This is a genomic window from Citrobacter sp. wls829, from assembly GCF_005280825.1.
GTDB classification, from domain to species: domain Bacteria; phylum Pseudomonadota; class Gammaproteobacteria; order Enterobacterales; family Enterobacteriaceae; genus Citrobacter; species Citrobacter gillenii.
Map to the genome: position 1 here is coordinate 57,290 of NZ_SZWP01000072.1, position 55,226 is coordinate 112,515.

A 55,226-nucleotide genomic window follows, 5' to 3' on the forward strand; every position below is an offset into this window, starting at 1 on the left:
GCTTGAGCTGCCGGTTTTTCAGCGCGAGGTTTACGCTCTGCACCTTCTTTACGACGCGGAGCAGGACGCGGCTTACGCTCGCGACGCGGTGCGCCGTCTTTTTCACCCGCAGCAGCTGCCGCTTCGCGTTTTTTCGCCTGTTGCTCGGCACGTTGCGCCTGAACGCGGGCTTTTGCTTCTTCAAGCTGTTTGCGCGCATGTTCGACGTGTTGCTCATCCAGCTCACCACATGGGTTGCCGTCGAGATCGACACGCGTTGCGCCCAGCTTAACGCCATACAGATAGCGCCAGCTTGAAGTGTAGAGACGTAAGGCAGAACGAAGCTGTGTCTTGCTGAGGTTCATTTCACCCTCAACACGCTCTACCAGATCCTGAAAAATGCCAATTTTCAGCGGGCGCGCTTCGCCTTCCGCACTAAAACATTGCGGGAAGCGTTCGGCCAGAAACGCGATAACTTCTTTACTGCTATTCAACTTAGGTTGATTTTCCATGAAATTTCCTGATTACAACGGACGTAGCCAACAAGCGCAGGCATGAACAGGCGTCATTATAATGACGTCATCAGTAATTGCTACGTTATCCGTTGATTATCCTGCGACGGTCGCAAAGAATTTTTTGTAATCCGTCATTGCAAGCACGGTTTCAAGCTGTGCCACAAGCGTACGCAGCCCCTGTTCATCCTCTTCAGTAAAGCGGCCAAACGCTGTGCTATCAATATCCAGCACGCCGATTATCTGATTTTCAACCATGATTGGCAGGACGATTTCAGCATTGCTGGCGGCATCGCAAGCAATGTGCCCGTCAAAGGTGTGAACGTCTTCAATGCGCTGAACCTGGTTCTGCGCCACCGCTGTACCACACACGCCACGCCCAACAGGGATACGCACACAGGCGATCTTTCCCTGGAAGGGACCGAGCACCAGCGTGTCGTTTTCGAGCAGATAAAAACCAGCCCAGTTCACTTCTGAAAGACGTTCGTACAACAAGGCGCTGGTATTTGCCAACGTTGCCAGAAAACTGGTTTCACCTGCCATCAATGCGCGAAAATCACGGTTCAGATCCGTGTATAGCTCTATTTTGTTCATTATGTAATCACTTAGTTGTCTTACTTAAAACTGCAGCCTACTAAAATAAACATTAAATGCGTTAATGCTCAAGATCATTCCCGTCATGGGTTAAGATAACATTACTCTAACACTTTGATCCGCGATACATGGCCCTAAATACTCCACGCATCAAGCCATCCAAAAAAATAGCGATCAGGTCCGTCGGTGAGGCGCTACCCCGTGCGCACTACCAGCGTTGCCCCGAATGCGACATGCTATTTAGCTTGCCGAAAATGCGTTCGCACCAAAGTGCATACTGTCCCCGCTGTCAGGCAAAAATTCGTGACGGACGCGACTGGTCATTAACACGGCTGGCGGCAATGGCCTTCACCATGCTGCTGCTGATGCCTTTTGCCTGGGGAGAGCCGCTGTTACACATCTTTTTATTAGGCATTCGTATTGACGCCAATGTGGTTCAGGGGATCTGGCAAATGACCCGCCAGGGTGATCCGCTCACCGCCTCCTTCGTGCTCTTTTGCGTGATGGGCGCGCCGATAATACTTGTCTCGTCCATTGCTTATCTGTGGTTAGGCAACATTCTCGGTATGAACCTGCGCCCGGTCCTGCTGATGCTGGAAAGGCTCAAAGAGTGGGTCATGCTCGACATTTACCTGGTCGGTATCGGCGTCGCGTCGATCAAAGTGCAGGACTACGCTTTTCTGCTGCCAGGCGTGGGGCTGTATGCTTTTCTTGCGCTGGTGATCCTCAGTATTCTGACGCTGTCGCACCTCAACGTGGAACAATTGTGGGACCGTTTTTACCCGCAAAGACCCGCACGGCGCCCCGATGAACAGCTTCGCGTGTGCCTCGGCTGCCATTTTACAGGCTATCCGGACACCCGCAGTCGCTGCCCGCGTTGCCATATTCCGTTGCGCTGGCGCAGGAATCAAAGCATACAAAAGTGCTGGGCCGCGCTGCTGGCCTCGATTGTCCTGCTGCTGCCTGCTAATCTGCTGCCCATCTCGGTTATTTACGTTAACGGATCCCGGCAGGAAGACACGATCCTGTCCGGCATTATGTCGCTGGCAAGCAGCAATGTTGGTGTCGCGGCAATCGTCTTTATCGCCAGTATTTTGGTGCCTTTCACCAAAGTGATCGTGATGCTTACCCTATTGATTAGCATCCATTTTAAATGTGAACAGGGCTTACGCACGCGCATTCTGCTACTGCGCATAGTGACGTGGATTGGCCGCTGGTCAATGTTGGATCTGTTTGTTATTGCCTTAACCATGTCGCTGATTAATCGCGACCAGATACTGGCTTTTACTATGGGACCGGCTGCGTTTTATTTCGGCGCAGCGGTAATTTTGACTATTCTTGCTGTGGAATGGCTGGACAGCCGCTTACTTTGGGATGCACATGAGTCAGGAAACGCCCGCTTCGCAGACTGAAGCGCAGATTAAAACAAAACGCCGCATTTCTCCATTCTGGCTGCTACCGTTCATCGCCCTGATGATCGCCGGGTGGCTGATCTGGGGAAGCTATGAAGACCGCGGCAACACCGTTACCATCGACTTTATGTCTGCAGATGGTATTGTGCCGGGCCGGACGCCTGTTCGCTATCAGGGTGTCGAAGTTGGCACGGTGCAGGATATCAGTCTCAGCAAAAATCTGCGCAAGATTGAAGTTCGCGTCAGCATCAAGGCCAGCATGAAAGATGCCCTGCGTAAAGATACGCAGTTCTGGCTGGTGACGCCAAAAGCCTCGCTGGCAGGCGTTTCCGGCCTCGACGCACTGGTTGGCGGAAACTATATCGGAATGATGCCCGGAACCGGAGAGCCGAGAGATCATTTCGTCGCCCTGGATACGCAGCCCAAGTATCGCCTGAATAACGGCGATTTAATGTTGCATCTGCATGCACCTGACCTCGGCTCCCTGAACAGCGGCTCGCTGGTATATTTCCGCAAAATACCGGTAGGCAGGGTATATGACTACACCATTAACCCCAATAATCAGGGCGTAACCATCGATGTGCTCATTGAGCGCCGATTTACTAATCTGGTCAAAAAAGGCAGCCGTTTCTGGAACGTGTCTGGGGTCAATGCGGATATCAGCCTCAGTGGGGCGAAGGTTAAGCTGGAAAGTCTGGCCGCACTGGTGAATGGTGCCATCGCCTTTGACTCACCGGAAGATTCACAGCCCGCTGTTGCCGACGATACATTTGGTCTGTATCAAGATCTTGCCCACAGCCAGCGCGGCGTGATCGTCAAGCTGGAATTACCCAGCGGCGATGGGCTAAAAGCAGGGTCCACATCGCTGATGTACCAGGGCCTGGAGGTCGGCGAACTGACGAAACTGGAACTTATCCCAGGAGGCAAAGTCACCGGCGAAATGACGGTGGATCCGAGCGTCGTCTCGTTGCTGCGGGACAATACGCGCATTGAACTGCGCAGCCCCAAATTGTCGTTGAACGATGCAAACCTCAGTTCGCTGTTAACCGGTAAAACCTTCGAACTGGTCCCCGGCGAGGGCGAACCTCGCAGTCAGTTTGTAGTAGTTCCCGGCGAAAAATCCTTATTGCATGATCCAGGTGTGATGACGCTCACCCTGACTGCACCGGAAAGCTACGGCATTGAGGCGGGTCAACCGCTGATCCTGCATGGTGTCCAGGTTGGACAAGTGATTGAACGTACGCTGTCCAGCAAAGGCGTTTCCTTTACTGTTGCCATCGAACCCCAGCATCGCGACCTGGTACAAGGTGACAGCAAATTTGTGGTCAACAGTCGGGTTGACGTCAAAGTAGGCATTGACGGCGTGGAGTTCTTAGGAGCCAGTGCCAGCGAATGGATTAGCGGCGGTATTCGTATTTTACCCGGCACCAAAGGTGAAATGAAAACCAGCTATCCGCTTTATGCCAACCTGGAGAAAGCGATTGAAAACAGCCTGAGCGATCTGCCGACCACCACGCTCAGCCTGCGCGCCGAAACGTTGCCTGACGTTCAGGCCGGTTCAGTGGTGCTGTACCGTAAATTCGAAGTGGGTGAAGTGATTAGCGTGCGCCCTCGCGCCGATGCGTTTGATATCGACCTGCACATCAAACCGGAATACCGCAATCTGTTAACCAACAACAGCGTGTTCTGGGCAGAAGGCGGCGCAAAAGTTCAACTTAACGGTAGCGGACTGACTGTACAGGCTTCTCCGTTGTCTCGCGCGCTAAAAGGGGCAATTAGCTTCGACAACCTGAGTGGTGCCAGCGCCAGCCAACGTAAAGGTGACAAGCGGATTCTGTACGCCTCTGAAACCGCCGCACGAGCGGTAGGCGGCCAAATTACCCTGCACGCCTTTGACGCCGGTAAGCTCGCCGCGGGCATGCCAATTCGCTATCTTGGCATCGATATTGGTCAGATCCAAACCCTGGAACTCATCACCGCACGCAATGAAGTGCAGGCGAAAGCGGTACTGTACCCAGAATATGTCCAGACCTTTGCGCGCAGCGGGACTCGCTTCTCGGTAATTACCCCGCAAATCTCTGCGGCAGGTGTGGAGCACCTCGATACCATCTTGCAGCCTTATATTAACGTGGAGCCGGGTCGCGGGAATCCACGCCGTGATTTTGAGCTACAGGAAGCCACTATTACCGACTCGCGTTATCTTGATGGCCTGAGCATCGTGGTCGAAGCGCCGGAAGCCGGGTCGCTGAATATCGGCACTCCGGTTCTGTTCAGAGGTATCGAGGTGGGTACCGTCACCGGGCTGACGCTGGGTTCGCTTTCTGACCGCGTGATGATTGCCATGCGCATCAGCCAGCGCTATCAGCATCTGGTGCGTAATAACTCCGTGTTCTGGCTAGCGTCCGGCTACAACCTTGACTTCGGCCTGACCGGTGGCGTGGTGAAAACCGGGACCTTTAATCAGTTCATTCGCGGCGGTATTGCCTTCGCCACTCCACCGGGTACGCCACTGGCACCAAAAGCACAGGCTGGAAAACACTTCCTGTTGCTGGAAAGCGAACCCAAAGAGTGGCGTGAATGGGGAACAGCCCTGCCGCGTTAATGACCCTCCTGCTCCGGCGTACTCGCGCCGGAGCAAATATGCTACACTGCGCGCCTGTTTTTTTTCCGGTGGTACCAAGTGGCTTATTTTCCTGACGCCTTTCTGACTCAAATGCGGGAAGCAATGCCTTCCACGCTCTCTTTCGATGATTTTCTCGCCGCCTGCCAGCGTCCGTTACGACGCAGCATTCGTGTCAATACGCTGAAAATCTCCGTTGCCGATTTCCTCGCCTTAACGGCACCTTACGGCTGGTCGCTCACGCCGATCCCCTGGTGTGAAGAAGGGTTCTGGATCGAGCGTGACGAAGAGCAGTCAGTCCCACTGGGCAGCACCGCCGAGCATTTAAGTGGGCTGTTTTATATTCAGGAAGCCAGTTCAATGCTGCCGGTTGCCGCGCTGTTTGCCGAAGGGAATACTCCGGATCGGGTAATGGACGTAGCCGCCGCGCCGGGTTCAAAAACCACGCAAATCGCCGCAAAAATGAAGAATAAGGGCGCGATCCTGGCCAATGAGTTTTCCGCCAGTCGCGTTAAAGTGCTGCATGCCAATATCAGCCGCTGTGGGATCGCTAACGTTGCCCTCACCCACTTTGACGGACGCGTATTTGGCGCAGCGTTGCCAGAATCTTTCGATGCCATCCTATTGGACGCACCGTGCTCCGGTGAAGGCGTGGTGCGTAAAGATCCCGATGCGCTGAAAAACTGGTCCGTCGACAGTAATCTTGAGATTGCCGCCACCCAGCGCGAACTGCTCGACAGCGCGTTTCATGCTTTACGCCCTGGCGGCACGCTGGTGTATTCCACCTGTACGCTGAACCGTGATGAAAATGAACTCGTCATGCAGTGGCTACTAGAAACCTATCCGGACGCCGTGGAGTTTCTCCCATTAGGTGATTTATTCCCGGATGCTGAACGCGCGCTGACGCAAGAAGGTTTTCTGCATGTCTTCCCGCAAATTTACGACTGCGAAGGATTCTTTGTTGCCCGTTTGCGAAAAACAGCCGCTATCCCTCCTCTGCCTGCCCCTAAATATAAGGTCGGCAATTTCCCGTTCAGCCCATTGAAAGGTCGTGAAACCGCACAAATCACTGCGGCGGCAAACGCCAGCGGATTACAATGGGAAGACAATCTTCGCCTCTGGCAGCGTGATAAAGAAGTCTGGCTATTCCCTGTTGAGATTGAATCACTGATTGGTAAAGTGCGTTTTTCCCGCCTCGGGATTAAGCTGGCTGAAACCCACAATAAAGGGTACCGCTGGCAACATGAGGCCGTCATCGCTCTCGCCAACCCACATCACCGCAACGCGTTCGAACTGAACCTTGAAGAAGCAGAAGAGTGGTATCGCGGCAGAGATGTCTACCCGCAGACCGCGCCTGCCAGCGACGACGTGCTGGTCACCTTCCAGCACCAGCCGATTGGGCTGGCAAAACGGATTGGTTCACGGTTGAAGAACAGCTATCCACGCGATCTTGTCCGGGATGGCAAACTCTTTACAGGATAACGCACGTTTTTACTGGCGCTTTTGCTCACGTTGACTACGCTGAAAAATGGACGGCCTAACTGGTCGTACCACAACCAGCAAATTGACGGAGAGCACGATGATGAAAACCAGTGTGCGCATTGGCGCTTTTGAAATCGACGACGCCGAGTTACACGGCGAATCGCCGGGAGACCGAACGTTAACCATTCCGTGTAAATCCGATCCGGATTTATGTATGCAACTGGACGCCTGGGATGCCGATACCAGCGTCCCGGCTCTCCTTAATGGCGAACATTCCGTTCTATTCCGCGAGCACTACGATCGTAAGTCAGATGCCTGGATCATGCGTTTTGCCTGATTCAAAAAGAACCCGTCGCCAGACGGGTTATTTATGTCTTCATTTCCCCCACGCAGTAACCTCTTCTACACTATCGGTACGGCAGTATAATTTGGGGATGGAATGTTCACGCTGGTTCTTTTTGTTTGCTACCTGGATGGCGGTTGTGAAGACATCGTGGTCGATGTCTACAATACGGAACAGCAGTGCCTTATTTCGATGGACGATCAGCGGATTCGCAATGGCGGATGCCTGCCAGCAGATGGCTACATCGACAGCTTCTGGCGACCTGCGCAGGAATATAGCGATTTTTGATTATTGTAATTGCACCATCGTTAGCTCGCCGCCGAATACCGCACCGGTATCGATATAGTGCAGGTTATCAACGTCCAGACGATGGCGCAGCGGCGTATGACCAAACCAGAAATGGTCCGCGCCACCAATTCCGCCACTTTTGTTCATCAACCGCGAGCGATCCCACAATACCCGCTGTAAATCGACATGCTTTTGCCATTGATATTGATCATCCGGGTAATCGGCATGGGCAATAACATGCACACCATTCTGACAGCGCAGTTCCACAATCCAGGGTAATTGCTGACACGCCTCAAGCGCATGCCTCGCCGCCGGTTGCACGGCATGGGTAAACCACTCTCCCCCGTTCATTTGCCACAGCAACTGTTCTCCCGTTGTCAGCGCATCCAGCGCCATCTGCTCATGATTCCCCCTGACCGCTACCATCCAGTTTTTACGCAATAACACCAGACAGCGCAAACTGTCTGGTCCACGGTCAATCACATCACCGACTGAAACCAGCAGATCCTGCCACGGATCAAAACGGCACTGGCGCAATTTAGCCATCAACATGGAAAAACAGCCGTGGAGATCCCCCACCACCCAGACGTGGCGCCAACGCGTACCTTCTATTCTCTGGTAGACAGCATCAGGGTGTTCCATTCGACCTCCCGGATAGAGCGATCGCCCTTATAATAATTTAACAATAGCAGCAAAAAAGCCTGGACGATTGAGGGGCGGAGTATGGTATGGTTTGGGAAGAATACAGCATGCGACACGCAGTGTTTTGCCCTGGACGGCATCGTATTCGACAGATAAAAAGAGACCGAATACGATTCCTGTATTCGGTCCAGGGAAATGGCTCTTGGGAGAGAGCCGTGCGCTAAAAGTTGGCATTAATGCAGGCTAAGTTACCCTGCCATTTAAGAATAGATGACAGCGCCAGGTTTTCCAGTCCGCGACCAAAGTGGCCTGAAAAAAAGGACGATTGTCACCCGCTAGAATGCAAAAACCGCAAGTTCTGCAGCCAGAACGTTGCGGTTTTTTATTGGAAATCAGAAAGCTACATCTGACAATTAACAGAGCTTTTCTGCACGCTCAATAAACGGGACCAGGCTCATTTTGTCGCCAGGCTTTGCCGGATCGTCAATCTGGATAATGTCGATCGGTTTGGCGGTCGTTTTACCGCTTGCCACCTGCTGTCTGGCAATATCGTTCAGCGGGTATTGCACCAGCGTGCTGGGGTTGATGACATACAGCGCATTACCCGGTCGGCACGTCAGCATCACTTCTTCGCGATTAAACGCCCACTTGTCTTTGCCAACCTCAAAGCGACTGACGGTAATAACCTGCGGCGCGGCCAATGCAGCTCCTGAACTTGCCAGCAGTAACACAGAGATAATCAATTTTTTCATACGTTTTGCCAGTCCATCAGAACGGTTCCAGGGTTGCAAACAGGCTGACGATTGCCAGCACGACGGCCCCTATTCCCCATTCAATCTTAGTCATCCAAATAAAATAGAGAGTCATGCAGCGATTATCCTGCTGCATACGTGGTACGAGAACATACCGGTTCGCCAGCGCAATCGCCACCATTAGCGCGACCAGCACACATTTTAACAACAGAAGTTGCCCATAGGCTGCATGCCAGGGAAAGGATAATCCGACAATAAACAGGCCGTTGGTGATGCCCGTAAGCAAGACGCCAATTACGAAAAGATGCCCAAAGCGGGAAAAACGCATCATGGTGGCGATCGCCTGTTGTTGCCAGCGGCCTTGCGCCATTCTCATACAGTAAAGAACGGGCAGCAAGCCGCCAAACCAGGCAGCGGCGCAGACCAGATGCAGAGCGTGATTAAGCTGCTGCACCGCCCGCGTTGCGCCGTCATGCAGCGTCGCATGTCCGACACCGGCTAATAAAATACACTGCGCAATCGTCAGCATCAGCAGCAGTCGTGACATACTGCGCGGCACAATGAGGGTCACCACCAGCGTAACCAGAGCGAGGATAATTTGCCACAGCCATACGCCGCCAAACTGCGTTTGCAGGACTGCTCCCCATATATCAACGGAGAAAACATCCTGCCAGCCGGACCCCATTAATCCCCCCTGGACAGCCAGCATCAGCGTCGCGCTGATAAAGCTCCACATCGCGGCATGGCGTTGCAGGCGCATAAAACGGCGCATCATTAAACGTCGTACCGAAACAGGTGCCAACCAGGCGCCGTACAGCGCACAGCCAAATACCAGCATTAAAGAGGTGAAATGGATAAACCGCAGCGTAACCCAGGTGAATGCCAGCATCGTTTTATTTCACGCTAAAGGTATAGTGTCCTTTGGTTTTGTGACCGTCTACCGACACAACGTGCCAGTCAACCGTATATTTTCCGGCGTCCAGCGATTGTTCCACAGGAACGATCAGTTGCGTCTTATCCTGCTCATTACGCGTCGCCTTACCCGTTTTAATCGGCTGCTGCTGTGGGCCTGTCAGCGTTGCACCGCTGAATGCAGGTTCAACGCCCTCTGAAAAATTCAGGGTCAGCGCCTCAGGAGACGCGGTAATCTGCGCATTCGCTGCCGGATTTAGTTGCGTCAGGTGTGCATGTGCCAGTGCGGCAGGAGAAATCAACGTGGAGACGAGAGCGATGAGAGCAAAGCGAAGTGAGGATGCAGATGAAGCCATATCAACTATTCCTTTTTGTTATGTCTAATCTATAGAGAATAACCTTCTACAATGAACGAGTCGAGAATCATCAATTCAGGCTTGCCATTAGCGCACACTCTTAGTAACTTTTGCGCGCTACGGGATACCTATAAGGAGAAACGCATGAATCTGGCCAAACTCGAACAATCTGAAATGGATAAGGTCAATGTTGACCTGGCCGCAGCTGGTGTCGCCTTTAAAGAGCGCTATAACATGCCTGTTGTTGCCGAAGTCGTCGAACGTGAGCAACCCGCACACCTGCGAGACTGGTTTCGTGAACGGTTAATTGCGCATCGTTTAGCGTCCGTTTCCCTCTCACGTTTACCTTACGAGCCGAAAGTTAAATAAACCTTATAATACGTTACGATTCCTTACATGATGACTGCTACAGTATAAGTATATTCTTAATCTATACTTTAGAGATGATTGTAGACACTATGAAAAGGAAGTCATTATGTCACACTGGAAAATTGCCGCAGCGCAGTATGAACCGCTTCAAACCTCACTAACTGAACACGTCGCCCATCACCTGCAATTCATCAGGGCGGCGGCCAAATGCCAATGTGAATTGCTGGTTTTCCCCTCCCTTTCTCTATTAGGTTGTATGGATGAAAGCGATGAGCTGCCAGCCCCACCCGATGAATCTCTGTTACAGCCCCTCGCCCACGCCGCAGTGACGTATCGCATGACCATTATTGTGGGATTGCCGGTTGAACATAACGAACGTTTTGTGAAAGGTATGGCGCTTTTTTCGCCGTGGATGACCTCCCCCTTAATGTTCCACCAGAGCCATGGGGCTTGTATTGCCAGACAGCGAAATACCATTAGCGTTGTCGACAGCCAGCCAGAAGGCATCGATATTGATCCTGCGTTTTCACTGTTTACCACCTGCCAGTGCGTCAGCGAATCTGAACTTCTCTCATCAACCTCTCGCCTGCAACGTTTCTCGCATCAGTTCGCCATTGCGGTACTGATGGCCAATGCGCGCGGAAGCAGCGCATTATGGGATGAACGGGGCCGTTTAATTGTTCGCGCGGACAGCGGCTCACTGCTCTTAACCGGCAAGCGCACCTCTCAGGGTTGGCAAGGCGATATCATTCCATTACGCTAGGCGTTTTCGGCCAGGAGCATGGCATGCTGCGCATAATAGATACAGAAACCTGCGGTCTGCAGGGAGGCATTGTTGAGATCGCATCTGTCGATGTGGTTGATGGCAAAATTGTGAATCCGATGAGCCACCTGGTGCGACCCGACCGCCCCATCAGCCCGCAGGCAATGGCGATACATCGGATTACGGAAGCCATGGTGGCGGATAAACCGTGGATTGAAGACGTCATCCATCATTATTACGGTAGCGAGTGGTACGTCGCGCACAACGCCAGTTTCGACCGTCGCGTATTGCCGGACATGCCTGGGGAATGGATTTGCACGATGAAGCTGTCCCGCCGCCTGTGGCCGGGGATAAAATACAGCAACATGGCGCTGTATAATTCCCGCAAGCTGAGCGTACAAACCCCCGTTGGTTTGCATCAGCACCGCGCGCTATACGATTGCTACATTACCGCGGCACTGCTGATCGACATCATGAACACCTCAGGCTGGTCGGCAGAGCAAATGGTCGAGATCACCGGTCGCCCTGCGCTGTTAACCACATTTACCTTTGGTAAATACCGCGGTAAACCCGTTTCCGAGGTGGCAGAACGCGATCCGGGCTATCTGCGCTGGCTGTTTAATAACCTTGACAGTATGAGCCCGGAACTGCGGTTAACATTGAAGCACTATCTGGATAACGCCTAGACGGCCGCGTTGCCGGGCAACGTCCCCTGCGCCAGGCCAATCAAAAAGGCGAACTCAAGGGCCACACCTTCATAAGATTTAAAGCGTCCGGACTTGCCGCCGTGACCGGAGTCCATATCCGTACACAGCAACAGTAGATTGTCGTCCGTTTTCAGCTCCCTCAGTTTCGCTACCCACTTTGCCGGTTCCCAGTATTGCACCTGGGAGTCGTGAAGCCCGGTGGTGACCAGCAGATGCGGATAAGCCTGTGTGGTGACGTTATCGTATGGGCTGTAGCTTTTCATGTAAGCGTAATATTCTACATCCTGCGGGTTGCCCCACTCTTCAAATTCTCCGGTGGTGAGCGGGATCGACTCGTCCAGCATCGTTGTGACTACGTCAACAAACGGCACTTGGGCAACCACGCCGTGAAATAACTCCGGACGTTCGTTAATGGCGACCCCCATCAGCATTCCACCCGCGCTTCCTCCCATGCCGTAGCAGAGTGAAGGCGCTCCGTAGCCCAGTTTGAGCAGCGCGTCACAGACGTCGAGATAATCGTTGAAGGTATTTTTCTTCTGCAAGAATTTACCGTCTTCGTACCACTGCTGCCCCAGCTCGCCACCGCCACGGACGTGGGCAATAGCATATACAAAGCCGCGATCCAGCAGGCTCAAACGGCTGCTGCTGAAATCAGCATCCATGCTGGCGCCATACGAACCATATCCATATACCAGCAGTGGATTTTTCTCTTTTTGGAAATGCCGCTGATGATAAACCAGTGAAACCGGCACCTCTACGCCATCACGGGCGGTTACCCACACATGCTCGCTGCGGTAGTTTGTCGCATCAAAACCGGGGACATCCGTCTGTTTGAGCACCCGTCGCTCTCCGGTGTCCATATCCAGTTCAAATAGCGTGTCCGGTGTCGTCATGGATGAATAACCATAGCGCAGCCGCGACGTCTCCGGTTCGGGATTATAAGCAAGCCAGGTGACATAAGCCGGGTCGTCAAAGGCAATCCCAACCACTTCACGCGTCTTACGGTTGATCTGCCGCAGGCTGGTTAAGCCCTGCTGACGTTCTTCCACCACCAGCCAATCGGTAAACAGCGTAAACCCTTCCAGCATAACGTTTTCACGCGGCGGAATTAACGCTTCCCAGGTCTGTTCATCACGCACACGGGTACGGTACAGACCAAAGTTTTTACCCTGTCGGTTAGATCGCAGATAAAACGCGTGTTGATAGTGATCGAGGCTGTACTCATGGTCTTTACGCCGCGGTAAAAAAACCAACGGTTCAGCGTCGGCCAGCTCAGCGTCAAGCAGCAGAACCTCACTGGTGGTCGCACTGGCAATATGAATAACGACATAATGCTGCGAAGTCGTTTTGTGCAGACTGACATAAAACATATCGTCTGCCTCTTCATATACCAGCCTATCTTCGGATGACGGCGAACCGATGGTGTGTCGCCAGACCTGATACGGCAGTAACGTTGTTTCATGCTTACGCACGTAGTAGAAAGTTTGCGAGTCATTGGCCCAGACGAGTTCAGGCTCGACGTTGTCGAGGACTTCCGGATACCAGTTACCGCTTTGCAGATTGCGAAAACGCACACCATATTGCCGGCGCGAGAGATAATCCTCAGCCAGCGCCATGATGGTGTTGTCCGGGGAGATTGCCAGACCGCCCAGTGTATAAAACTCGCTGTGAGCTGCGCGCTGGTTTCCGTCCAGCAACGTATCCCAGGCATCCCACTCTTCGCTGAGCGCAGACTGACGCTGGTAAATGGCATACTCACAACCGGGCTCATAGATATGCCGGTAGCGATAACCGTTTTTCACGTAGGGAGCCGAAACATCCTGCGGGGGAATACGGTCGATAATTTCTTTCAGCACGCGATCCTGTAATGCCTGCTGTGAGGCCATAACCTGGCGACCATAAGCATTTTCTTGCTGCAGGTAATCGAGGACCTCTGGCTGCGAGCGCGTGTCATCTCGCAACCAGTAATAATTATCGACGCGGGTGTCGCCATGTTGCGTCATGGCGTGTGGAATACGAGGAGCGTTCGGTAGCATGTCATTGTTCTTTTGCTTAATCATCCTATAAGGGTGGCAAAAGTCAGCAATGATGCAAGCGAAATATGCTCCTGCGCCGTAACTATTTAGCCCGGCAATGCCTGTTTTTGTTGCTTAAGATCTTGCTCAATACCTTCTCGAACATCCTGCGGGATCTTTAACGCATCGCCCAGCGCGTTCAGATAGCTGCGCTCCATAAAGTGGTCGATATCAATCGCCGCACAGCTGAGGAAGTAGATTTCCAGCGCCTCTTCTTCGTTGCGGATCCCCTGTGCCAGACGCTGAGGATCCAGCGGTTGCTCAATGGCGCGTTCAATCAGGATACGTCCCTGGTCTTCTACTCCCGCTTCACGCAGCTGCTGATCGATGGCCGCACGCTCTTTTGCATCGATATGACCATCGCTTTTTGCCGCAAAAACCAGCGCGAGGATCAGGCGTTCAGTCCGCTCATCCACCGGCGTACTTTGCACGCCAAACTGCGGCTCATCCTGATGCGCCGTGCGGACTTTATCTTTGTATTTGTTCCATAACACGCTGCCAGCCACCGCGCCGCCACCAACGAGCAGCGCACTGGTACCGTATTTGGTCAACAATTTGCGCGAGGATTTATTGGCTACCAGTAACCCCGCCAGTCCGCCTAATGCGCCGGGAACCAGCAATTTGCTCAGTCCCTGATCGCCCGAAGAAGACGCGGAAGATCCTTTTTGCCCAAGAAGAGATTGCAGTTGATTCAGCCAGTTAGCCATTTTGCCCCTCAAATACTGACGATTAATTATCACAGCGTACCCGAGGGGATGTCAGGAAGTGTCTATTGTAGCAAAAGATGCGCAAATACCAGGTTACTGCGCCAGATACTCTGCGCTGCCCGTTTTGCAATCAACCTTCACCTGATAGCGAATATCCGCACTCTTACCGCGCACGGTAAGTGGTACCGTCCACTGCCCGTCTTTGCCGACAATGTCCTGTGGATTAACCCAGGCAACAGGATCGAGTTGTCCCAGTTTTTTCTGATCGTCAGCCCAGCGCACGATACGATTTTGCTGATAATCACGTTTCACGCTCGCAGCAATACCGTCGGCGTTCAGTCCCTCACACTTGGGAAACTGAACGGTCTTACTTTCCGTATTTGCAGCAAAGGTCGACACGCTGGCGGATAACAGCAGCAGGCTTAACAGCGTTTTTCTTTTATTCATTCTTTTCTCCTTTATCCCCTTCGTCCTTCAGGCCGCAGAAATGCAACGCGAAATCAGTTGGGTACAGCACAATGATTCAGGGAAAAGCATGGTACAAAACGCCGGGAGCGCAAGTCGGATCAGGCTGCTTGTGTGTCATCTCCGTCGGACGCCGTGTTTTCTACTGCCTGAGGCGACGGCAGTTTGCCGTTTTTCAGGATCGCACTTAGCACGTCTTTTTGCTCGGCCAGCCAAAGAGAAAGCGCTTCACGCTGTTCATCTTCCAGCGCGACCGGCGACTGCTCCAGCCAGGTGTCTAGCAGGTCTGCTGTATCCAGCATTTTGTCATACGCATCGGCTTCCTTTTTGCTGGTAAACGACATTTTTTCCTCACCTTCCCGAATGACTACGTATTTAACTTCAACCGCCATTTTGCAGCCTCTTAAATTACCTGTAATTATGTACAGTATATTCTTTTTCAGCCGCAAAATCAACCTGGTAATAAAGACAGACGCAAACGTTTTCGTATATACTGCGCCCAGATAAAACAGGGGATTAATTTATGACGTTATTAGGCACAGCGCTGCGTCCGGCAGCAACGCGAGTGATGTTATTAGGTTCAGGGGAACTGGGTAAAGAAGTGGCGATTGAATGCCAACGCCTGGGTGTAGAAGTCATCGCCGTGGATCGTTACCCCGACGCGCCAGCGATGCACGTAGCCCACCGTGCGTACGTGATTAATATGCTGGATGGCGAGGCATTGCGCGAGGTTGTCGAGCGCGAAAAACCCCATTATATCGTGCCAGAAATTGAAGCTATTGCGACGGATATGCTGGTAAAACTGGAACAGGAAGGTATGAACGTCGTGCCTTGCGCGCGCGCCACACAGTTGACCATGAACCGTGAAGGCATTCGTCGTCTGGCTGCTGAAGAGCTGTTATTACCCACATCCTCTTTCCGCTTCGCCGATAGCGAAGCCCGCTTTCGAGATGCGGTGGCTGAAATCGGCTTTCCATGTATCGTGAAACCGGTAATGAGTTCTTCCGGCAAAGGTCAGAGCTTTATTCGCTCCGCTGAGCAGCTTACCGAAGCCTGGGAATATGCCCAGCAGGGCGGCCGAGCTGGTGCGGGACGTGTAATCGTGGAAGGGGTAGTGAATTTTGATTTTGAAATCACCCTACTCACCGTCAGCGCCGTTGACGGTGTGCACTTCTGCGCGCCGGTAGGCCATCGCCAGGAAGATGGCGATTACCGCGAATCCTGGCAGCCGCAGCAGATGAGTGAACTGGCGCTGAAACGCGCACAGGAAATTGCCCGCAAGGTCGTGCTGGCGTTGGGCGGTCACGGATTGTTTGGCGTAGAGCTATTTGTTTGCGGTGATGAGGTAATTTTCAGCGAAGTCTCCCCTCGCCCACACGACACCGGCATGGTGACGTTAATTTCGCAGGATCTGTCCGAGTTTGCGCTGCACGTCCGCGCGTTCCTCGGATTACCCATCGGCGCAATCCGCCAATATGGTCCGTCCGCATCAGCCGTTATCCTGCCACAACTCACCAGTCAGAATGTGACGTTTAATCACGTAGAAAGTGCCGTTGGCGCAGGTTTGCAGCTTCGTCTGTTCGGTAAGCCGGAAATTGATGGCTCACGTCGCTTAGGCGTTGTGCTGGCAACAGCTGAATGCGTTGGCGAGGCGGTTGAACGGGCGAAGAATGCTGCCGCACAGGTGAACGTCGCAGGATAAAATATCGGGCCTTCTGGCCCGTTTTAAGGTATTCCGTCGGACCGAAAAGCGTAGTGGACTGCACCCCAAGATTGGTTATCTAACTGAATAAGGTGCAGTTTTTTTTGACTAAATCACAATATTCTCTGGAAACGAAACTGACGTTAGTTGACCGTATTCTCTCCAAAAAGGATCGGACCCTTCGCACAGCAAAACGTTTTGGATAAACAATTTTCGATATGTGAATCCGACGCCTGGCTTGCTATCCCGACTAAAATGACTGTACTGCGCTAAAAGCAAAAAGCCCGCTTAGTTTCCTAAGCAGGCTTCTTAAATATGGCTCCTCTGACTGGATGCGTTTTTGCACATACCTTATTGAATTAAAATAAATTAAATCTTAAAAATTGAAATGAGGCCCTTAATAAGGCCCCAAATGTTGTTGCTGTTTTTAAATGTGATATCTCTCACATTATAGATTGCTGTTCTGACCGCAGGTAAATATGACAATCAGCTTTGTGCTACAAGCAAACTTCCATAGAGAGGCTCCTGGCATTTTCGGACTACTGCCGGTTTTGACGGAAGTATTCTTCACATGTTATTAAGCTGGCACTCGTTAACAGACACCCTGGGCCTACCCGGTTCGTCCGTACCTTCTGGATCAACAAGAAGAATACCAGCAAAGCTATGCTAAATAGCTTATATGACAGAAAACACGTTTTTGGTTCCAAATGAAGATAAATATTGCCCTGAACATTTTCCATAGCAGATAAGCAAGTTTTTCAGCACCCAAAAGATAAGCCAAAAGCACCGATAGAAGAAAGAAAATATCTAAACCCGCATAAGAGAAGAATTGAAAATAAGTTATTATGCCTTGCCACCTATCGTTACTTCCAGCTTGTGGCGACATTATATATGCAGATAATAAATGTTTTAGTTACGCGCATTCACAATCTAAATAATTGACCACATAGCGAGCAATGCTAACATAACCCCTTAACATTGTGAGGGATCTACATGCCCGATTTCAGATTATTGATGGTATGGGATGCTGCAAGAGAGCTTAGCCCGGAAGATTTCCAATACATACTGAGGCCAGAAGTAGCTTTTGAAAGAGCAAGAATTTACTACGATCTTGATTCTGACAACTACTCTCACTTTAGCCTCCAACAAATGCCAAAGCGGAAGAGCGGATTTATCACCCCCTTTTCAACTAAGTATGATCGTAAACGTAATGGTATGTATGACGGTGCTTATGATCATACACAGCATAATATCGATATTGGCTGGTTCATCGGAATAGATGAATCTGAGCAATGGGATTACTTTAAGCATCCCTTCTATTTTGATGAGAAAGGTGATCTTATCTATGATTGCTTTATGGTGCATTGGCATGAATGGTTTGAAATGGAAGTTAGGGATGCTTACCGAAAGTGCTTAGATGACCATCAAGGAAGGAAGCCCGCACCAACACAAAAGATTCATTATTCAGATGCACCTATTCAACACGCTCAGGCCGCAAAAACTATTAACAGTAAAGCCGCAGGACGTTTATTAGCTGCTGGCGGCGTTTATAACGGTAATATTGAAGGATTCAGGAAAACAGCAGAACAATTAAGCGGTGATGCTGTTCAAGGCTATGACCAAGTATTAAATGAAAAAACAGCAGGTACAGCGATAGCAGCAGCTTCTATCCTCTTGGCTAAACGACCTAATTCAGATGCATATGCCGAAATTAATAGCTATTTAGGTAGGTTAAGAGGTGAATCAAAAATAGTTAACGGAATTACGATAAAAGAAATTAATTATATCAAAAGAAATCCGGCAGATGCGGCAATACTGAGAAAAGAATTTGATAGCGCTGTTAGGAAAAATTTTCTAAAAGATATAGCTGGCGCACCAGAAGCAGCAAACACATTCAATCCTTCACAGTTATTGAGAATGAGTAATGGTAAGTCTCCAGACGGTTGGGATGTTCATCACAAGTTACCTTTAGATGATGGTGGTACTAATGCTCTTGATAATCTAGTATTAATAGAAAAAGAGCCATATCATAAGGTATTCACTAACATGCAAAGAGTAGCAACTAAAGGTATGTTACCTGGTGAAAGCAAGATTACACCGTGGGCTATTCCATCTGGATCAATTTATCCACTTAAATAAATAGGATTGCATAAAAATGAACATTTACAACATGCTGGATAATTTAAAAGATGAAATGGTTAAATGGGAATACCCCATTCAAGACCCTATCAAAAATTCATTTATTGAAAGTATAACAAAACGGAATTCAAAAACTGACATATCACCTATATTAGAAGATTTAGCTAACGAGCTTTGTATATTATTTGTTAACCAACCCGAGTATGTATCACTACTAGAGACAATGGATGGTTTCGAATATGACGGCCTAACTCTGTATAGCTTATCTGTACCTGAACCGATAATTAAAAACTTGTTTGTAGTGAATGAATTTTATAGAAATAATGATGATTATATAGACCCAGACTTAGCGAAGCGTTTAGTCATTGGTGAAAATAGCATTTCTTTGTTCACTTATGACACCAAAAATAATTTATTTGAAATTAGAGATAACGTAGGTACAGAAAATGTATTTGGATCATTTTCCAACTTTACAGATTTTTTAACAGAAATATTAGATACAGTAGCTTAAATTACGGAGGGGTTAGAATGCCCCTTCTACTTGTTAATTTTGTAGCTAAGGAGTCATTTTGTTAATCATTAAAAATGAACTAGATGAGTTCGGTACGTTAGCAGATCAATTCATCATAAACAGCGACCATGAGTCGTTAGCAGCACTCGGTGAGAGGTTTACTAAACACGATTTCGAATTTCCACATCCACTATACGAAGCACATTATTTATATTGTTTAGGTATACGGTACTTCATGTACCAGAGTTTTGAGCCGTTGGGTTTGATCAGCAGGTACAGTCCGGCACTGTCGCCGAGTTTGAAGGGTTTGTCTGTGGGTCTGAACTTGCGGATAGCGGTATCAGTGAGTGCCATAGCGGGGGGCTCCATTCGTTAAACGAACTGTGAGGCCCCGGATTAAGCCCCCAAAAACTACAGATGTGAAAAAACCCGGCAATCCTTACCAGGACAGCCGGGGCAATCTAACTGTTTGTTTTTATAACGCATTAAGACTCACTGATACGTCTTAATACTAAAATTTGGCTCCTCTGACTGGACTCGAACCAGTGACATACGGATTAACAGTCCGCCGTTCTACCGACTGAACTACAGAGGAATCGGTGTGGAGGCTTATCTTAGCGGCGAAAAATTTTTTGTCAAACCCCATTTCCTTCAATGCGTATCAATTGGTGCTTCTCTCGACAGTTTGTTGCATTTACAGACATTTTATATGGAAAAAACTTTGCAGCTTTTTTGATTCTCCCTCATCATTTGAAATGAGGTTTCAACTTTCTTCATTAAGGTCCACTTTGAACGTCTCCGCTGCCTTACGCCAGGTCGTTTCCCGCACGCCCTGGTACGCCAAACGCAAGAGTTATAAAGTTCTATTCTGGCGCGAAATCACCCCGCTTGCCGTACCTATTTTTCTGGAAAATACCTGCGTGCTCTTAATGGGGGTACTGAGTACCTTCCTGGTAAGCTGGCTGGGCAAAGAAGCGATGGCAGGCGTCGGCCTCGCCGACAGTTTCAATATGGTCATCATGGCATTTTTTGCCGCCATCGATCTTGGCACCACGGTTGTCGTGGCCTTTAGTCTGGGAAAACGCGATCGTCGTCGAGCCCGAGCCGCAGCCAGACAGTCGCTGGTGATCATGACAATTTTTGCCGTCGTGCTGGCCGCGATCATTCATTACTTTGGGGAACAGATCATTAATGTCGTTGCCGGAGAAGCGACACCTGAGGTTAAAGCGCTGGCGCTAACGTATCTTGAACTGACGGTGCTCAGTTATCCTGCGGCAGCCATTGCGTTGATCGGCAGTGGGGCGCTACGCGGTGCTGGAAACACCAAAATACCGCTGCTGATTAACGGCGGTATGAACATACTGAACATCATCATCAGTAGTATCCTGATCTACGGTATTTTTTCCTGGCAAGGGCTGGGGTTTGCAGGCGCTGGGCTGGGGTTGACGATTTCTCGTTACATCGGTGCTGTCGCCATTATCTGGGTATTGATGATTGGTTTTAACCCAGCGCTGCGGATTCCCCTGAAGAGCTATTTTAAGCCGTTGAATTTTGCCATTATCTGGGAGGTGATGGGGATCGGTATTCCTGCGAGTATCGAATCAGTACTGTTTAACGGCGGTAAGCTGCTCACTCAGATGTTTGTCTCAGGGATGGGAACCAGCGTCATTGCCGGTAACTTTATCGCCTTCTCTATCGCAGCACTGATTAACCTGCCCGGCAATGCTCTGGGTTCTGCCTCCACCATTATTACCGGGCGGCGTCTGGGAAATGGACAGATTGGCCAGGCTGAGATTCAGTTGCGGCATGTATTCTGGCTATCCACAATTGGTTTAACCGCCATAGCCTGGTTATCAGCTCCCTTTGCCGGATTAATGGCCTCGTTCTATACCCGCGATCAGGATGTAAAAGAGGTCATAGTTGTTCTGATTTGGCTCAACGCGGCATTTATGCCGATATGGGCGGCATCATGGGTTCTTCCTTCCGGGTTTAAGGGGGCACGCGATGTCCGTTTTGCAATGTGGGTTTCCATGCTGGGCATGTGGGGCTGCCGCGTGGTGGCAGGTTATACCCTCGGGATCGTCTTAGATTGGGGTGTCGTCGGGGTTTGGATGGGGATTTTCTTCGACTGGGCAGTGCGTGCTGCGCTGTTTTACTGGCGCATGATCACCGGGCGATGGTTATGGAAGTATCCGCGTCCGGAACGGGAAAAGTCTATAAAACAACCCGTTGCGTCTGAATAAGCAACGAAATGAAGAAATATTCGGCAAACGATCGCATTTCTCCATTCAGGCTTTGACAATGCTAACTGGCATCGCTAATATTCGCCCCGTTCACACGATTCCTCTGTAGTTCAGTCGGTAGAACGGCGGACTGTTAATCCGTATGTCACTGGTTCGAGTCCAGTCAGAGGAGCCAAATTTAAGAAGCCTGCTTAGGATACTAAGCGGGCTTTTGCTTTTATACTCCCGCATTTTCACGCGCTATCTGCAGAAAAGCCTGTACAGCCCCCTTATTCTCTTGTTGCCTGCTGATGAGCATCAGATTCGCCGACAGTTCCGGCGCATCCAGTGGGCGGTATACCAATCCAGGAATATTCACATGCTGCAGAGGATCGGGCACCAGCGCCAGCCCCTGACCGGCGGCGGCGAGTGCAAGCACGCTTAGGGTACTTGCGGTGCAATGGGCGATATGCGGAGCATGGCCCATAATTTCGGTAAGTGCGGTGTAAAGCGACTCATCAGCCCCATGCGCGTCATAAAAAATGAGTGGCTGCTCGGCGAGCATATCGATTGTCAGCGACGCCCGTGTGGCCAACGGATGGTCGTCAGCCATCGCCACTTGCCGGTGCCAGACACCGATCTGTTCAGCCATTAGCGCGGCATCATGGATTTTGTGGTGATCGGGGGTATAACCCACATCGAGCTGTCCCGTCAGGATAGCCTCGGCTTGCAGCAACGGTGCGACTTCATTCACAACCAGTTCGGCATCAGGGTAGGTTCGGCGAAAAGCACGTAGATCGTTGGTGAGCTTGCCGCTAAAGACGGCATTACCGGCAAACCCCACGCGTACATGGCCCGTTTCACCGCGTATTGAGCGCTGAACGGTCAGTCGGGCGTGATCCGCTTGCTCCAGCGTGCGCTGCGCCTCGACCTGTAGTAGCCGCCCGGCGTCCGTTAACTCCACTTTGCGGCTGGTGCGTACAAACAGCGGACCACCGAGTTCCTCTTCCAGGGCCTTGATTTGCATACTCAGCGCAGGTTGGACGATATGCAGACGTTGAGCCGCGCGACCAAAATGGCCTTCTTCGGCAACAGCCAGAAAATAGCGTAGATGGCGCAGATCCATATTGTCACTCCATCATCAAATAAAATGATTAATCAGTCATATCTATCTATTTGAGTTTATCTCCATTGGGGATGAAACTGAAATCCAATCCCGTACCGGAGTACATGTTATGCAAAATTATTTGGACGACCGTCTGCAAATTACCGATCTTCTCACGGGCTGGATGCACCGCGATCTGGGGGAATGGGAGCAGCTGCGCAACCTTTTTCACCCGGACGGCACCATTGAAATCACGTGGTTTGAGGGCCTCGCCAGCGATTTCGTTGAGGGCTCAATACGGATGGGAGCGTCAGATGTGCGCACCAAGCATCTGATTGGCACGCCGGTAGTGACCTTCAATGCCAACGCGACGAGAGCTATTGTCGAAACCAACGCCATGATTATCGCTGAACACGTTAAGCTGAATCTGGGCTGCATTGGTCATAACCGTTTCTATGACATGGCAGAAAAACGCGACAGCGTCTGGAAACTGTTCCATCGCCAGAGTATTTACGATATGGCCAGCTTTACCTTTCCGCTCGGCATGGTCGCGATTGACCAAAGTGCGGCAGAGAAATATCCACGTGAATACGCCGCGCTGGCTTATCTGCTGGAAAAAAGTGGTTTTCCGGTTCAGCGCGTCTTTGCCACCCGTGGCAGCGATCTGGAACAACAAATGAAAGCAAGTGGTACGCGCTGGTTAGCCGGGCAGACGGCCTGACAATTTCATCCGCCCTTGACCCTTTTTCATCTCAGCAACGCAAAGGAAATGTATGCGCCCCAACAAAATATACGGAAAATATCTGGCAATGCTGTTCATCACCCTGCTGCTACCGACCACGGTTTCGGCTACACAAATCCTGACATACAGTGATCATGAACCGCTGGGTGGGATGCGCACTCGCTTTCTTAACGACGTGCTCTTCCCCGCCATTGAGAAAGAGTCCAACGGACGCCTGAAAATAGAGGCGCACTGGAGCGGCGAGCTCAGTAACAGCTACGATGCGTTACGCAACGTCGGCAACGAACGAAAGGTGGATATGGCGACTGTCGTACCTGAATACACCGCCGACGCGCTGCCCCTGAATCAGATATTTAAAAGCTTTCCCGTCGGACCGGCCAGTGAACAACAGGTGGCCTTCTTCCGCCACGTCTACGCTGACATCCCGGCATTCCCGGCTGAGCTTGAGAAAAATAATGTGGTGAGTATTTTCCTTGCCACTGGCTATCCACTGGCCTTTTTCAGCGCTAAGCCCATAGCGACGCTGAGCGATATCAAAGGCGGCACATGGCGCTCTGCCAGCTTCTGGCACCGTGATTTTCTGCAAAACGCTGGGGCTAAGCCGGTGACCATGCCCTGGGGTCAAGAGACCTATAACGCGCTAAAAACGGGGGCAATCGATGGCATGATGCTGAACGTGGACAGCGGTTACGATCTTAAAGCGTATCAGTTCGCACCCAATGTGCTTCTCGCCAAAAATCTGTGGCTGGGGCATCTCTATATTCTGACGATGAACAAAAAAACCTGGAACGCGCTTTCTCATGAAGATCAGGTCGCCATTCAGCGTGCGGCTGAAACAGCGTATCAATCTCTGGGTTCAGTCATGGACAGGTGTTTTAACACCCAGATAGACGATTTACGCCAGGCTGGGGCCTCGGTACGCGTTCTGCAATCGCAGGAGGTCGCACAGTGGAACACCGCCACCCATTACCGGGCTGCGCAAACCAAGTGGGTCCACGAGCAGGAAGCGAAAGGCGTCAAAAACGCAGGCATGGTGATGAAACAAGTTAGCGCCATTATGGATGAAATCCTGTCACAAAAAGCGCGCGTAAAACGGTAGTTATCCATGAACTAGTGGCAGGGAGTCTCACCCTCTCTCTACCCGCCACTTTTCGCCGAGTAAACCCCACATCACACCGTCGTTTAAAGTTATGTAAATGTAAATCGTTTAAACTTTGCCATTATTGTAAGTGCTAGTGATTATCATTTATTGTACGCGGGCCAAAAGAACGAGCGCCTGCTCGGGTCACTGTACGTTCCAATTACTCTGGGATATAAACGATGAATGCTCTGCCTCGCACCGGACTGCGCCGTATCACGCTTGCATCTGCCCTGGTCCTCTCCGTCAGCCTGCCGGCTTTCGCACAGGATACGTTAACGCTTTATACCACCCGTGAACCAGGCCTGATCCAACCCCTGCTCGATAGCTGGACAAAAACCAGCGGTATAAAAGTGAGCACGGTGTATATCAAGGATGGCATGCTTGAGCGTGTTAAAGCGGAAGGGAAGAACTCCCCTGCCGACCTGCTGATGACCGTCGATGCCGGTAACCTCATCGATTTAGTCGAAGCGGGCGTAACGCAACCGGTAGAGTCCGATGCGCTGAAAGCCGCCATTCCGGCTAACCTGCGCGGTGCAGATAATCAGTGGTTTGCGCTTTCCATGCGTGCACGCGTGCTCTACGCTGAGAAATCGATGCCTATCGATAACTGGCATTATGAGCAGCTCGCAAGCCCGGAGTACAAAGGCAAAGTCTGTATCCGTTCCGGGCAGCATCCGTATAACACCGCATTGATTGCCGCCATGATTGCCCACCACGGTGAGGCCAAAACGGAAGAGTGGCTGCGCGGCGTGAAGGCGAACCTGGCACGTAAAGCGACCGGCGGCGATCGTGACGTTGCCCGCGATATCCTCGGCGGGATTTGTGATATTGGCCTCGCCAACTCCTATTACGTCGGTCATATGAAAAATGCCAAAGAAGGCACCGATGCACGTCAGTGGGGTGATGCCATTAAAGTGGTGAAACCGACCTTTGAGAAAGGCGGCACACACGTCAACATTAGCGGTGCTGCCGTAGCCCGTTACGCACCCAATAAAGCCGACGCCGTTAAGCTGATGGAATATCTGGTTTCCGCACCTGCCCAGCAACAATACGCGAAAGCGAACTTCGAATATCCGGTACTCAAAGGTGTAACGCTCGACCCGGTTATCAGCGCCACTATCGGTGAAATCGACGTCGACAAGATCCCGTTAACCGAAATCGTGAAGTACCGTAAACAAGCTAGTCTGCTGGTAGATAAAGTTGGATTCGATCAATAAACCGCTATTGCTTCCGACGTTACGCGGCCTGGTTTCCGGGCCGCAGTCATTATTAACGCCGTTACATCTTGGTGCCCTGTGTATTGCACTCGGCGTCCTGACTCCTATTGTGGCGCTCATCTGGCAGGCCACACAGGCTGATTTGTCCCACTGGGATAATCTCATCACCTGGGTGTTGCCCTCTGCGTTAAAAAACACTGTACTGTTGTTGGCAGGTGTCGCGGTCATGGTCGGCGTGATTGGCGTTGGCAGCGCGTGGGCAGTCACTGCATGGGATTTTCCTGGGCGCAAAATACTGAGCTGGGCGCTGCTGCTGCCGCTGGCGATGCCGACCTATATCGTGGCCTTTGCCTGGCTCGATTTACTGCATCCCATTGGCCCACTGCAAACCTTCATCCGTTTTTTACTCGGTTTCGACAGCCCGCGACAGTTCCGCTTGCCGGATTTACGCTCCCTTTCCGGCGCGATCCTGCTGCTCGGTTTAGTGCTGTATCCGTATGTTTATTTAACCACTCGCGCCACGTTTATCAGCCAGCCCGCGCATTTGTTGGAGGCGGCACGTACCCTGGGCTGCAGCGCCAGCGGAACCTTCTTCCGCGTGGCCCTGCCAATGGCCCGTCCGGCGCTGGCGGTCGGGATCAGCCTGGCGCTGCTGGAAACGCTCAATGACATCGGCGCGTCGGAATTCCTTGGGGTACAAACCTTAACCGTCACCGTGTACACCACGTGGATCTCGCGCTCTGATTTATCCGCTGCGGCGCAAATCGCCTGCATGATGCTGATGTTTATCTTCTTTATCCTGACGCTGGAGTTTTACGGTCGCAGAAAACAAGGATTCAGCAGTCGCAGTCTGCGAGAAATTCAACCCACGCGCGTGCATGGCTGGCGCGGTTGGCTGCTCGGCGTGGTTATTTCGCTCCCGGTTGTACTGGGTTTCCTGGCCCCGGTATTGTTTTTACTGTGGGAGAGCGCCAAACGGTTAGGCGGTGAGAATCCGCTGTCCGCGTCATTACTTTCTGCATTGCAAAACACGCTATCGCTGGCGGCTGGTACCACGCTGGTGGTGATTTGCGTCAGCATGCTGGTGGCGTGGAGCGCACGTCGCAGCGCCGCAGACAACGCCATGCCTGGCTTTCGTCGCGGTGTGATGCGTCTGGCCTCGTTAGGTTACGCCGTGCCTGGTACGATTCTGGCGATTGGTTTTCTTCCCCCGGCGATGGCGGTTGACCGCTGGCTGGCCGATCTGCTCGACATGCGCGGTTTACCGCTGATGTCTGCCGGTATTTTGCTGATCATTTGCTGTGCGATGCGTTTTCAGGCCATCGCCATCGGCGCGCTGGATTCCGGGCTGGGCCGTATTCCTCCTTCCCTTGAGCAAGCCTCACGTTTACTGGGAGAAAATGGGGCCGGTACGTTTGCTCGTGTGCATTTCCCGCTACTGCGTCCAGCGTTGGTAAGCAGTGCATTGCTGGTGTTTGCCGATGCAATGAAAGAGTTGCCCACTACCCTGCTACTACGCCCGGTAAACTTCGAAACGCTGGCCACGCTGCTGTATGCAGAAGCGGCGCGAGGCACCTATGAAGAAGGGGCAATTGCTGCGCTAATGATTGTGTTAGCCGGCACACTGCCTGTTATTTTGCTGGTCCGTCATCAGATGACGCGCCGTGGTTGAGAGAGCAACAATGTCAGAAATCGCGTTACGACTCCAGGATGTACACGTGGCCTACGGCAACAGCCAGCAACCGGTGCTGACCGGCTTTTCAATGTCGGTGCGCAAAGGCGAAATCGCCTGCCTGCTGGGTGCGTCAGGCTGTGGAAAAACCACGGTTCTGCGCGCGGTCGCCGGATTTGAACGGCTGCAACGCGGAGAGATTTATGTTTCACAACGGCGTGTTGCTGGCCCCGGAGTGCATCTGCCGCCGGAAAAACGGCATGTCGGCATGGTGTTTCAGGAATACGCGTTATTCCCACATCTGACAGCCCAACAAAACGTGGCCTTTGGTTTGCGCCGCCTGCCACGAGAAGCGCAACAAGCCAGAGTCACCGAGCTGTTAAAAATGGTTGAACTACACAGCCACGCCAGCCATTACCCTCATGAGCTTTCTGGCGGGCAGCAGCAGCGTATCGCCCTGGCCCGCGCCCTGGCGCCACATCCGGATATTCTGCTGCTGGATGAACCGTTTTCCAGTCTGGATAAAAGCACCCGCGAGCGTCTGGGTGGCGAGGTACGGGATATTTTGCGCGCCGCCGGACAAACGGCGCTGCTGGTCACCCACAGTGAACATGAAGCGCAGTTGATGGCGGACCATATTGGTTTTGTGAAAATGGGTCAGTTTCAAACGAAGCACGCGGCCTGACAGTAACATACAGGCCGCGCGTAGTAGTGATTAGAATCTCTGCACCTGGCTGATATTCACTGGCATCCCGGAGCGGCGTTCCAGCGTTGCATTAGCACGACTGACGTCCACTCCCTCTCCGCTCACAAAACTGCGTAATGCCGGAGTCACCGGCAGTGGGATCTTTTTATCCGACTCATATTCGCTGCGGTTGCGTGACAACGGTTCATGAACTTCAACCCAGCGGCTACCGTCTGGCTCAGTGCTGTATTTAACAGGCCGGTCGATAAGTTGAACCCGCGTTCCCACCGGCACGGTATCAAACAGGTATTTAATATCGTCATTGCGCAGGCGAATACAGCCCTGGCTGACCCGCAGCCCAATTCCGAAATTAGCATTGGTGCCGTGAATAGCGTACAGCTTGCCAATATAAATGGCGTACAACCCCATCGGATTTTCCGGCCCGGCCGGAACAAACGCCGGTAAGCTTTCGCCACGCGCGGCGTATTCCCGGCGGGTATTTGCTGTTGGCGTCCAGCTCGGTGCTTCCTGCTTGCGCTGTACCGTCGTCACCCAGTTGCGCGGCGTTTCTCTCCCCGCCTGACCGATACCGATGGGTAAGATTTCAACTGTATTGCTGTCTTTGGGGTAATAGTAAAGACGCATTTCAGCGACGTTTATAACAATGCCCTCACGCACGGTATCCGGCAAAATAACCTGCTGTGGCACCACCAACGTAGAGCCCGACTTCGGCAAATAGACGTCCACCCCCGGATTGGCTTCCAGCATATTGCTCAGCCCCTGCCCGTACTGCGCCGCAAATGCTTCCAGCGGTTGCGTATTGGCTGGCGGCACCGTAATAGTCAGCGGACTGCCGACCAGGCGGCTGCCCTCTGGCGGCAACGGATAGCTCACCGCCTGAGCTCCCTGGCCGGCAAGCAGTATGATAAGTGAACACAACAGTTTTACACGACGCATCATTGTCCTTTCCTTCGCCGCAGCAGATATCCGTTAATTATAGCTTTTTTATCGGGTTAACGGGGTTACGACGGCCCCTACCAACAAGAACCCCGCCGTTGAGCGGGGTGCAGCTTGACTACGCTTCCTTACCGTCCGGAAGCACAATATTGCTGGCGGCTAAATGCCCCATATTGTTGTACATGGCGCAGGCGGCCTCAACGATCGGCATCGCCAGCGCGGCACCGCTGCCTTCACCTAAACGCATGCCCATGTTGAGATACGGGTCCAGCTCCAGATGCGCCAGGGCGGTACGGGCACCTTTTTCGGCGGAAAAATGTGAAGGGATCAGGTACGGCTTAATCTCAGGCGCAATCTGACAGGCTGCCAGCGCAGCGGAATAAGAAAGGAACCCGTCCAGCAACACCGGCAGACCGCAGGTGGCAGCCCCCAGCATCACACCCGTCATCCCCACAAGATCAAAACCACCGACTTTGGCCAGCACATCGATACCATCTGTGGGGTCGGGCTGATTAACGGCGATCGCCCTACGCACCACATCCACCTTATTGCCCACCCGCGAGAGTGGCAGGTTAGCGCCAATCCCCACCACCGCCTCAGCATCACTGCCGGTCAGTACGCTAACAATCGCCGCCGCAGGCGTGGTATTGGCCATGCCCAACTCGCCGACGCCAAACAGCGTGACGCCCTCTTTCGCCAGTTCACGGGTATAGCGCATCACTTCCAGCAACAGTTCCTCGGCCTGAGAACGGTGCATTGCCGGGCCTTCAGCAATATTGCCGCAGCCACGCGCAACGCGCATATTCACCACGCCAGGAATAGGTTCAGCGTCAATCCCCACATCAATCACATGAACCTTTGCGCCAACCTGGGTCGCCAGTACGCAAACGCCGGTCGTGCCACGCGTCATATTTGCTGCCTGAATCGCCGTAACCACTTTCGGCGAAACGGCCACACCTTCATCCCAGACGCCGTGATCGGCGCACATCACCAGCATCGCTTTCCCCCCCACGCGCGGCACGCCCTTCAGGCCTGGCATACCGGCGAGTTGCACGGCCAGGGACTCAAGACGTCCCAGGCTGCCCGGTGGTTTAAGTAAGCCATCAATATGCTGCTGTGCGCGTAACATTGCAGCACTGTCGGGAGAAGGGATCGCGTGGAGTAAAGCGGATAAAGTCTGCATAAGGGTTCTCAATGTGTTGACTGGCTCAAAGCAGAGCCAGTAAGAAGATCAACTCGCCAAGTTCGATGGCCGCGCCAAGCGTATCGCCTGTCTGCCCACCTAACGTGCGTTTTAATAATTGCCCAAGAATGAAAATTGCCACCATCGTGACGACCAGCGCCGCCACTCCACGCATGCCGGGAAGCAGTACAGCAGCAAGGATCGCCGCAAGCCCCAACGTAACGCAGGTTTGTCGTCCGGTTACTTTGCCTATAAAGACATTTCCCAGCCCTTCTTCGCGGGCATAACGATGCCGGTACATCAGCAGAACTGCGGTTCCACGCCCTGCCACACAGGCTGCAGTCAGTGCAGCCAGCATTGGCGTTCCGCGTAGAGCCAGTTCGCTCACCACCAGCACTTTAGCCAGCAGAACAAAGATCAGCGCCAGTCCGCCGTGGGTCCCCAGGCGGCTGTCGCGCATTATTTCCAGCATCCGCTCGCGCCGACGAGCAGAAAACACGCCGTCACAGGTATCCGCCAGACCGTCAAGATGAAAACCGCCGGTCAGCAGCGCCAACGTCAGCACGCTAAACAGCGCTGCCAGCGGGATACCGCACCAGGTTTGCAGCGCCATGAAGACCAGTCCCGTCAACCCTCCCAGCACCACGCCAATCAGCGGGAACATGACGATGCCGCGCGAGTATTGTTCGAACTCCAGACCTTGCGACCAGCGTGCAGGAACGGGCAAGCGACTGATAAAAGAGAGCATTGCCCAAAACAACTTACTCATTTAATTTTGACTCCAATTCCAGATACCACCAGCCAGACCTCATCTGACGCTGCCGCCAGACGCTGGTTTACCCGTCCAGCAATATCGCGAAAATGCCGCGCCAGACGATTTTCCGGAACAATCCCCATCCCCACTTCGTTAGTCACCAGCACGACTTTTGCCGGGCAACGCTGACAAGCGTCAATCAGCACACGGAACTCATCCTCAATGGACCGTTCCATCGCGGCGTAGTCCCAGCCATCCGGTGAACTGTCGCCGCCTAACGCAAACAGCTGGTTCGTCACCATCGTGGTAATGCATTCCAGTAAAATCGCCTCGTGCGGATCGTTCTCGGCCGTAATCAGCGCATCAAGATGTTGCCAGCGCTCGGCTGTACGCCAGTGCGCTGGGCGTCCATCACGATGGTGTTGAATTCGCGCCGCCATCTCCTCGTCGAATATCTGCGACGTCGCGATGTACAGCACGTTTGGGGAGTCCGCGATCAGCGCCTCTGCGTGACGGCTCTTGCCGCTACGGGCACCACCGGTAACCAGAATCATCATACTGGCTCCTGGTGTTGCTGCATGATGGTATAAATTTTCTCAATATCGATGTGTTGCCGCATCGCATCCGCCAGCAGATCAAACTGCTGTGATTTATATTGCGCGTAATGGAAGGTTGAATCCAGTGGTGCTAACCCTTTGCGCACCCGCAGGCCATTCACCAGCGCGCGCGTAAATTCATCGCTATCAAACAGGCCGTGGAGATAGGTGCCGAACGCCAGACCGTCGTGAGTCACCGCACCATCAGCGACGTTACCGCCCTCTTTTTGCAGCGTCATCACCGACTGACACTCCCCGGATAACACCGTTTCACCCATATGAATTTCATAGCCTCGAACAGCTAACCCTGAGGCGTCTGCCAGCCAGTCCGGCAATGTGGCCGACATTTGCCCTTCAACCAGGGTCGTGGTTTTGTGCTGCGCAAAATGGGTAACGGTATCGAGCAAGCCAAGGCCCGGCAGCGTTCCCAGGCCCGACTCCACGTCATCGATAATGGTCTCGCCGAGCATTTGATAGCCACCGCAAATCCCCACCACCGGCACATTCTGACGGTGTAGCTGCAACACGCTGTGCGCAAGACCGCTTTCGCGCAGCCAGACTAAATCGCCAAGCGTATTTTTACTGCCCGGCAAAATCACCAGATCGACGCCTGCCAGCTCTTCCGAGTGGCGAACATAGCGCACCCGAACGTCCGGCTGGGCGGCCAGCGCATTAAAATCCGTAAAGTTGGAAATATGCGGCAGTTGCACCACAGCAATCTCGATATCGCGTTTGTCGGTGCGTAAATACTTCCCTTTTTGCAGCGCGACGCCATCTTCATCTTCGAGATCAACATCCAGCCACGGCATCACGCCGAGTACGGGAACGCCGGTCAGCGCTTCAATTTGTTCAATACCGGAATAGAGCAGCGCCACATCGCCACGAAATTTATTGATAATCACGCCTTTTACGCGCGCGCGTTCATGATCATGCAGCAGCGCCAGCGTGCCATAAATCGAGGCAAACACGCCGCCGCGATCGATATCCGCCACCAGCACAACCGGGCACTGCGCCATCTCCGCCATCCCCATATTGACGATATCGCGATCGCGCAGGTTAATTTCAGCCGGACTTCCCGCCCCTTCCAGCACAATAACGTCAAATTCCTGCGCCAGACTGTTATAAACCGAAATGATCTGCTCGCGCAGACGCGGTTTGTACTCGTGGTAACTTACCGCATCCATATCGGTCGCCACTTTGCCCATCAATACCACCTGCGCTTTGCGGTCGCTGGTCGGTTTCAATAGCACCGGATTCATACGTACATCTGGGGTGATCCCTGCCGCTTCAGCCTGGAAAATTTGCGCGCGCCCCATCTCTTTCCCCTCAGGCGTAATACCCGAGTTCAGCGCCATGTTCTGCGATTTGAACGGCGCAGTACGTCGTCCATCCTGATAAAAAATACGACACAGCCCGGCGACTAATACGCTTTTGCCTACATCAGATGCCGTTCCCTGCAACATTATTGCCTGCGTCATGACGCCTCCTTCAGTGCGTTCTCTCGCATACAACGATAAAATTCAGCCTCTGTTTTACACAATGGAAAGCCTAGCTCTGTGTGCAACTTCACCAGCCAGGGCTGAGTTAATCCTGCTTGTTCAATAAGGTCCGTGCGCGCGAATACCTCACCGGGGGTGCCGTGCGTCAGCACTTCTCCCCGGCGCAAAACGTAAACCGCGTCACTCACTTCATAGATAAGATCGATATCATGGCTGGAAATAACCACATGATTTCCCTGCGCCACGATCCGTTTAATAATCTCAATCATTTGCGTACGGCCCGAGGGATCAAGGCCCGCTGTCGGTTCATCCAGCAGCAAATACTGCGCCTGCAGTACCAGCGCGCCAGCGATCGCCACGCGTTTTTTTTGTCCGTGGCTTAGGCATTGAATAGGCTGATGACGGAAATGTTGTGCATCCACCAGCGTCAGGGCATCTTCCACCCGGCGAGCAATTTCTTTTTCATCCACGCCAATATTGCGCAGGCTAAAGGCGATGTCGCTGTCGATATCGGTATAAAAGATTTGCTGATCGGGGTCCTGAAATACGGTCGCCACCTGCTGACGCAGTGCCAGCAGGCCTCGCTTGCTGTAATCCAGCGGTTTTCCTTGCCACATCACCGCCCCCTGCTGTGGACGCAACAAGCCACTCAGGTTCATAAACAGCGTGGATTTTCCGCACCCATTGGCCCCCACCAGTCCAGTGACGGCCTGCGCGGAAAAATCCAGCGTGAGCCCTTTGAGGACCGGGTCATCCTGATAGCGAAACCAAAGCGCTGAGGTGGCAAGCATACTTATCCTTACAGGTGAAAATCACCCTGATACAGTTTGATATCCAGTGTGGTGGTCATTTGCTGATAGCGGATTAACACACGCGTAAACAACAGCCCCACCAGCATTGCCAACGAGCGATAGCTCAGCGGCACGCTACGATAACCAAAACGCAGCGTTTGCGCGCGGTGAATAGCGAGCGCTTCGTCTAAAAGAATAAAAATAAATCGCCAGGTCAGTAGGATCTGCTCAGTCAGCAGGCGCGGAACGCGCGCCCATTTCAGTAAAAGAATTAATTGCGGGAACGGCAGATTAAGTACCAACCAAAAGGTGGATGCCAGCGCCGCCAGGCTTCGCCAGAATGTTGCATTGGCAGTGAGTACACCCGCTTCGGTGACGCCTAACCAGTAGCTACCCACCGGCAGACTAACCAGTAAGCTATGCGGATCGCGACTCACACTGAATAGGATCGTCACTACCCCGACCAGCAAAAAACCAAACGGCAATGCCATCCAGCGACACCAACGCCAGAAAGAGATGCGCAGCAGCCAGCAGCTCAGTGCGGCAATGAGTAACAGCTCGATACCCTGCCCCAACGGAGGCAGGGTAAACGCCAGAATCATCATCACTAACCACAGCAGAAATTTGCGCTGCGGTGTGACATGAAACCAGCGGCTCTGGTAGCTCAGCCTGTCAAGACCGGTCATCACGGCGTTGTCTGCCCTTGGTGTAACCCAGAATGTAGAAAATTACCGCTGCACCGAGCGATCCCTGAAGCGTAAACAGCAGACTTTCAATTTCACCGCTGGCTGGCTCATACAGCGGCTGGAACCACGGCTCATAATGCGGAGCGATGGCCTGAATCTGGCTTTCTGCTTCGCCATCTGATCCTCCGTATTCTCCACCGTGGTTGATGAAAAATGGCAGGACAACCAGCCCAATCACCATTGCTAACAGAATCAGCGTCTTTTTCATGGTTAATGTCCTTGTGCGGTGATGAGCTGCCGTTTGGTGAGCTGGTCATAAATCATCACCGTGAGCAAGCCTTCTGCGATAGCGATTGGGATCTGCGTCAGGCAGAAAATCCCCATGAACTTGATGATGGAGCCCGTAGCACCTACGGACGGGTCCGGGAAAGCAACACCCAGTTGCACCGACGTCACAAAATAGGTCACCAGATCGGCCAGCATGGCGCAGAGGAAGACGCAGACATCACGACGGAACCCCGCACGGCAAGCCATTTTCCACACCATATAGCCGACGACCGGACCAATAACCGCCATCGACATACCATTAGCACCCAGCGTGGTCAAACCGCCATGTGCCAGCAATAATGCCTGGAATAACAAAACGATGGCCCCGAGAATGGCCACCACGCCTGGCCCGAACAGAATCACCGCCAGACCGACCCCGGTCGGATGCGAACAACTCCCGGTAACAGATGGAATTTTCAGCGCTGACAGCACGAAAATAAACGCGCCACACAGGGCCAGTAACACTTTCTGGTGGTTATCTTCCTGCACAATTTGGCGCAGGCGCACCAACCCATACCACAGGCAGGGTAAAAACAGCAGCCACCAGGCCAGCGCCCACATCGGCGGTAAAAAGCCTTCCATAATGTGCATAGCAAACGCCTGCTCAGGCACAATCATCAGTAATAGCGCCGCAGCCAACCCGCTGAAAGACAGCTGTTTTAGCTGGTGTTCTAGCTTCATCTTTCATACTCCCACTGTTTATTGACCAGAATGGTCGAGAAATACGGCAGCGGCTGATCGTCACTCACTTCACTGAGTTGGCGCCAGCACTGCTCACCCGGTAGCGTGGCTTCGGACATCATTAACGCGCAGTCCAGAATGCCTTCTTCTTGCAGCAACGCCTTGATGCGTGCAAACCGACCGTAGACCTTCATCAGCACCAGGCTGTCATGCTGCTTTAACGCCTGCCGGATTTCTGCCTCCGGCGCAGTGCACGAGACGACCGCCAGCGACTGCTGTTCCATGGCGAGCGGCGTTTTTGAACGCGCGGCAATCGCAGCAAATGAGGTCACGCCGGGGACGATTTCTAACCAATCAGGATTACCAATACGCTGGAGTAAAAAGACCCAGGTACTGAACAGCATGGCATCGCCGAGGGTAATGAAACCGACCTGCTTGCCGGCCTCCACTTCCGCAACCAGTGCAGCGGCGACCTCATCCCAGACGGCTTCTTTTTCGGTACTGTCGGCGCTCATCGGGAAATGGCAGCAGCGAATTTCAGTCTGCTCACCGACATATTCCCGAACGATAGACAGCGCCAGGCTGTCGCCACCTTTACGTCCGGCGGGCGCATAGAGAATATCCAGCGAACCGAGCGTGCGCGCCGCGCGCACGGTTATCAGATCGGAGGCACCTGGCCCGGTGCTCAATGCATACAATTTGCCACTCATGCTGCTTCCTCCAGCGCCACGCTCAGCGCCTGCTGTAAATGTGCCACAAACATGGCGCGTACCGCCGGGTTCTCACCCAGACCACTCAGCCACGGCGTGGCCGGAATGCCTGCCGCGTTAAATAATGTTTTCCACGAGTCGTCTTCGTCGGAGGCCATATCGTTGATAGCGTGGTCACCCGCAACCAGCATTAATGGCATAAGATGCACCGCCGTTATCCCTTCGCGACCTAAGCTGTCGATAAGAATATCCACTTCCGGGTAGCTCTCTACCGCACCAACTCGCGCCGGGAAACCCTGCGCGGTCATCATGTGATCGAGGCAGGCATAAGCGGCAAAGGCGTGATGGCTAGCCCCGTGCCCCATAAACACCACTTTTTCGCGCTCACCAAGCGACGGCATCTGCTGCTGCAGCGCCAGCATCAGTTGCGCGTAATCATCATGGCTACTCAGCAGGGGAACCCCCAGCGTCAGGCGGGCAAACAGCGGGCGCATACTTTGTACTTCACGAACTATTTTTTCGTACTCGTCACCGTTAATGATGTGCAGCGACTGAATAGCCACATCCTGATACCCCTGCTCCGCCAGCTTTTGCAGGGCCTGCAACGGCGTGTCGATGTCAATGCCGTCGCGCTGTTTGAGCTTGCGGATGATCATCCCGGAGGTAAATGCCCGAAACAGGTCACGGTCAGGGCAACTGGCCGCAAGATCGCGTTCACAGGCCACAATATTTTTCTCACAGGTGTCGTGATAGCTGGTGCCAAAGCTGACCACCAGAAGCGCCTTTTTCATCTCTAACTCCTTAAGCCACAGCCAGCCAGCGCGCTAAACGCGCCGCAAATGCGGCCTGACTATCCAGTAATTCTTCTCCCGTCACCAACGGTGCCGGACGTGTAATCACGATGCAGGGGATCCCGGCATCCAGACAGGGTTGTACTTTTTCCTGATAACCACCTTCCGCGCCCGATGCTTTGGTGATGACCACGTCAGCCAGACACTGACGGTAAAAAGCGGCATTAAACTCAGCACTAAACGGCCCGCACAGGGCGAATATTTCGCCAACGCCAAATCCTAAATCGGCGCATTGCTGGATAACGTCAGGCACCGGCAGTACGCGGGCCAGCAGTGTTTTTTCCGGCAGCCCCGCGCGCCAGATAGCCAGATCTTTGCTGCCGGTGGTTAGCAGCACACGTTCGCCAAAGCGACGCGCCACGTCGCAGGCTTGCTGAATACTCTGCACGGTGTACAGATGCGGATGCGTTAAGCCACTCAACTGCTCAGGGCGCTGATAGCGGCTCAGCAGCACGCCCGCTGCTTCACAGGCGCTCATGATGTTACGACTCACCACTTCGGCATACGGATGTGAGGCATCAATCACCCAGCGCGTACGGTTTTCCTGCAGCCAGGCAACCATGTGTTCCCGCTCCAGACGTCCGCAGCGCACCTGACCTTTAATATCGCCCGCCAGCTGTTTCCCCGTTGGGGTGGCTACCGACAGGGTATAAGCCACGTTCGCCGCATCCAGTTGCTGGCACAGCATGCGCGCGTCGCTGGTACCGCCCATGACCAGCACATCACCGTAATTCACAGTACATAACCGCGTGGGGTGATCATCAGGCCATCCTGAACGTAGGTCGTTTTGTTGCCGACAATCACCAGGCTGGTCATATCCACCGGTTCAAAGTCCATTTCGCCGAGCGTGGTCAGCCATTTTTCCTGTTTTTTACGTCCGGCTGACTTCACGATACCCACCGGCGTTTGTGCACTTTTGCTGGCAGAAAGCAGCTCAAAAGCACGTGCCAGATGCCCTTCGCGGCCACGGCTGCGCGGGTTATAGAAACAAATAACGAAGTCAGCTTCGCCCGCAGCCACAATGCGTTTTTCAATCACCGGCCACGGTGTTAACAGGTCGCTTAAACTGATATGGCAGAAGTCGTGCATCAGCGGAGCACCGAGCAAAGAGGCCGCGGCAATACTGGCAGTCATCCCCGGGATCAGCTTGACCTCAACATCCAGCTTCTGCTTGCTGACCAGCTCAAGCACCAGCCCGGCCATGCCGTAAATTCCGGCATCGCCGCTGCTGATTAGCGCCACATTATGACCGGCCTGCGCTAGCTCAATCGCAGCCTGGCAGCGTTCTATCTCTTTGCACATCCCGGTTTTGATCACCTGCTTATCGCCGGTGAAGGCTTTTACCAGGTGAGTGTAGGTTTTGTAACCCACGATAATTTCTGCCGCTTTCAGTGCTTCAACGGCTTCCATGGTCATCATTGCCTGCGAGCCAGGACCAATTCCAATTACGGTTAACATCAGTGTGAAACTCCCAAAGTAATAGTGACACCCTGTTCACGCAGGGTCTCGCCTAACAGTTGTCCATGGCTCAGCAGCCAGGCTGCAGGACCGGAGACGCTCCCCGTCCCGACCGTTTTACGCACAAACGATGAGGCAGGAAAACGGTGTTCATGCTCACGCAGCGCGTCAGCAGTAAAGGTTTCGAAAGGTACGCGACAGCAGGAAGCCAGTTGGATAAGCCCCTGTTCATCTTTTTTCAGCGTGATGCTGCCGATGGCTTTTAGTGCCAACGGATCGAGCCGTTGGGCTTCAAGTTGGCGGGAAAGCAGTTCAGCTAACAGCGGGAACGGCGTATCGCGACGACAGCCAATCCCGGCGACAACCCGCTGTGGCACCAACTTCCAGTGCGGAAGGGGCAACTCGGGGAGATCGGTCCGCAAGGTGATGCAAATCAGCGCATCGAGTTCAGGGAGTTGGTTCAGGTCAGTCACCGTGATGAAACCACGACGATCGCAATGACTGACGTCCTGCGCCAGTTCGTCGTCCCACCACAGGCCAACCCGCTTGTTGCTGACCAGCATCTGATTAACGATTTTTACCACCGAACGGAAGTCGGTCATTCGCGCATTCAGTTGAAACGCCAGCGTATCAAGGGCCGCCATGTCATTCACATCCGTCGCCGTGGTGATCACCGGATCCGCACCCAGCATGCCCGCCAGGTAGCGCGCCAACGTGTTAGCACCCCCCGCATGGCCCGACAGCAGGCTGATGACATGCTGCGCACGCTCATCGATCACGACCACCGCCGGGTCACAAAACTTGTCGTTAACCAGCGGGGCCAGCACGCGTACCGCAATACCGGTCGCGCCGATAAAAATCAGCGCCGAATAGTTCGCAAACGCATCGCGGGCCGCATTGGCAAACCCGTTTTCGAAGGGAAGAAATCCCTCCTCCAGCAATTTTTCACTGGTGAAACAGGTCACCGGTAGCATTGCCGCCAGACGCTTCGCCAGCAAAACACCGCCGGGCGTCAGGCAGAACAACGCGATAGACTCAGGCTTTACGGTATTCATGGCTAAAGTCCGCCGCATAGAGTTTGGAGTAGTGATACTCCGTGCCCAGGAAGTTGCCGACCAGAATAAGCGCCGTTTTGCGGATCCCCGCATCGCGCACTTTGTCGCCAATATCCTCAAGGGTGCCACGTACGGTCTGGCTTTCAGGCCAGGTGGCTTTATAGATGACCGCCACTGGCGTTGTCGCCGGATAACCGCCCTCAATCAGACGCTCAGCCACCCGATGGATACGCTGGACGGAAAGATAAATCGCCATTGACGTCTGGTGACTGGCAAACGCCTCCAGTTGTTCGCGCTCCGGTACCGGCGTACGACCTTCAAGACGGGTAATGATCAGACTCTGCGACACTTCAGGTACCGTGTACTCGACGCCGAGTTCTGCCGCTGCCCCGAGGAACGCGCTGACGCCAGGTACCACCTGCCATTCAATCCCGCGTTTGGTCAGCTCTTCACCCTGCTCGCGGACCGAGCCGTACAGCGAGACGTCGCCGGTTTGCAGACGCACAACCGTTTTACCCGCTTTTACACCGGCTTCCATCAGGTCGAGGATCTGTTCCAGATGCAGTTCGGCGCTGTCGTGACACTCAGCGTCAGGTGGGCAATATTCCAGCAGTTCGGTATTAATCAGCGATCCGGCATAGATAACCACCTGCGCTTGCTGCAGCAACCGGTAACCTTTGAGGGTAATCAGCTCGCGATCGCCAGGACCAGCGCCAACAAACCACACACTACGGGGATCAAATATCTCAGACATGGTTTCCTTCCTTCTGACAGGCGATAACAAAAACGGGATTATTCGGTTTGAAATAGTGGCCACTGCCAAGCGTGGTCAGTGATGACACCTGCACTTGCAGGCAGTCCACACCCTGCACGCCAAGGTGTTCCAGATGCGCCAGCGCGGTATTCAGGTTTTCCTGAAGAATGAAGGTCATTACCAGCCGTCCGGCGGGATGCAGTTGGCGCATCGACCAGTCGATCAGGTCGGTCAAGTGACCGCCACTGCCGCCCATAAAGATGGCATCAGCTTTTTCCGCGATGGTCATCGGCGCGATACCGGGATAAATATCGACGTTGGCGCAGGCAAAGTGCTGGCGATTCTCGTCCAGCAGCCTGAGTGCCGCCGGGTTACGCTCAATCGCCGTCACGCGTAGCGATGGATATTGCAACGCTGCTTCTATCGACACGCTGCCGGTTCCTGCGCCAATATCAATCAGGTGCGTGGCGCGGTGTAATTCAAGTTTTGAGAGGGCAAGTGCACGGACCGCTTCTTTGGTCATCGGCACCTTCTCTCCACGCAGAAAAAGCTCATCTTTCATCGAGGATCACCACTGCATTCATGTCATAGTCGGCATTAATTTCACTGAGCGGCAGGCAGTGGATGCGTTCATTTTCCATTGCCAGGTTTTCGCCAATCACCATCCAGCGATGCCCCTTACCACGGGCAATAAGCTGATGTGCAATTTCGCGCGGACCGCACAGGGCATCCGTGACCATCGCCACCTTGTTATGTCGTGCCAGTTCATCGAAACAGACGCTACGGCCGTGGCTACTGGTCAGCCACATGTCGTTCATATCAATACCGGACTGCGCGCACAGATATTGCACCGCACTGATGCCAGGAATAATGCGCACATGTTCAATGCCAAAATGCGCCACCATCCGGGTACCAATGCCGTAGAACAACGGATCGCCAGAGGCCAGTACCACTACATGCTTCCCCTGATGCTCGCCAATCCAGGTTAATAACTCCGGGATATTGGCGCCAAGGGCAAACCGCTCGCCGGTAAAATCCGGGAACTGCTGCAAATGCCGTTGACCACCGACCAGCACATCCGCCGTAGCGACAGACTCGCGTGCTGCGGGCGTCATCAAATGCAACCCCGCGGGTCCCATCCCTACAACGGTAAGCATGTCATCTCCTGCGCAATCTCTGTGACCGGGCGGTTGCTGCCGAGGATCTGGTTATCAAAAGAGAACATGATGGCGTCGCAGGTCGGCGGATTTTTGGTAAAACGCAAAGTCTGCAGGACACGCATGCAGATACGTTTAGCCAGATGATCGTAAATATGCTGAAAACCGTAGGCATCGATGTGCTCCATCGCGGCTTCGGTGGTATCGCAGTCGCTGACCAACGTCAGTAATTCCAGCGGCGCACCGAGCAGCGCCAGGTGGGCGACCAGAGTTTCCATACGCGCGTCGGCAATATGGCTGTGGGTATGGAAAATACCCGCTGCAATTTTGATGAGCTTGCCCGGATGTCCGACGAGAACGATTTGTTTGAACCCAAGGCGGACGGCCTCTTCAATCATGTAGCCGACAAAGTTGCTCATGGTGACCACCACCTGCGTGTCAATCCCCATCTGTTCTCGGACAAAACGTTCGCCATGGTTACCCGGCACCAGCACCACGTGTTCAAGTCCCGCCGCACGTTTGATTTCCAACTCCAGCGACAGTGAACGCTTCCAGCTCTCTTCCGACATGGGCGTAACAATGCCGGTGGTGCCGATAATGGAAATGCCACCCAGAATACCCAGACGCGAGTTGTAGGTTTTCTGCGCCCGCTCTTCACCTTCCGGGGCAAAAATTTCAATCTGTGCCCCACGATTTGGGCCGATCGCCTCGCGAACTGCTGACTCAATAGTCTGACGCGGCGTGCGATTGATTGCCGAACTGCCTACCGGTAGGCCAATTCCTTTGCGGGTGACCGTGCCGACACCTTCGCCGCCCTGCAGCGCTATTTCGCCGCTGTCGTCTAGCGTCACACGAGCAAAAATCAGCATCCCGTGGGTGGCGTCCACATCATCGCCGCCGTCTTTACGAATAGCGGCAATCGCCTGCTGCCCTTCAATGTGCGGCGACTCAACGTTCAGGCATAGCGTGACCCCGGACGGGGTGACTATGGATACTTGATGGATCAAATGCTGACGCAATACCATCAACGCAGCGACTTTGGCTGCTGCCGTCGCACACGATCCGGTGGTGTACCCTTTGCGCAGCGCTTTACCGTTGTGCCATACCGGTGCGTCAAAGGGTTGGTCGCTCATCGCGCCCCCTGCATGTGGTAGAGCATCGCGTTGACGATAGCGGCTGCGACGTTGCTTCCGCCTTTGCGGCCCAGGGCAGCTATGGCAGGCAGATGACTTTTCGTCAGCGCATCTTTTGACTCCTCCGCGCCGACAAACCCTACCGGCACACCGACCACGCCGCTCACGGCAACATCATGTTCCATCAGGCGGAACAGCGCCGTCGGCGCATTGCCAAAGACAAACAGCTTTTCGCCCTCTTCCTGAACCGCAATGTCGACGGCGGCCATCGAACGAGTGATACCCTGTTCTTTTGCGGCGCGCACCACTCGCGGGTCGCTGATGTAACAGCGGCATTCTCCGCCGAATTTTGCCAGCAACGTTTTGTTGATCCCGGAAAGGGCCATCGTAGTATCGGTATAAATCACGCTTGATCGGTTTAACGCGGCGCAAAACTGCGCCAGTACATCATCGGAAAACCACAAAATGTCCAGCCAGTCGAAGTCAGCGGTGGTGTGGATCACCCGCTTGATGATGGCCTCATGTAATGGGCTGGCAAACTGATAGTCCGGGCGGGTTTCACGAATAATGTCGCCAATGATGTCGAAACTTTTGGCTTCAATCGCCTGGGGTTGCTGAATGTATTGCATTGTTTTGTCCTCAGGCCACACCGACCAACAGCCACCGCAGCGCAATAAATAGCGCCAGGGCCAGGGTCGATGCTACCCACATCAATCGTATCGTTTGGGAAATGTCGTCTACTGAAATGTCTCGTTGTGCATCACCGATCCACGGTTTCTCAACGCGCTCGCCAAAGTAGTCGTTAGGACCACCCAGTCGAATGCCTAATGCCCCGGCAACGGCCCCCTCGGACCAGGCACAGTTTGGACTGCTGTGGTTGTAGCGATCGCGCCAACCAATGTGTAATGCACCGAAGCCGTCTTTACGGCATAAAAATGCAGCGCACCCGAGCAACAGCCACCCCAGTCGGGCAGGAATCAAATTCGCGACATCATCCAGTCGCGCACTGACCATTCCGATAGCGCGGTACTTTTCATTTTTATAGCCAACCATGGAGTCCAGGGTGTTCACCGCTTTGTACGCCATCGCCAACGGGGCACCGCCGAGAAACAGGAAGAACAGCGGTGCAATGATGCCGTCCACGGTGTTTTCAGCGATGGTTTCCACCACCGCGCGATTGATCTGTTTCGGCTGTAATTGTGAGGTGTCACGCCCCACAATCCAGGAGAGTTTTTCCCGACTTTCTGTGAGATTATTGGCACGCAGTGGACGTTCGACATCTCGTGCGGCATTCGCCAGGCAGCGGCCAGCCAACACGGTAAAGATCATCCACACCTCGACGCCCCACCCTAGCCACGGATGAAGCGATTGCGCCAGCGTCAGTACGCCCCATGAAACGCCCCAGGTCACGCCGACCACAACCACCCACAGCACTGCGCCACCGATACGCAGCATGCCATCGCTATGGCAGTAGCGGCGCACCAGGCGCTGCACAGTGGTAATGAGATTGCCAATCCAACGTACCGGATGCGGCCAGCTCTGCGGATCGCCAATGATAAAATCAAGCAGCCAGGCGACACACCACGCGAGCAGTGTCATTTCACGCTCCTCGCGGCGTCCAGCCAGTGATTAAGCATCTCAGGACGCTGAGCAAAATGAACGTGCAGGTAGCTGGCAAACGCATTGCCAACCTGCCAACCGCCAGACCACGCCTGTAATGTTTCGCCATCGCGAACTTTGCGACAGCTCATCACGGCCTGGGTTTGAGGGGTAAAATCGGAATAGTGAAATTCATGTCCGCGCAGCACGTCACCGGGCGCAGCGAGTAAGGTTTGTTGTTCGGCCTGCGCTTCACAATAGCCAAATCGGGTCAGACGTTTGCCCATTTTGCTGTGACCGGGAATAATATCCGCCATCGGCCAGATATCGCCGTTGCTGTCTTCCAGCGAACTCCCCAGGTACATCAGACCACCGCACTCCGCGTAAATCGCCACACCGCGCTGATGAGCCGCACGCAGTTGCGCCAGCATGGTGGAATTTCGGGCAAGCCCGGCTGCGTGCAGCTCAGGGTATCCGCCCCCTAGCCAGATCATCTGGCAATCAGGGAGACGGCTGTCGTGTAGCGGGCTGAAACGGACAATATTGAGGCCCGTGCGCGCCAGTAGCGTAATGTTATCCGGATAGTAGAAGTTGAATGCTTCGTCATCAGCAATGGCAAGCGTCAGTCCAGCTCCGGCATCGGAGGCAGGAAGCGCGGGCCATTCGCCCACCGGTGGGGTGTCTAACTGGCTTAAGGCCAGCAGCGCGTCGATATCTAACGTTTGCTCAAGCGTTGTAGCAAATTCCTGCCACGGCAACTGATTGACGATTGATTCCCGCGCGGTCACCAGTCCCAGATGACGCTCAGGGAGCGCCACGCCATCCACGCGGGGAACATAGCCCAATACCGGTATCGAACAGTAGCGTTCGATGGCGACTTTAAGTAGCTGGTAATGCGTTTCGCTGTTTACCCGGTTAACAATCACGCCAGCAATGTTCAGCGTTGGATCAAAATGCTGGAATCCCATCACCGTGGCGGCAATTGACGTTGAGACGGCTTTACCGTCCACCAGCAAAATGACCGGACAGCCCAGCTGCTTCGCCATCGCGGCGGAACTGCAGTAATTGGGGTCCGTACCATAACCGTCATACAACCCCATAACGCCCTCGATGACGGCGATATCCGCATGCTGCATATGTTCGCAAAATAAGGCGTTCAGCGTGGAAGTGGGGAGCATGAAGCTATCAAGATTGCGGGAGGCTGTGCCGGATACGGCGGTATGCCAGCCGGTATCCAGATAATCAGGACCGACTTTGCAAGGCTGGACGCGCAAACCGCGTTTTTTCAGCAGACTCAACAAGCCCAGCGTTACCGTGGTTTTACCACAGCCGCTTCCGGTACCTGCAAGAACAAACGCGCGAAAATTGGCCGCCATACCCTGATCCTGTTCAGGGTGGTAGGGGTGTAGAGATACCCAGTCTTTCGACTGTATGCATCTGAGCAACCCACTTCCCACCGAAGTTGTTGGTAGTCACTGACAGGCAGGTCTTCTGGCTTAGCGTCATTCTCACCCGTCCTTCCCAATCTCGCGATCAGTGGTCTATACGGGGTCGTCAGCATCACAGCAGCGGGGGCTGCGGGGGATTCTCACCCCCTTCCCTACCACAAACGTGGTAAACCTGTCAGCTCAGGAGCAAATTCTATTAAGCTCCAGGCATGAGATGAATTAACACACCTCATGACAAAAATTCATTTAAATATCTTTTACGCTCATTCAACCAATGTTATGGCGTCATTCAGCTTATTCTTAAGTTTGCATTCCGTATGAAAGCTTCAATTAATAATAAAGAAAGTCATTCATACAGACACTGTATCTCATCACAAAAATAAAAACTGGTGCAGTTTATCCTTCAGACACTATTACTTTGTTGCGCTATGACAATTTATTGTCTTCTATCCTTATTTTTCATTTTATAATGACGGACATACAATACGATATCAAAAATCGGCAATAGCAAAATATTGCTATTTATGCTGACTCTTCGGACGAAACAACACTAATTTGCTGGCGAAAAGCCTGCGGCGTCACCTGGTATGTCTGGCGGAAAACTTTGCAAAAATAACTGGTTTGCGAAAAGCCTAAATTTCGCGCAATACTGGCAATACTCCAGTCACTATGACAAAGCAACTCTTTAGCACTTGCCATTCGCTGTTGGTTTACCCAGGCATTAAAACCGATCCCCTGATATTTTTTGAACAGCTTGCTGAAATAGTACGGGCTGAGATAAACATGCGAAGCCACCTCCTCGAGACGAAGCTCATCCGACAAATGTGCGTCGATATAGCGCAACGCTTTTTTCATTTTGCTGTCATGCGGAGTCGGGCTACGGGTTGAACGCACCGACTCTGACTGCTGTGGACTGTCTTTAATGACAACGAAATTCAATTGTTTTTTAAGGCAATTTTCAACAATCAACTTCAGCAAATCTGCAGAGGCGATGACGCGAGAATAGTCCATTTCCGGAACATTACGAAATTCATTGAGCAGTTCGGGATCGGCTTGCCAGCGATCATCGACATTCAAAATATCAACCAGGCCTACGTCATTGCTTAAGCGCACCTGACCGCATAAAACAAAACCAACCAAGTGGCCTGCAATCACCAAAGGGATAGAAAAATCGGTAAGGCCAGCATGACAGCGATAAATACACGGCTGGTCTGATTTTGATGCTTCAAGGCCCCCACAACGATCGCTCATACGGCATCGCGTGCTGTGCTGCGGATGCTGGCGCATCAACTGGCAGAAAGGGGTAAAATTAAAGAGTTCAGAAATTTCATCACCGTGAATATTGACAACCACAACGGCCAGACTGGTGGCCTGTGCAAAATCCTGTGCGATTTTATTAATGAGTTCTGAGTTCAGGGCGCTCGCAGAAATCATGATAAAACCTCTCAGTTAATTTATTGTTATAAATAAAAACACATTATTTACATTCACTTTTCATCTCGCTATTAGACGCAATGATAAAAGGTGTTAATGGACCATAACAAAAGTCTCCCATTGTGGGGAGACTTTTTAAGCTGTTCAGGAAACCGGATCACGAAATCAGTTTTTGCATTTCAGAAATAAACAATTTCCATGAAGCTAGTTCTCATTTTCCTCCAGCTTACAAGTATTACACGGTAAATTTTTGCCAATAAAGTAACGATAAATTGCTGCCCCGGCGCACGCGCCGATGATCGGTGCCACAATCGGGACGATAAAGTATGGGATATCGCGTCCCCCCGTCATCGCAACATCTCCCCATCCGGCAAACCAGGCAAACAACTTAGGACCAAAATCACGCGCCGGATTCATGGCAAATCCTGTGAGCGGACCTGTTGATGCACCGATGACGGCAACCAGAATACCAATCAGCAATGGCGCGAGAGGACCTTTAGGCACCCCATTGCCATCGTCCGTCAGCGCCATAATCATACCCATCAGAATGGACGTGATGACCACTTCCACCAGCGCCGCTTGCCATACGCTAAGCGCAGAGGCCGGATAAGTACTAAAAATACTGGCCAGTTGCAGGCTTTCAAGACTGCCACGAACCATATGGTGCGCCGTCTCATATTCAATGAATAAACTGCCGTACAGCAAATAGGCCAGCAACGCGCCGCCAAAGGCACCCGCGACTTGCGCGACCGTATAGGGTAAAACTTTACGCCCAGGGAAACAGGCAAACAGCCACAGAGCGATGGTAATCGCAGGGTTGAGGTGTGCCCCGGATATTCCGGCAGTCAGGTAGACCGCCAGTGAAATCCCAAGACCCCAAATGATGCATATTTCCCATAACCCTAAACTCGCACCGGCCACCTTAAGGGCACTCAGGCATCCAATGCCAAAAAACAGGAACAGCCCGGTACCTAAAAACTCGGCAATGCATTGCGCTTTTAGTGAATCGTTCATTGTGACACCTTCTAAGCAGAGTTCGTGTCTGTACCAGCGGACTCCCTGCTGGCAGTAGAGTACTTCAAGGCTTACTATAAAAAGTGCCGTCGGCAAATTGTTGGCAATCTGAGCACTTCCACCTTTTTAAAATCGTGTAGTGATAACAAATTCTTGCTGTCAGCATTATTAAAACAGCTAACAAAAACGGGCATTAGCCCTATTAAAAACGCATTATAAAAATAATAAAATATTGCCAACAGCAGATTTCTGTTTTCAAACAAACATCACAATTTCATTTCCCCCGCATAGCAAATGATATTTATCGTGTCACTAGCAAAAATGTAAATCTGGTATTGACATAACCAAATTTTCACATCCACAAAATAATAAAAAACATTTAAAAACAATCAGATAAAAGAATATCAAGCAATTTTATATCACCGATCGCTTACTATTTTTTCACTCTCCGTTTCAAGTCAGCCATTCTTTTTCCTCGCTTCTTTTTATAGTCATGAAAATCGGAACAACCCAGGCGAGGTCTTTATGCAACAAGAAGCGTTAGGAATGGTAGAAACCAAAGGCTTAACTGCAGCCATAGAGGCCGCAGATGCAATGGTGAAGTCAGCCAATGTGATGCTGGTCGGCTACGAAAAAATTGGTTCAGGGCTGGTCACCGTGATTGTTCGCGGTGATGTTGGCGCGGTAAAAGCGGCAACAGATGCAGGCGCCGCTGCCGCACGTAATGTGGGTGAAGTGAAAGCTGTACACGTGATCCCACGTCCTCATACCGATGTCGAAAAAATCTTACCGAAGGGAATTAGCTGATGAGCAGCAATGAGCTGGTTGAACAGATCATGGCGCAGGTGATTGCTCGAGTGGCAACGCCAGAACACAAGGCTATCCCTGAAAATAATCTTCCAACACGAGAGACGGCTATGGCAGAGAAAAGCTGCAGTTTAACGGAATTTGTCGGCACCGCGATTGGCGACACCGTCGGTCTGGTGATCGCCAACGTCGACAGCGCCTTACTGGACGCGATGAAGCTTGAAAAACGCTATCGCTCCATTGGCATTCTAGGCGCCCGTACCGGCGCAGGCCCCCATATCATGGCCGCGGATGAAGCGGTAAAAGCCACCAATACTGAAGTGGTGAGCATTGAGCTTCCGCGAGATACCAAAGGCGGAGCAGGCCACGGTTCACTGATTATCCTCGGCGGCAACGATGTTTCCGACGTAAAACGCGGAATTGAAGTCGCGCTGAAAGAACTGGATCGCACATTTGGTGATGTCTACGCCAATGAAGCCGGTCACATCGAAATGCAATACACCGCACGTGCCAGCTATGCGCTGGAAAAAGCCTTCGGCGCACCCATTGGTCGTGCCTGTGGTGTGATCGTCGGCGCACCGGCATCTGTTGGTGTACTGATGGCCGATACCGCACTGAAATCGGCCAACGTCGAAGTGGTGGCTTATAGCTCCCCTGCCCATGGTACCAGCTTCAGTAACGAAGCCATTCTGGTTATTTCCGGTGACTCTGGCGCCGTACGTCAGGCCGTCATCTCCGCGCGCGAAATCGGTAAAACCGTGCTTGCGACCCTCGGCTCAGAACCGAAAAACGATCGTCCGTCCTACATCTGATACCCGTGAGGCTGATTCATGAGATCGAAAAGATTTGAAGCACTGGCGAAACGCCCTGTGAATCAGGACGGCTTCGTTAAGGAGTGGATCGAAGAAGGCTTCATTGCGATGGAAAGCCCGAACGACCCAAAACCGTCCATAAAAATCGTTAACGGTATGGTCACCGAACTGGATGGTAAAGCCGCCAGTGAATTTGATTTGATAGACCATTTCATTGCCCGCTACGGTATTAATCTGGCGCGCGCTGAAGAAGTGATGGCGATGGACTCGGTCAAACTCGCCAATATGCTCTGCGATCCTAATGTGAAACGCAAAGACATCGTTCCGCTGACCACCGCGATGACACCGGCAAAAATTGTCGAAGTGGTTTCGCATATGAACGTCGTCGAAATGATGATGTCGATGCAGAAAATGCGCGCCCGCAGAACCCCTTCTCAACAAGCGCACGTCACCAACGTTAAAGACAACCCGGTGCAGATTGCGGCCGATGCAGCAGAAGGCGCATGGCGTGGATTTGACGAGCAGGAAACAACCGTTGCCGTGGCACGCTATGCCCCGTTTAACGCTATTGCTCTGCTGGTCGGTTCACAGGTTGGGCGTCCCGGCGTATTAACCCAGTGCTCACTGGAAGAAGCCACCGAGCTCAAACTCGGCATGTTAGGCCACACCTGCTATGCAGAAACGATTTCCGTGTACGGTACTGAACCGGTCTTTACCGATGGTGACGATACCCCATGGTCAAAAGGCTTCCTGGCCTCTTCTTATGCCTCACGCGGTCTGAAAATGCGCTTTACCTCAGGCTCAGGCTCAGAAGTGCAGATGGGTTATGCAGAAGGCAAATCCATGTTGTATCTGGAAGCCCGCTGCATTTACATCACCAAAGCCGCTGGCGTGCAGGGTTTACAGAACGGGTCCGTTAGCTGCATCGGCGTCCCTTCCGCCGTACCGTCAGGTATCCGCGCAGTGCTGGCAGAAAACCTGATCTGCTCGTCACTGGATCTCGAATGCGCCTCCAGTAACGACCAAACCTTTACCCACTCGGATATGCGCCGTACCGCGCGTTTGCTGATGCAATTCCTGCCAGGAACTGACTTCATCTCTTCCGGCTATTCCGCCGTGCCGAACTACGACAACATGTTTGCAGGCTCTAACGAAGATGCCGAAGACTTTGACGACTACAACGTTCTCCAGCGTGACCTGAAAGTCGACGGGGGTTTGCGTCCGGTGCGTGAAGAAGACGTCATCGCCATTCGTAACAAAGCGGCCCGCGCACTGCAGGCAGTGTTTGCTGGAATGGGATTGCCACCCATCACCGATGAAGAAGTTGAAGCCGCGACTTACGCCCACGGCTCGAAAGATATGCCAGAACGTAACATCGTTGAAGACATTAAGTTTGCGCAAGAGATCATCAGCAAAAACCGCAACGGACTGGAAGTGGTGAAAGCCCTGGCCCAGGGCGGATTTACCGATGTTGCTCAGGATATGCTCAACATCCAGAAAGCCAAGTTAACCGGAGACTATCTGCATACCTCCGCCATTATCGTCGGCGACGGACAGGTGCTTTCCGCGGTGAATGACGTCAACGATTATGCCGGTCCGGCAACAGGTTATCGCCTGCAAGGCGAACGCTGGGAAGAAATTAAAAACATCCCCGGCGCACTTGATCCCAACGAGCTTGGCTAAGGGGTGAACTATGGAAATCAATGAAAAGCTGCTGCGCCAGATAATTGAAGATGTGCTGTCTGAAATGCAGACCAGCGATAAGCCTGTTTCTTTCCGCTCGTCTGCCGCGGCAACCGCACCGCAGATGGCAACCGCGCCAGGTGACAGTTTTCTGACCGAAATTGGCGAAGCCAAACAGGGTCAGCAGCAGGATGAAGTGATTATTGCCGTTGGTCCGGCGTTTGGGCTCTCGCAGACCGTCAATATCGTCGGTATTCCGCACAAGAATATTTTGCGCGAAGTGATCGCGGGTATTGAAGAAGAAGGCATTAAAGCACGCGTCATCCGCTGCTTTAAATCCTCCGATGTGGCGTTTGTCGCCGTGGAAGGTAACCGTCTGAGTGGTTCCGGTATTTCAATCGGCATCCAGTCCAAAGGCACCACGGTTATCCACCAGCAGGGGTTACCGCCGCTTTCTAACCTGGAGCTGTTCCCTCAGGCCCCACTCCTGACACTGGAAACCTACCGCCAGATTGGTAAGAACGCCGCGCGTTACGCCAAGCGTGAATCTCCACAACCGGTCCCGACGTTGAATGATCAGATGGCGCGTCCGAAGTACCAGGCGAAATCAGCCATTCTGCACATTAAAGAGACCAAATACGTCGTGACGGGCAAAAACCCGCAGGAACTGCGCGTGGCGCTTTGATAAAGGATAACTCCATGAATACCGACGCAATTGAATCGATGGTTCGGGATGTGTTGAGCCGAATGAACAGTCTGCAGGGAGAGACCGTCACTCCAGCCGCGACTGGTTCATCAGCGCATACCGCGAAAGTGACGGATTACCCGCTCGCCAATAAACACCCTGAGTGGGTAAAAACCGCCACCAATAAAACGCTGGATGACTTCACGCTCGAAAATGTGCTGAGCAATAAGGTCACCGCACAGGATATGCGTATCACACCAGAAACGCTGCGCATTCAGGCGGATATCGCCAAAGATGCCGGACGTGACAGGCTGGCGATGAACTTTGAACGTGCCGCAGAACTGACCGCGGTGCCTGACGATCGCATCCTTGAGATCTACAACGCCCTGCGCCCATACCGCTCAACCAAAGACGAGCTGATGGCCATCGCCGACGATCTCGAAAATCGTTATCAGGCAAAGATTTGCGCAGCCTTCGTACGTGAAGCAGCAGTGCTGTACGTCGAACGTAAGAAACTCAAAGGTGACGATTAATTTTAGGGAAAAATGATGCGATATATAGCTGGCATTGACATAGGCAACTCATCAACAGAAGTCGCTCTCGCGACTCTGGATGACGCTGGCACGCTGAGCATTACAACCAGCGCACTGGCAGAAACGACTGGAATTAAGGGCACGTTACGTAATGTGTTTGGTATTCAGGAGGCGCTTACGCTTGCAGCAAAAAATGCAGGCATCAATGTCAGCGATATTTCGCTCATCCGTATTAACGAAGCCACGCCGGTCATTGGTGATGTGGCGATGGAGACGATCACCGAAACCATCATCACCGAGTCAACCATGATAGGCCACAACCCAAAAACGCCTGGTGGGGTCGGGTTAGGTGTTGGCGTCACAATTACGCCGGAAGAGTTGTTAACCCGTCCGGCGGATATGCCTTATATCCTGGTGGTGTCATCGGCATTCGATTTTGCCGATGTCGCCACCATGATTAATGCCTCCGTTCGCGCCGGATATCAGCTAACCGGCGTTATTTTGCAACAGGACGATGGCGTGCTGGTCAGCAACCGTCTTACTACGCCGCTGCCCATCGTCGACGAAGTGCGCTATATCGATCGGATCCCGTTAGGGATGCTGGCGGCCATTGAGGTCGCCATCCCCGGAAAGGTGATTGAAACGCTCTCTAATCCTTACGGGATTGCGACTGTTTTTAACCTGAATGCGGACGAGACCAAAAATATTGTCCCTATGGCACGTGCCCTGATTGGTAACCGCTCAGCGGTCGTCGTGAAAACACCGTCGGGCGATGTAAAAGCGCGAGCCATTCCTGCCGGAAACCTCGAACTCCAGTCGCAAGGACGTACTGTTCGCGTCGACGTTGCCGCAGGCGCGGAAGCCATTATGAAGGCGGTAGGCGAATGCCCACGGCTTGATAACGTTATCGGCGAAGCAGGAACCAATATTGGCGGCATGCTGGAACATGTACGCCAGACCATGGCGGAGTTAACCAACAAGCCCAGCCATGAAATCTTCATCCAGGATTTATTGGCTGTTGATACCTCCGTTCCCGTCAGCGTGACGGGGGGACTCGCCGGAGAGTTCTCGCTGGAACAGGCGGTGGGTATTGCCTCAATGGTGAAATCAGATCGCCTGCAAATGGCGACGATAGCCCAGGAGATCACGCAAAAGCTCAACATCGACGTTCAGGTAGGCGGCGCTGAAGCCGAAGCGGCCATCCTGGGTGCCCTCACTACGCCGGGCACAACGCGTCCGCTGGCCATTCTGGATCTCGGCGCAGGTTCCACCGACGCCTCAATCATTAATCCAAAAGGCGAAATTATTGCCACACACCTGGCGGGTGCGGGCGATATGGTCACGATGATTATTGCCCGTGAACTGGGACTGGAAGATCGTTACCTAGCCGAGGAGATCAAAAAATATCCGCTGGCGAAAGTAGAAAGCCTGTTCCACCTTCGCCACGAAGATGGCAGCGTTCAGTTCTTTCCTTCTCCCCTGCCGCCAACGGTATTCGCCCGGGTCTGTGTGGTGAAACCCGATGAACTGGTGCCATTACCTGGGGACCTGGCTCTGGAGAAAGTTCGCGTCATTCGCCGCAGCGCCAAGGAACGCGTTTTTGTCACCAATGCGCTGAGAGCGCTTCGTCAGGTTAGCCCCACAGGAAATATTCGCGACATCCCGTTTGTGGTTCTGGTTGGTGGCTCTTCTCTGGACTTCGAAGTTCCACAGCTGGTAACGGATGCGCTGGCGCACTACCGCCTGGTTGCGGGTCGCGGCAATATTCGCGGTACCGAAGGCCCACGAAATGCTGTCGCAACTGGGCTTATCCTCTCCTGGTACAAGGCATTTGCTCATGGAAAGTAACCTCAACGCACCGGCTATCGTGATCTTCACCCTGGGAGAGGACATGTCACTCTGGAATGACGTCCTGCTGGGTATTGAAGAAGAAGGGATCCCCTTTGTGGTTCAGGAGAGCCATTCCGCCGACATCATCCACAGCGCATGGCTGGCGGCATGTCAGTCACCGCTGCTCGTCGGCATTGGATGTAACCGGGAACAACTGGTTGTGCACTACAAAAATTTACCGACCTCAGCGCCACTTTTTACGCTGACGTATCAACAAGATAGCCACGCTCGTCGGCGCATCGGCAATAACGCTGCGCGGCTGGTTAAAGGCATTCCCTTCCGGGAATGCCACTCATAATCCACAGGAGAAAAGCAGTATGAATAACGCACTGGGACTGGTTGAAACAAAAGGGCTTGTCGGCGCTATTGAAGCCGCTGATGCCATGGTGAAATCCGCTAACGTGCAGTTGGTTGGTTACGAAAAAATTGGCTCGGGCCTTATCACCGTCATGGTTCGTGGGGATGTCGGCGCGGTTAAAGCTGCTGTAGACGCTGGCAGCGCTGCCGCCAGCGCCGTTGGCGAGGTGAAATCCTGCCACGTCATCCCGCGTCCACACAGCGACGTCGAAGCCATTTTACCTAAATCCGCTTAAACCGTTGCAACAAGGAGCACAG

60 protein-coding genes, 2 tRNA genes, 1 pseudogene and 1 riboswitch (1 of these 64 cut by a window edge) are annotated in these 55,226 nt (G+C 52.9%); of the genes and pseudogenes, 27 read left to right on the forward strand and 36 right to left on the reverse strand.

What is annotated here, in order from left to right:
• Together proQ and FDW88_RS16025 are read right to left on the reverse strand one after the other, a co-directional pair.
• Window positions 1–491, reverse strand: partial view of an RNA chaperone ProQ gene (gene proQ / locus FDW88_RS16020; protein ID WP_096756697.1) — the 5' portion only. Its footprint begins 196 nt before the window's first position; the window shows 491 of its 687 coding nt (coding positions 1–491); the start codon lies at window positions 489–491; its stop codon lies off the left edge, out of view.
• A 96-nt stretch (window positions 492–587) separates the two neighbouring features.
• Entirely contained in the window at window positions 588–1,085 is a 498-nt protein-coding gene (locus tag FDW88_RS16025) for a GAF domain-containing protein (RefSeq protein WP_137362929.1), read from the reverse strand.
• 128 nt (window positions 1,086–1,213) lie between these two features.
• Here FDW88_RS16025 and yebS point away from each other — a divergent pair, with 128 nt between their 5' ends.
• The 5 genes from yebS (at window position 1,214) to FDW88_RS16050 (ending at window position 7,230) form a co-directional block, all read left to right on the forward strand.
• The gene (gene yebS, locus FDW88_RS16030; RefSeq protein ID WP_096756695.1) at window positions 1,214–2,497 is read left to right on the forward strand and encodes a membrane integrity lipid transport subunit YebS; all 1,284 of its coding nucleotides are present in this window, start codon (window positions 1,214–1,216) and stop codon (window positions 2,495–2,497) included.
• Window positions 2,466–5,099 carry a PqiB family protein gene (locus FDW88_RS16035; RefSeq protein ID WP_137362930.1) on the forward strand — a complete coding sequence of 878 codons (2,634 nt, stop codon included), beginning with the start codon at window positions 2,466–2,468 and terminating at the stop codon, window positions 5,097–5,099. The genes yebS and FDW88_RS16035 overlap by 32 nt, the downstream gene beginning before the upstream one ends.
• Window positions 5,100–5,177: 78 nt before the next feature.
• Window positions 5,178–6,599 carry a 16S rRNA (cytosine(1407)-C(5))-methyltransferase RsmF gene (rsmF, locus tag FDW88_RS16040; protein WP_137362931.1) on the forward strand — a complete coding sequence of 474 codons (1,422 nt, stop codon included), beginning with the start codon at window positions 5,178–5,180 and terminating at the stop codon, window positions 6,597–6,599.
• Window positions 6,600–6,699: 100 nt separating this feature from the next.
• Complete coding sequence (locus FDW88_RS16045; RefSeq protein ID WP_161959030.1) at window positions 6,700–6,936, forward strand: YebV family protein; 237 nt, start codon at window positions 6,700–6,702, stop codon at window positions 6,934–6,936.
• Between the two features lie 102 nt (window positions 6,937–7,038).
• The gene (locus FDW88_RS16050; protein WP_045444034.1) at window positions 7,039–7,230 is read left to right on the forward strand and encodes a YebW family protein; all 192 of its coding nucleotides are present in this window, start codon (window positions 7,039–7,041) and stop codon (window positions 7,228–7,230) included.
• Here the strand turns inward: FDW88_RS16050 and pphA are convergent, their stop codons facing one another.
• From pphA to yobA, 4 genes are all read right to left on the reverse strand, one after another.
• Window positions 7,231–7,872: a protein-serine/threonine phosphatase gene (gene pphA, locus FDW88_RS16055; protein ID WP_137362932.1), complete on the reverse strand. Its 642-nt coding sequence runs from the start codon at window positions 7,870–7,872 to the stop codon at window positions 7,231–7,233. It abuts the gene before it with no gap.
• Window positions 7,873–8,285: 413 nt separating this feature from the next.
• Entirely contained in the window at window positions 8,286–8,624 is a 339-nt protein-coding gene (locus FDW88_RS16060; protein WP_137362933.1) for a YebY family protein, read from the reverse strand.
• A gap of 16 nt (window positions 8,625–8,640) precedes the next feature.
• The gene (gene copD / locus FDW88_RS16065) at window positions 8,641–9,513 is read right to left on the reverse strand and encodes a copper homeostasis membrane protein CopD (protein WP_115258190.1); all 873 of its coding nucleotides are present in this window, start codon (window positions 9,511–9,513) and stop codon (window positions 8,641–8,643) included.
• Window positions 9,514–9,517: 4 nt separating this feature from the next.
• Window positions 9,518–9,892: a CopC domain-containing protein YobA gene (gene yobA / locus FDW88_RS16070; RefSeq protein WP_115258189.1), complete on the reverse strand. Its 375-nt coding sequence runs from the start codon at window positions 9,890–9,892 to the stop codon at window positions 9,518–9,520.
• A 144-nt stretch (window positions 9,893–10,036) separates the two neighbouring features.
• Here yobA and FDW88_RS16075 point away from each other — a divergent pair, with 144 nt between their 5' ends.
• The 3 genes from FDW88_RS16075 to exoX all read left to right on the forward strand — a co-directional run bounded on the left by FDW88_RS16075 (window position 10,037) and on the right by exoX (window position 11,710).
• Window positions 10,037–10,261: a DNA polymerase III subunit theta gene (locus FDW88_RS16075; RefSeq protein ID WP_096756688.1), complete on the forward strand. Its 225-nt coding sequence runs from the start codon at window positions 10,037–10,039 to the stop codon at window positions 10,259–10,261.
• 106 nt (window positions 10,262–10,367) lie between these two features.
• Complete coding sequence (locus FDW88_RS16080; RefSeq protein WP_137362934.1) at window positions 10,368–11,024, forward strand: carbon-nitrogen hydrolase family protein; 657 nt, start codon at window positions 10,368–10,370, stop codon at window positions 11,022–11,024.
• Between the two features lie 23 nt (window positions 11,025–11,047).
• Window positions 11,048–11,710, forward strand: coding sequence for an exodeoxyribonuclease X (gene exoX / locus FDW88_RS16085; protein WP_096756686.1), 663 nt, complete (start codon window positions 11,048–11,050; stop codon window positions 11,708–11,710).
• Here exoX and ptrB read toward each other — a convergent pair.
• The 4 genes from ptrB to yebG all read right to left on the reverse strand — a co-directional run bounded on the left by ptrB (window position 11,707) and on the right by yebG (window position 15,370).
• Complete coding sequence (gene ptrB / locus FDW88_RS16090) at window positions 11,707–13,767, reverse strand: oligopeptidase B (RefSeq protein WP_137362935.1); 2,061 nt, start codon at window positions 13,765–13,767, stop codon at window positions 11,707–11,709. The two genes, exoX and ptrB, sit on opposite strands and share 4 nt — an antisense overlap.
• 86 nt (window positions 13,768–13,853) lie before the next feature.
• Window positions 13,854–14,513, reverse strand: a complete 660-nt coding sequence (locus tag FDW88_RS16095) for a tellurite resistance TerB family protein (RefSeq protein WP_096756684.1) — start codon at window positions 14,511–14,513, stop codon at window positions 13,854–13,856.
• Between the two features lie 93 nt (window positions 14,514–14,606).
• Window positions 14,607–14,960, reverse strand: coding sequence for a protein YebF (yebF, locus tag FDW88_RS16100; protein ID WP_096756683.1), 354 nt, complete (start codon window positions 14,958–14,960; stop codon window positions 14,607–14,609).
• A gap of 119 nt (window positions 14,961–15,079) precedes the next feature.
• A complete protein-coding gene (yebG, locus tag FDW88_RS16105) occupies window positions 15,080–15,370 on the reverse strand; it encodes a DNA damage-inducible protein YebG (RefSeq protein ID WP_115258185.1) in 291 nt (96 codons plus the stop codon).
• A gap of 131 nt (window positions 15,371–15,501) precedes the next feature.
• Here yebG and purT point away from each other — a divergent pair, with 131 nt between their 5' ends.
• The 3 genes from purT to FDW88_RS16120 all read left to right on the forward strand — a co-directional run bounded on the left by purT (window position 15,502) and on the right by FDW88_RS16120 (window position 19,330).
• Window positions 15,502–16,680, forward strand: coding sequence for a formate-dependent phosphoribosylglycinamide formyltransferase (purT, locus tag FDW88_RS16110; RefSeq protein WP_137362936.1), 1,179 nt, complete (start codon window positions 15,502–15,504; stop codon window positions 16,678–16,680).
• Window positions 16,681–17,673: 993 nt separating this feature from the next.
• Window positions 17,674–18,819: an HNH endonuclease signature motif containing protein gene (locus FDW88_RS22845; RefSeq protein ID WP_342593411.1), complete on the forward strand. Its 1,146-nt coding sequence runs from the start codon at window positions 17,674–17,676 to the stop codon at window positions 18,817–18,819.
• Window positions 18,820–18,835: 16 nt separating this feature from the next.
• Window positions 18,836–19,330 (forward strand): YrhA family protein, encoded by a 495-nt coding sequence (locus FDW88_RS16120; protein ID WP_137362937.1) that lies wholly within the window; start codon window positions 18,836–18,838, stop codon window positions 19,328–19,330.
• 207 nt (window positions 19,331–19,537) lie between these two features.
• On the opposite strand, the pseudogene FDW88_RS16125 reads toward FDW88_RS16120, so the two are convergent.
• Together FDW88_RS16125 and FDW88_RS16130 are read right to left on the reverse strand one after the other, a co-directional pair.
• Window positions 19,538–19,684, reverse strand: a pseudogene (locus FDW88_RS16125) (Arm DNA-binding domain-containing protein); the annotation flags it as partial.
• Between the two features lie 165 nt (window positions 19,685–19,849).
• Window positions 19,850–19,925, reverse strand: a tRNA-Asn gene (locus FDW88_RS16130).
• 6 nt (window positions 19,926–19,931) lie between these two features.
• Between FDW88_RS16130 and FDW88_RS22850 the strand changes: the two genes are divergently transcribed.
• The 3 genes from FDW88_RS22850 to FDW88_RS16140 all read left to right on the forward strand — a co-directional run bounded on the left by FDW88_RS22850 (window position 19,932) and on the right by FDW88_RS16140 (window position 21,748).
• Complete coding sequence (locus FDW88_RS22850) at window positions 19,932–20,066, forward strand: DUF5951 family protein (RefSeq protein WP_226794618.1); 135 nt, start codon at window positions 19,932–19,934, stop codon at window positions 20,064–20,066.
• A 19-nt stretch (window positions 20,067–20,085) separates the two neighbouring features.
• Window positions 20,086–21,573: an EmmdR/YeeO family multidrug/toxin efflux MATE transporter gene (locus tag FDW88_RS16135; RefSeq protein WP_305764104.1), complete on the forward strand. Its 1,488-nt coding sequence runs from the start codon at window positions 20,086–20,088 to the stop codon at window positions 21,571–21,573.
• A 99-nt stretch (window positions 21,574–21,672) separates the two neighbouring features.
• Window positions 21,673–21,748: transfer RNA gene (locus FDW88_RS16140), tRNA-Asn, on the forward strand.
• A gap of 42 nt (window positions 21,749–21,790) precedes the next feature.
• Here the strand turns inward: FDW88_RS16140 and FDW88_RS16145 are convergent.
• On the reverse strand, window positions 21,791–22,678 hold the full coding sequence (locus tag FDW88_RS16145; protein ID WP_137362939.1) for a LysR substrate-binding domain-containing protein: 888 nt from the start codon (window positions 22,676–22,678) through the stop codon (window positions 21,791–21,793).
• A gap of 109 nt (window positions 22,679–22,787) precedes the next feature.
• Between FDW88_RS16145 and FDW88_RS16150 the strand changes: the two genes are divergently transcribed.
• From FDW88_RS16150 to FDW88_RS16170, 5 genes are all read left to right on the forward strand, one after another.
• Entirely contained in the window at window positions 22,788–23,378 is a 591-nt protein-coding gene (locus FDW88_RS16150; protein ID WP_106671841.1) for a nuclear transport factor 2 family protein, read from the forward strand.
• A 52-nt stretch (window positions 23,379–23,430) separates the two neighbouring features.
• Window positions 23,431–24,498, forward strand: coding sequence for a TRAP transporter substrate-binding protein DctP (gene dctP, locus FDW88_RS16155; protein WP_249354897.1), 1,068 nt, complete (start codon window positions 23,431–23,433; stop codon window positions 24,496–24,498).
• A gap of 221 nt (window positions 24,499–24,719) precedes the next feature.
• Window positions 24,720–25,757 (forward strand): extracellular solute-binding protein, encoded by a 1,038-nt coding sequence (locus tag FDW88_RS16160; protein WP_115258172.1) that lies wholly within the window; start codon window positions 24,720–24,722, stop codon window positions 25,755–25,757.
• Window positions 25,741–27,429 (forward strand): iron ABC transporter permease, encoded by a 1,689-nt coding sequence (locus FDW88_RS16165; protein ID WP_115258171.1) that lies wholly within the window; start codon window positions 25,741–25,743, stop codon window positions 27,427–27,429. Before FDW88_RS16160 ends, FDW88_RS16165 begins: the two co-directional genes overlap by 17 nt.
• A 10-nt stretch (window positions 27,430–27,439) precedes the next feature.
• On the forward strand, window positions 27,440–28,114 hold the full coding sequence (locus FDW88_RS16170; RefSeq protein WP_115258170.1) for an ABC transporter ATP-binding protein: 675 nt from the start codon (window positions 27,440–27,442) through the stop codon (window positions 28,112–28,114).
• 30 nt (window positions 28,115–28,144) lie between these two features.
• Here the strand turns inward: FDW88_RS16170 and ldtA are convergent, their stop codons facing one another.
• The 23 genes from ldtA to pduF all read right to left on the reverse strand — a co-directional run bounded on the left by ldtA (window position 28,145) and on the right by pduF (window position 48,201).
• A complete protein-coding gene (ldtA, locus tag FDW88_RS16175; protein ID WP_117343330.1) occupies window positions 28,145–29,071 on the reverse strand; it encodes a L,D-transpeptidase in 927 nt (308 codons plus the stop codon).
• Between the two features lie 118 nt (window positions 29,072–29,189).
• Complete coding sequence (cobT, locus tag FDW88_RS16180; protein WP_137362940.1) at window positions 29,190–30,254, reverse strand: nicotinate-nucleotide--dimethylbenzimidazole phosphoribosyltransferase; 1,065 nt, start codon at window positions 30,252–30,254, stop codon at window positions 29,190–29,192.
• A gap of 25 nt (window positions 30,255–30,279) precedes the next feature.
• Window positions 30,280–31,023 (reverse strand): adenosylcobinamide-GDP ribazoletransferase, encoded by a 744-nt coding sequence (gene cobS, locus FDW88_RS16185; RefSeq protein ID WP_135911858.1) that lies wholly within the window; start codon window positions 31,021–31,023, stop codon window positions 30,280–30,282.
• Window positions 31,020–31,565, reverse strand: a complete 546-nt coding sequence (gene cobU / locus FDW88_RS16190) for a bifunctional adenosylcobinamide kinase/adenosylcobinamide-phosphate guanylyltransferase (protein WP_137362941.1) — start codon at window positions 31,563–31,565, stop codon at window positions 31,020–31,022. Before cobU ends, cobS begins: the two co-directional genes overlap by 4 nt.
• The gene (locus tag FDW88_RS16195) at window positions 31,562–33,082 is read right to left on the reverse strand and encodes a cobyric acid synthase (RefSeq protein ID WP_137362942.1); all 1,521 of its coding nucleotides are present in this window, start codon (window positions 33,080–33,082) and stop codon (window positions 31,562–31,564) included. The genes cobU and FDW88_RS16195 overlap by 4 nt, the downstream gene beginning before the upstream one ends.
• The gene (locus tag FDW88_RS16200) at window positions 33,079–33,894 is read right to left on the reverse strand and encodes an energy-coupling factor ABC transporter ATP-binding protein (protein WP_096756669.1); all 816 of its coding nucleotides are present in this window, start codon (window positions 33,892–33,894) and stop codon (window positions 33,079–33,081) included. Before FDW88_RS16200 ends, FDW88_RS16195 begins: the two co-directional genes overlap by 4 nt.
• Window positions 33,895–33,902: 8 nt before the next feature.
• The gene (locus FDW88_RS16205) at window positions 33,903–34,580 is read right to left on the reverse strand and encodes an energy-coupling factor ABC transporter transmembrane protein (protein ID WP_096756668.1); all 678 of its coding nucleotides are present in this window, start codon (window positions 34,578–34,580) and stop codon (window positions 33,903–33,905) included.
• Window positions 34,567–34,848, reverse strand: a complete 282-nt coding sequence (locus tag FDW88_RS16210; protein WP_096756667.1) for an energy-coupling factor ABC transporter substrate-binding protein — start codon at window positions 34,846–34,848, stop codon at window positions 34,567–34,569. The genes FDW88_RS16205 and FDW88_RS16210 overlap by 14 nt, the downstream gene beginning before the upstream one ends.
• Window positions 34,849–34,850: 2 nt before the next feature.
• Window positions 34,851–35,588 carry a cobalt ECF transporter S component CbiM gene (gene cbiM, locus FDW88_RS16215; RefSeq protein WP_096756666.1) on the reverse strand — a complete coding sequence of 246 codons (738 nt, stop codon included), beginning with the start codon at window positions 35,586–35,588 and terminating at the stop codon, window positions 34,851–34,853.
• A complete protein-coding gene (locus FDW88_RS16220) occupies window positions 35,585–36,298 on the reverse strand; it encodes a cobalt-factor II C(20)-methyltransferase (protein ID WP_137362943.1) in 714 nt (237 codons plus the stop codon). Before FDW88_RS16220 ends, cbiM begins: the two co-directional genes overlap by 4 nt.
• Entirely contained in the window at window positions 36,295–37,089 is a 795-nt protein-coding gene (locus tag FDW88_RS16225; protein WP_115258164.1) for a sirohydrochlorin cobaltochelatase, read from the reverse strand. Before FDW88_RS16225 ends, FDW88_RS16220 begins: the two co-directional genes overlap by 4 nt.
• A gap of 10 nt (window positions 37,090–37,099) precedes the next feature.
• Window positions 37,100–37,885 carry a cobalt-precorrin-6A reductase gene (locus FDW88_RS16230; RefSeq protein ID WP_115258163.1) on the reverse strand — a complete coding sequence of 262 codons (786 nt, stop codon included), beginning with the start codon at window positions 37,883–37,885 and terminating at the stop codon, window positions 37,100–37,102.
• A complete protein-coding gene (locus FDW88_RS16235) occupies window positions 37,882–38,607 on the reverse strand; it encodes a precorrin-3B C(17)-methyltransferase (protein WP_096756662.1) in 726 nt (241 codons plus the stop codon). Before FDW88_RS16235 ends, FDW88_RS16230 begins: the two co-directional genes overlap by 4 nt.
• Window positions 38,607–39,662, reverse strand: a complete 1,056-nt coding sequence (cbiG, locus tag FDW88_RS16240; RefSeq protein ID WP_115258162.1) for a cobalt-precorrin 5A hydrolase — start codon at window positions 39,660–39,662, stop codon at window positions 38,607–38,609. Before cbiG ends, FDW88_RS16235 begins: the two co-directional genes overlap by 1 nt.
• Window positions 39,643–40,416 (reverse strand): cobalt-precorrin-4 methyltransferase, encoded by a 774-nt coding sequence (locus FDW88_RS16245; protein WP_096756660.1) that lies wholly within the window; start codon window positions 40,414–40,416, stop codon window positions 39,643–39,645. Before FDW88_RS16245 ends, cbiG begins: the two co-directional genes overlap by 20 nt.
• The gene (locus FDW88_RS16250) at window positions 40,409–40,978 is read right to left on the reverse strand and encodes a decarboxylating cobalt-precorrin-6B (C(15))-methyltransferase (protein WP_137362944.1); all 570 of its coding nucleotides are present in this window, start codon (window positions 40,976–40,978) and stop codon (window positions 40,409–40,411) included. The genes FDW88_RS16245 and FDW88_RS16250 overlap by 8 nt, the downstream gene beginning before the upstream one ends.
• Window positions 40,968–41,573 carry a cobalt-precorrin-7 (C(5))-methyltransferase gene (locus tag FDW88_RS16255; RefSeq protein ID WP_137362945.1) on the reverse strand — a complete coding sequence of 202 codons (606 nt, stop codon included), beginning with the start codon at window positions 41,571–41,573 and terminating at the stop codon, window positions 40,968–40,970. The genes FDW88_RS16250 and FDW88_RS16255 overlap by 11 nt, the downstream gene beginning before the upstream one ends.
• On the reverse strand, window positions 41,558–42,706 hold the full coding sequence (gene cbiD, locus FDW88_RS16260) for a cobalt-precorrin-5B (C(1))-methyltransferase CbiD (RefSeq protein WP_115258159.1): 1,149 nt from the start codon (window positions 42,704–42,706) through the stop codon (window positions 41,558–41,560). The genes FDW88_RS16255 and cbiD overlap by 16 nt, the downstream gene beginning before the upstream one ends.
• Complete coding sequence (locus tag FDW88_RS16265; protein WP_096756656.1) at window positions 42,703–43,335, reverse strand: cobalt-precorrin-8 methylmutase; 633 nt, start codon at window positions 43,333–43,335, stop codon at window positions 42,703–42,705. The genes cbiD and FDW88_RS16265 overlap by 4 nt, the downstream gene beginning before the upstream one ends.
• A gap of 10 nt (window positions 43,336–43,345) precedes the next feature.
• Window positions 43,346–44,305 (reverse strand): adenosylcobinamide-phosphate synthase CbiB, encoded by a 960-nt coding sequence (gene cbiB / locus FDW88_RS16270; RefSeq protein WP_137362946.1) that lies wholly within the window; start codon window positions 44,303–44,305, stop codon window positions 43,346–43,348.
• Window positions 44,302–45,681: a cobyrinate a,c-diamide synthase gene (locus FDW88_RS16275; RefSeq protein ID WP_137362947.1), complete on the reverse strand. Its 1,380-nt coding sequence runs from the start codon at window positions 45,679–45,681 to the stop codon at window positions 44,302–44,304. Before FDW88_RS16275 ends, cbiB begins: the two co-directional genes overlap by 4 nt.
• A gap of 87 nt (window positions 45,682–45,768) precedes the next feature.
• A riboswitch (cobalamin riboswitch) is annotated at window positions 45,769–45,944 on the reverse strand.
• Between the two features lie 331 nt (window positions 45,945–46,275).
• Entirely contained in the window at window positions 46,276–47,187 is a 912-nt protein-coding gene (gene pocR / locus FDW88_RS16280; protein WP_115258156.1) for a regulatory protein PocR, read from the reverse strand.
• A 204-nt stretch (window positions 47,188–47,391) separates the two neighbouring features.
• Window positions 47,392–48,201: a propanediol diffusion facilitator PduF gene (pduF, locus tag FDW88_RS16285; RefSeq protein ID WP_096756652.1), complete on the reverse strand. Its 810-nt coding sequence runs from the start codon at window positions 48,199–48,201 to the stop codon at window positions 47,392–47,394.
• Window positions 48,202–48,726: 525 nt separating this feature from the next.
• On the opposite strand from pduF, the gene pduA reads away from it, so the two are divergent.
• Genes pduA through pduJ form a run of 8 tightly spaced genes read left to right on the forward strand, consistent with a single transcriptional unit; the run spans window position 48,727 to window position 55,204 of the window.
• A complete protein-coding gene (pduA, locus tag FDW88_RS16290) occupies window positions 48,727–49,008 on the forward strand; it encodes a propanediol utilization microcompartment protein PduA (RefSeq protein ID WP_003030255.1) in 282 nt (93 codons plus the stop codon).
• Entirely contained in the window at window positions 49,008–49,820 is an 813-nt protein-coding gene (gene pduB / locus FDW88_RS16295) for a propanediol utilization microcompartment protein PduB (RefSeq protein ID WP_096756651.1), read from the forward strand. Before pduA ends, pduB begins: the two co-directional genes overlap by 1 nt.
• An 18-nt stretch (window positions 49,821–49,838) precedes the next feature.
• Complete coding sequence (gene pduC, locus FDW88_RS16300) at window positions 49,839–51,503, forward strand: propanediol dehydratase large subunit PduC (RefSeq protein ID WP_096756650.1); 1,665 nt, start codon at window positions 49,839–49,841, stop codon at window positions 51,501–51,503.
• 10 nt (window positions 51,504–51,513) lie between these two features.
• Entirely contained in the window at window positions 51,514–52,188 is a 675-nt protein-coding gene (pduD, locus tag FDW88_RS16305) for a propanediol dehydratase medium subunit PduD (protein WP_096756649.1), read from the forward strand.
• Window positions 52,189–52,202: 14 nt separating this feature from the next.
• The gene (pduE, locus tag FDW88_RS16310; RefSeq protein WP_115258155.1) at window positions 52,203–52,721 is read left to right on the forward strand and encodes a propanediol dehydratase small subunit PduE; all 519 of its coding nucleotides are present in this window, start codon (window positions 52,203–52,205) and stop codon (window positions 52,719–52,721) included.
• A gap of 15 nt (window positions 52,722–52,736) precedes the next feature.
• Complete coding sequence (locus FDW88_RS16315; RefSeq protein ID WP_137362948.1) at window positions 52,737–54,569, forward strand: diol dehydratase reactivase subunit alpha; 1,833 nt, start codon at window positions 52,737–52,739, stop codon at window positions 54,567–54,569.
• Window positions 54,559–54,909 carry a glycerol dehydratase reactivase beta/small subunit family protein gene (locus FDW88_RS16320; RefSeq protein WP_137362949.1) on the forward strand — a complete coding sequence of 117 codons (351 nt, stop codon included), beginning with the start codon at window positions 54,559–54,561 and terminating at the stop codon, window positions 54,907–54,909. The genes FDW88_RS16315 and FDW88_RS16320 overlap by 11 nt, the downstream gene beginning before the upstream one ends.
• Window positions 54,910–54,928: 19 nt before the next feature.
• Window positions 54,929–55,204, forward strand: a complete 276-nt coding sequence (gene pduJ / locus FDW88_RS16325; RefSeq protein WP_001057752.1) for a propanediol utilization microcompartment protein PduJ — start codon at window positions 54,929–54,931, stop codon at window positions 55,202–55,204.
• Window positions 55,205–55,226 lie beyond the last annotated feature (22 nt).

What these genes read in the sequence shown, in the direction of transcription:
- FDW88_RS16025 (WP_137362929.1), bottom strand. Translation starts at nt 1,085, where the DNA reads ATGAACAAAATAGAGCTATACACGGATCTGAACCGTGATTTTCGCGCA.
- yebS (WP_096756695.1), top strand. Translation starts at nt 1,214, where the DNA reads ATGGCCCTAAATACTCCACGCATCAAGCCATCCAAAAAAATAGCGATC.
- FDW88_RS16035 (WP_137362930.1), top strand. Translation starts at nt 2,466, where the DNA reads ATGAGTCAGGAAACGCCCGCTTCGCAGACTGAAGCGCAGATTAAAACA.
- FDW88_RS16045 (WP_161959030.1), top strand. Translation starts at nt 6,700, where the DNA reads ATGAAAACCAGTGTGCGCATTGGCGCTTTTGAAATCGACGACGCCGAG.
- FDW88_RS16050 (WP_045444034.1), top strand. Translation starts at nt 7,039, where the DNA reads ATGTTCACGCTGGTTCTTTTTGTTTGCTACCTGGATGGCGGTTGTGAA.
- pphA (WP_137362932.1), bottom strand. Translation starts at nt 7,872, where the DNA reads ATGGAACACCCTGATGCTGTCTACCAGAGAATAGAAGGTACGCGTTGG.
- FDW88_RS16060 (WP_137362933.1), bottom strand. Translation starts at nt 8,624, where the DNA reads ATGAAAAAATTGATTATCTCTGTGTTACTGCTGGCAAGTTCAGGAGCT.
- copD (WP_115258190.1), bottom strand. Translation starts at nt 9,513, where the DNA reads ATGCTGGCATTCACCTGGGTTACGCTGCGGTTTATCCATTTCACCTCT.
- yobA (WP_115258189.1), bottom strand. Translation starts at nt 9,892, where the DNA reads ATGGCTTCATCTGCATCCTCACTTCGCTTTGCTCTCATCGCTCTCGTC.
- FDW88_RS16075 (WP_096756688.1), top strand. Translation starts at nt 10,037, where the DNA reads ATGAATCTGGCCAAACTCGAACAATCTGAAATGGATAAGGTCAATGTT.
- FDW88_RS16080 (WP_137362934.1), top strand. Translation starts at nt 10,368, where the DNA reads ATGTCACACTGGAAAATTGCCGCAGCGCAGTATGAACCGCTTCAAACC.
- exoX (WP_096756686.1), top strand. Translation starts at nt 11,048, where the DNA reads ATGCTGCGCATAATAGATACAGAAACCTGCGGTCTGCAGGGAGGCATT.
- ptrB (WP_137362935.1), bottom strand. Translation starts at nt 13,767, where the DNA reads ATGCTACCGAACGCTCCTCGTATTCCACACGCCATGACGCAACATGGC.
- FDW88_RS16095 (WP_096756684.1), bottom strand. Translation starts at nt 14,513, where the DNA reads ATGGCTAACTGGCTGAATCAACTGCAATCTCTTCTTGGGCAAAAAGGA.
- yebF (WP_096756683.1), bottom strand. Translation starts at nt 14,960, where the DNA reads ATGAATAAAAGAAAAACGCTGTTAAGCCTGCTGCTGTTATCCGCCAGC.
- yebG (WP_115258185.1), bottom strand. Translation starts at nt 15,370, where the DNA reads ATGGCGGTTGAAGTTAAATACGTAGTCATTCGGGAAGGTGAGGAAAAA.
- purT (WP_137362936.1), top strand. Translation starts at nt 15,502, where the DNA reads ATGACGTTATTAGGCACAGCGCTGCGTCCGGCAGCAACGCGAGTGATG.
- FDW88_RS22845 (WP_342593411.1), top strand. Translation starts at nt 17,674, where the DNA reads ATGCCCGATTTCAGATTATTGATGGTATGGGATGCTGCAAGAGAGCTT.
- FDW88_RS16120 (WP_137362937.1), top strand. Translation starts at nt 18,836, where the DNA reads ATGAACATTTACAACATGCTGGATAATTTAAAAGATGAAATGGTTAAA.
- FDW88_RS16135 (WP_305764104.1), top strand. Translation starts at nt 20,086, where the DNA reads ATGAGGTTTCAACTTTCTTCATTAAGGTCCACTTTGAACGTCTCCGCT.
- FDW88_RS16145 (WP_137362939.1), bottom strand. Translation starts at nt 22,678, where the DNA reads ATGGATCTGCGCCATCTACGCTATTTTCTGGCTGTTGCCGAAGAAGGC.
- FDW88_RS16150 (WP_106671841.1), top strand. Translation starts at nt 22,788, where the DNA reads ATGCAAAATTATTTGGACGACCGTCTGCAAATTACCGATCTTCTCACG.
- dctP (WP_249354897.1), top strand. Translation starts at nt 23,431, where the DNA reads ATGCGCCCCAACAAAATATACGGAAAATATCTGGCAATGCTGTTCATC.
- FDW88_RS16160 (WP_115258172.1), top strand. Translation starts at nt 24,720, where the DNA reads ATGAATGCTCTGCCTCGCACCGGACTGCGCCGTATCACGCTTGCATCT.
- FDW88_RS16170 (WP_115258170.1), top strand. Translation starts at nt 27,440, where the DNA reads ATGTCAGAAATCGCGTTACGACTCCAGGATGTACACGTGGCCTACGGC.
- ldtA (WP_117343330.1), bottom strand. Translation starts at nt 29,071, where the DNA reads ATGCGTCGTGTAAAACTGTTGTGTTCACTTATCATACTGCTTGCCGGC.
- cobT (WP_137362940.1), bottom strand. Translation starts at nt 30,254, where the DNA reads ATGCAGACTTTATCCGCTTTACTCCACGCGATCCCTTCTCCCGACAGT.
- cobS (WP_135911858.1), bottom strand. Translation starts at nt 31,023, where the DNA reads ATGAGTAAGTTGTTTTGGGCAATGCTCTCTTTTATCAGTCGCTTGCCC.
- cobU (WP_137362941.1), bottom strand. Translation starts at nt 31,565, where the DNA reads ATGATGATTCTGGTTACCGGTGGTGCCCGTAGCGGCAAGAGCCGTCAC.
- FDW88_RS16195 (WP_137362942.1), bottom strand. Translation starts at nt 33,082, where the DNA reads ATGACGCAGGCAATAATGTTGCAGGGAACGGCATCTGATGTAGGCAAA.
- FDW88_RS16200 (WP_096756669.1), bottom strand. Translation starts at nt 33,894, where the DNA reads ATGCTTGCCACCTCAGCGCTTTGGTTTCGCTATCAGGATGACCCGGTC.
- FDW88_RS16205 (WP_096756668.1), bottom strand. Translation starts at nt 34,580, where the DNA reads ATGACCGGTCTTGACAGGCTGAGCTACCAGAGCCGCTGGTTTCATGTC.
- FDW88_RS16210 (WP_096756667.1), bottom strand. Translation starts at nt 34,848, where the DNA reads ATGAAAAAGACGCTGATTCTGTTAGCAATGGTGATTGGGCTGGTTGTC.
- cbiM (WP_096756666.1), bottom strand. Translation starts at nt 35,588, where the DNA reads ATGAAGCTAGAACACCAGCTAAAACAGCTGTCTTTCAGCGGGTTGGCT.
- FDW88_RS16220 (WP_137362943.1), bottom strand. Translation starts at nt 36,298, where the DNA reads ATGAGTGGCAAATTGTATGCATTGAGCACCGGGCCAGGTGCCTCCGAT.
- FDW88_RS16225 (WP_115258164.1), bottom strand. Translation starts at nt 37,089, where the DNA reads ATGAAAAAGGCGCTTCTGGTGGTCAGCTTTGGCACCAGCTATCACGAC.
- FDW88_RS16235 (WP_096756662.1), bottom strand. Translation starts at nt 38,607, where the DNA reads ATGTTAACCGTAATTGGAATTGGTCCTGGCTCGCAGGCAATGATGACC.
- cbiG (WP_115258162.1), bottom strand. Translation starts at nt 39,662, where the DNA reads ATGAATACCGTAAAGCCTGAGTCTATCGCGTTGTTCTGCCTGACGCCC.
- FDW88_RS16245 (WP_096756660.1), bottom strand. Translation starts at nt 40,416, where the DNA reads ATGTCTGAGATATTTGATCCCCGTAGTGTGTGGTTTGTTGGCGCTGGT.
- FDW88_RS16250 (WP_137362944.1), bottom strand. Translation starts at nt 40,978, where the DNA reads ATGAAAGATGAGCTTTTTCTGCGTGGAGAGAAGGTGCCGATGACCAAA.
- FDW88_RS16255 (WP_137362945.1), bottom strand. Translation starts at nt 41,573, where the DNA reads ATGCTTACCGTTGTAGGGATGGGACCCGCGGGGTTGCATTTGATGACG.
- cbiD (WP_115258159.1), bottom strand. Translation starts at nt 42,706, where the DNA reads ATGAGCGACCAACCCTTTGACGCACCGGTATGGCACAACGGTAAAGCG.
- FDW88_RS16265 (WP_096756656.1), bottom strand. Translation starts at nt 43,335, where the DNA reads ATGCAATACATTCAGCAACCCCAGGCGATTGAAGCCAAAAGTTTCGAC.
- cbiB (WP_137362946.1), bottom strand. Translation starts at nt 44,305, where the DNA reads ATGACACTGCTCGCGTGGTGTGTCGCCTGGCTGCTTGATTTTATCATT.
- FDW88_RS16275 (WP_137362947.1), bottom strand. Translation starts at nt 45,681, where the DNA reads ATGGCGGCCAATTTTCGCGCGTTTGTTCTTGCAGGTACCGGAAGCGGC.
- pocR (WP_115258156.1), bottom strand. Translation starts at nt 47,187, where the DNA reads ATGATTTCTGCGAGCGCCCTGAACTCAGAACTCATTAATAAAATCGCA.
- pduF (WP_096756652.1), bottom strand. Translation starts at nt 48,201, where the DNA reads ATGAACGATTCACTAAAAGCGCAATGCATTGCCGAGTTTTTAGGTACC.
- pduA (WP_003030255.1), top strand. Translation starts at nt 48,727, where the DNA reads ATGCAACAAGAAGCGTTAGGAATGGTAGAAACCAAAGGCTTAACTGCA.
- pduB (WP_096756651.1), top strand. Translation starts at nt 49,008, where the DNA reads ATGAGCAGCAATGAGCTGGTTGAACAGATCATGGCGCAGGTGATTGCT.
- pduC (WP_096756650.1), top strand. Translation starts at nt 49,839, where the DNA reads ATGAGATCGAAAAGATTTGAAGCACTGGCGAAACGCCCTGTGAATCAG.
- pduD (WP_096756649.1), top strand. Translation starts at nt 51,514, where the DNA reads ATGGAAATCAATGAAAAGCTGCTGCGCCAGATAATTGAAGATGTGCTG.
- pduE (WP_115258155.1), top strand. Translation starts at nt 52,203, where the DNA reads ATGAATACCGACGCAATTGAATCGATGGTTCGGGATGTGTTGAGCCGA.
- FDW88_RS16315 (WP_137362948.1), top strand. Translation starts at nt 52,737, where the DNA reads ATGCGATATATAGCTGGCATTGACATAGGCAACTCATCAACAGAAGTC.
- FDW88_RS16320 (WP_137362949.1), top strand. Translation starts at nt 54,559, where the DNA reads ATGGAAAGTAACCTCAACGCACCGGCTATCGTGATCTTCACCCTGGGA.
- pduJ (WP_001057752.1), top strand. Translation starts at nt 54,929, where the DNA reads ATGAATAACGCACTGGGACTGGTTGAAACAAAAGGGCTTGTCGGCGCT.